Source organism: Faecalimonas umbilicata (assembly GCF_004346095.1).
Lineage (GTDB): Bacteria > Bacillota > Clostridia > Lachnospirales > Lachnospiraceae > Faecalimonas > Faecalimonas umbilicata.
This window is the reverse complement of record NZ_SLZV01000016.1, coordinates 1-57,671: the sequence shown is the minus strand read 5'-3', so window position 1 is coordinate 57,671 and position 57,671 is coordinate 1. Positions and strand designations below refer to the sequence as shown.

Below are 57,671 nucleotides of genomic sequence, written 5' to 3'. Positions count from 1 at the left end.
TTTTTGTCTCCACCACCGCATGCTGCCATAGAAAATACCATTGTACATGCCAAAAGACCTGCTAATACTTTCTTCTTCATCATCGCTTTTCCTCCCAAAGAAAATATACTGTGTTTTTTTACTAAATTCATAGTAACATAATCGGAAATTTTTTTCAATATTTTTTTGGTAAGTAAAAATTTTTTCTTTTTATTGCCATTTTGCACCAACAATGATATTATAACATTTGTAAATTATACAATTTGAATATATTTCTTTTTTTCAATAAAGATGTTGCTAACTTTACCACGAAAGGAGTTTATCAAATGAAAAAAACTATTTTATGCTTTGGGGATTCGAACACTCACGGATACAACAGCCAAACAGATGGGCGTTTCTCAGAAGAAGAACGCTGGACCTGCTTGTTAGATGAGATGCTAGGTACAGATTACCGTGTCCTTGAGGAAGGACTGAGCGGTCGTACCATCTGTTTTGATGATCCACTGTTTGAAGGATTGAATGGATTTACGTCCATTTTTCAAGCAATGATGACACACGAGCCACTAGATCTTCTGATTATCATGCTCGGTACAAATGATGTAAAAAGTCGCTTTCATGCCACTCCTCAGAATATTGCAAAGGGAATGGAGCGACTTTTAAAAAAAGCATTCAACACAACCGAAGCATGGCGAGATCAGCCTAATATTCTCATCATTGCTCCTGCTCCGATTGAACCAGAATACCGATTCACGTTTGTCGGTGGCGAAATGGGGGAAGACTGTGATACAAAGTCTCGCGCATTAGCACCTCTTTACGAAGATATCTGTCATCGATATGGTTGCCATTTCCTCGATGCAGGGCAAATTACCGGTATCCGCATGCATCCCAAAGACCACATGCATTTAGACAAAGCAAGCCACCAACTGCTCGCTTCTACATTAGCAAAGAAAATTCCTGAATTATTAGATTGACGGATATTTCACACACTTCTTTTCTTCAGAGTCAAAAACAGCTTACGGAAAGCGATTCCTATCCCCGCTTTCCATAAGCTGTTTTCCTTTTCTATTTTTTTACAATTTCAGCTTCGCAAATGCATCTGCAAACGCTGTATTGACCGGCTCATCTTTCTGCTGCTTCAGATACCGCTGAACATCCTTCTTGCTTACCCCTGCACCCTCTTTGGCTCTCCGTGCCTTGAATGCAGACATCTTTTCCTTATGTCCGCACGCGCATACAAACTGCTCTTCATCACCTTTTTTGATAATTTCCATCTTCTTGTGACAATTTGGGCATCTCGCATTGGAAATGCGGGCGATCACTTCTTTGTGTCCACAGGCTCTGTCCTGGCATACAAGCATTCTTGCATTTTTCCCTTTGACCGCAAGCATCGGTTTCCCACACTCCGGACACTTCTTATTTGTCACATTGTCATGGCGGAATTTTCCGTCTCCCTTTTTAATCTCATCAATCAACTCCTCCGTATAGCTCCTGATCTCCTCAAGAAATTTTTCTTTCTTTAGGCTCCCCTTTGCAATCGCTGACAACTTTCCTTCCCAATCTGCTGTCAGCTCAGGCTTCTTTAAGTCTTCCGGTACAAGCTCCAGAAGCTGCTTGCCTTTGGACGTAATATGGATTTCCTTTCCTTTTAGTTCCATCAAAAATGAAGAAAATAATTTATCAATAATATCCGCTCGCGTGGCAACCGTTCCAAGCCCTCCGGTCTCCCCTAGTGTTCTGGCAGCTTTTTGATCTCTGCTCTCCATATATCTGACCGGATTTTCCATCGCAGACAGCAGCGTCGCCTCGGTAAAATGTGCCGGCGGTTTTGTCTTTCCTCTTGTCACAGCCGCCCGCTCCACCGGCAATCTGTCACCGGCTTCTATCGTTGGAAGAGACTGTTCTTTCAGTCCTTCCTCCGCCTCTTCTTCCTCATAGTCATAGACGGTTTTCCATCCTGCTTCCTTTACGATCTTTCCTTTTGCAACGAAATGTTCCTCACTGTTTTTTCCTGCATGTTCACCTGAAACCACCGCACGCAGTGTGGTCTGCTCATACTCAAACGGAGGGTAGAGCACACTTAAAAACCTTCTCACAACAAGATCGTAAATCTTTCTCTCCTCACTTGTCATATGTTCCAGCTGGACATACTGTTCTGTCGGAATGATCGCATGGTGGTCACTTACTTTTTTATCATCTACAAACGACTTGTTCGTGCGAAGCGGCTTCATCACAAGACTTCCTGCCAGCTTCTTATATGGTCCAACACTAATTGCGCGCAGTCTGTCCTTGATCGTATCTACGATATCCGTGCCAATGTATCTGGAATCCGTCCGAGGATACGTCAGCACTTTGTGATTCTCATAGAGTCGCTGCATGATATTTAACGTTTCCTTTGCAGAAAATCCAAATTTTTGGTTGGCATCTCGCTGCAGTTCCGTCAAATCATAAAGCCCCGGCGCATATTTCTTTTTCGCTGCTTTCTCCACCTTTTTCACAGAGAGTTTCTCATTGGAAACAAAACTGCTGATAGTTTCTATCCGCTCTTTTGAAAACGACCGGAAACCTCCCGACTTTTGATTCTGCCATGTCCACTGAATCTTTCCCGCCTGCACCTGAAGACCATAATATTCCTGCGGGCGAAATGCGCGGATTTCTTCTTCTCTTTTTGCGATCATTGCCAATGTCGGAGTCTGCACACGCCCACAAGAAAGCTGTGCATTATATTTGCAGGTCAGCGCCCGTGTCGCATTGATCCCGACAAGCCAATCTGCCTCTGCGCGGGATACCGCTGCTGCATAAAGATCATTGTATTTTCTGCCGTCACAAAGCTTTGCAAATCCCTCCCGGATTGCCTTATCTGTCACAGAAGAAATCCAAAGGCGCTTGATCGGCTTTTTGCATCCCGCTTTCTCAAGAATCCATCTCGCCACAAGCTCCCCTTCTCTTCCTGCATCTGTTGCAATGACAATCTCCCCGATATCTTTCCGAAACATCTGCTCCTTTACCGCACGGTATTGTTTCGTCGTCTTCTGGATCACAACCAGCTTCATCGGCTTTGGCATCATTGGAAGGACTTCCATCTTCCACTCTTTATACTCTTTGCTGTATTCCTCCGGATCTGCCAGCGTCACAAGATGACCGAGCGCCCATGTCACTACATACTTCTCTCCCTCTATCGCACCAGAAATATTTTTTGTACACTTTAATACACGCGCAATATCTCTCGCAACGGAAGGTTTCTCCGCGATTACTAATGCTTTCATTTTTTGCTCCTTATCTTTATTTTTATCCATCATATTTTTGAACTTTTTAACTGAACCCCCTCTATTCTAACGTATTTCTTTTAAATCATCAAACGGAATTCTTGCTTCTTTCTCTGCCCCCTACTGCAATCCGAGACACAAAGTTGACTTTTCTCAATAAAAAAAGCTAAAGAGTTATGATTTCATAGGGTGTTTCTTTCTGATTTTTCAAAATTTCACAACCTCAAAATACATTTCTTTAGCTTCCTTCTTTTCACTATTCTATTTCTTCGGATAACGGATCTCCACCAGCATCAGACCATGTGCCGGAGCAGTCACGCCTGCAGCCTTTCTGTCTTTTGCCTCCAAAATTTCTTTCACTTTCTCAGGGGTATAAAATCCTCTTCCTACGCGAACCAGTGTTCCCACGATAATCCGAACCATGTTATAGAGGAATCCGTTTCCGCTGATCCGGATCGTAATCTCCTCCCCTTCTCTCAAGACTTCCAGCTCGGTCACCGTCCGCACGGTATCTTCCACTTGTGTCCGCACATTACAGAAACTGACAAAGTCATGCTCTCCGACAAGATAATCTGCCGCCTGCTGCATCCTTTCTACGTCAAGATCGTAGGAAACAAAATAGTTTGTCAGTCTCTTGGTCGGAATTGGCATCCGCGTATTGATAATATGGTATTCGTATGTTTTCTCACAATCGCAATACCGTGGATGGAAATCCGGGGCTACTTCCTCAGATTTTACAATCACAATATCATCTGGAAGTCTCTGATTTAATGCCATCGCGATCCGCTCCGGCGGGATGCTTGTCGCACTGTCAAACACTGCCACATTTCCAAGGGCATGTACCCCGGAATCTGTGCGGCTAGCGCCGATCACTGCAATATCTTCCCCAGTCAGTTTACAAAGTGCCTTATTGATCACTTCCTCCACTGTGATTCCATTTGGCTGTACCTGCCATCCACAGTAATTTGTCCCGTCATACGCGATCGTCAGTTTGATTCTCTTTTTCTGCATAACTCACCCTCTAAAATATCCACAGATGAAACGGCACATATCTTCCGATTCCAACAACGACGACAAGATAGGCTGCCATCACTGTGTAAGACAGATAGTCCCGTGAATGATATACAAGCGGTTTCATCTTTGTTCTTCCATCCCCACCGCGGTAACATCTTGCCTCCATCGCCATTGCAAGATCATTGGCACGACGAAAAGCAGAGACAAACAACGGCACAAGGATCGGAATCATATTCTTTGCCTTTTGAATAATATTTCCACTCTCCAGATCTGCACCCCTTGCGATCTGTGCTTTCATAATCTTATCTGTCTCTTCCAGCAGAATCGGAATAAAGCGCAGTGCAATCGACATCATCATCGCGATCTCATGCACCGGAACATGAATCTTATTCAGCGGTCTTAATAGCTTCTCAATCCCGTCTGTCAACGCATTTGGCGTTGTTGTCAATGTCATGATCGTAGAACCTGCGATTAAAAATACAAGACGGATTGCCATAAATACCGCCGTGCGAAGTCCGCCTTCCGTGATTTTAAAAATCCAGACTTTGACTAATACGTCCCCTTCATTTGTCAAAAATAAGTTAAAAATCACTGTGATCATCAAAAGCATTACAATCGGCTTTAATCCTTTTACAATAAATTTGACCGGAACCTTTGACAACCAGATCACTCCGGCAAGAAAGCACCCGGCAATCACATATCCGAGTACACTCTTAAACAGAAACAAAGAAATCAAATACAGTAATGTACAAGATATCTTTACTCTCGGATCCAGGCGGTGCAAAATACTGTCCGCCGGATAATACTGACCTATTGTTATATCTCGAATCATCTTCTCACCTGCCCATCTCTGCTGCCTGCTTCTTTCTTCTCCCCGGATACCACTCGCAGAATCTCGTCTGCAGCCTCTTCCACCGTTGTCGCCTCGGATGATACCAAAATCCCATTTTCTCTCAAAGCATTCATAATATAAGTAACCTGTGGTGCCGCAAGCCCTACTGCTTCCAGCTCTTTGTAATGCGCAAACACCTCCCGCGGAGTTCCATCATACATCTTCTCTCCGCGATTCATCACAATGATGCGCTCCACATATTTCGCAATATCTTCCATACTGTGAGATACGAGAATGACCGTCATATCTTTCTTTTCATGGAGAAGGGCAATCTGATCTAAGATCTCATCTCTCCCTTTCGGATCCAGCCCTGCAGTTGGCTCATCAAGTACGAGTACCTGTGGATGCATTGCAAGTACCCCTGCGATCGCAACTCTTCGTTTCTGTCCGCCAGACAGATCAAATGGAGATACTTCATACAACTCTTCTGGAAACCCGACAAGTTTTAATGCCTCTCTTGCCCGCTCCTTACACTCTTCGGGAGACAATCCTTGATTTTTCGGTCCGAAACAGACATCTGTGATCACATCTGTCTCAAATAACTGATGTTCTGGATACTGAAACACAAGCCCTACCTGGCTTCTCAGCTTTCGCAAGTCATACTGTTCCCCGTAAATATTCTCCCCATTATACTTCAACACCCCGCTCGTGGCCTTGATCAATCCATTGAAATGCTGGATCAGTGTAGACTTCCCGGAACCTGTATGTCCGATGATCCCTACAAACTGCCCGTGGGGAATCTCCAAATTGATATCTTTTAGCGCCTTTTTTTCGTAGGCTGTCCCTTCACTATATGTATAATTGATATGTTCTAATGTAATTGACATAATTCTTTCACCAATTCCTCTGTCTTTAAAATACCGTTTGAAAGCGGCAGACCTCTCTGCTGCAATTCATAGGCAAGCAGCGTGACCTGCGGCACATCCAATCGATATTTCTTTAATTCCTCTACCCGGGAAAAGATCTCCCTCGGTGTTCCTTCCATCACAACATTTCCCTGATCCATGACGATCACCCGGTCAGCATCAACAACTTCTTCCATATAATGTGTGATCAGAATCACTGTCACTTTCTCCCGACGTCTAAGTTCTTCCACGGCACGCAGCACTTCTTTACGCCCATTTGGGTCAAGCATCGCAGTCGGTTCATCCAGTACAATACATTTTGGCTCCATTGCCACAACTCCTGCAATCGCAACGCGCTGCTTCTGCCCTCCAGATAATTTATTCGGGGAATGATGCCGATACTCGATCATCCCAACTGCCTCAAGACTTTTCTCAACACGTTTCCAGATCTCCTCTGTGGGCACTCCAAGGTTCTCCGGACCAAATCCGACATCCTCCTCTACCACGGTTCCGATGATCTGATTGTCTGGATTCTGGAATACCATCCCCGCAGACTGTCTGACCTCCCACAGATTATCTGGTTCTTTCGTATCTCTGCCATTTACCCACATCGTACCTTCTGTCGGTGTCAGGATCGCATTCATATGTTTTGCCAGTGTAGATTTTCCTGAACCATTATGACCAAGGATCGCAACAAACTCTCCCGGCTCCACATGAACATCGACCGCATTGATCGCCCGATGACTTCCGATTATATTTCCTTCTTCGTCTCTTTTTTCATATTCATATACAAGTTTCTCTGTCTGAATCATTCGCATGGCTGTTCCTCGCTTTCTACTCATTGTTGCCAGCTGCCTTTTATTGTACTGGAAGCCAAGTCGTATTGCAAGAGAAAAAGCTGCCCACCGGTTGTTTTGGTGTGCAGCTCTTTTCTTCATTTCCAAAGATATTTCTTATCTTTTCTCTGGTTCCGGATACTCTGTTCCCATTGTATCTACAGTCACTTTCTTCATTCTCTGTGTCTCTAACGGACGGTCACTGTAGTCTGTCGCTGTCTCTGCGATCTTATTTACGACATCCATGCCATCTGTTACCTTTCCGAATGCAGCATAAGATCCGTCTAAGTGCGGAGAAGTTTCGTGCATAATAAAGAACTGTGATCCTGCAGAATCCGGATGCATTGCTCTTGCCATAGAGAGAACTCCCGGCTCATGCTTTAAGTTATTTGTAAATCCATTCTGCTTAAATTCTCCCTTGATCTGGTATCCCGGGCCACCCATTCCTGTTCCGTCCGGGCATCCTCCCTGGATCATGAATCCACGGATCACTCTGTGGAAGATCAGTCCGTCATAAAACCCTTTCTGTACTAAAGAAATAAAATTATTCACTGTATTTGGTGCGATCTCCGGATATAATTCTGCCTTGATCACATCTCCGTTTTCCATCTCAAATGTTACGATTGGATTTGCCATAATCTGTCTCCTCTTTTCTCTGATTTTTGCCGGCCTCTCCCCGGCTCTCCAGTCTTTTTCTGACTCTTCTTTATTGTAACGAATTCTTTTCCCCGCGTAAACCCCTTTTCACACAAGTTCGTCAAACAATAAACTTTTATTGCCGTCCGCTCTCCCACATGTTATACTGAAAAAAACGTACTGATCATAAAGGAATTCCTGAGTGAAAAGGCGAAGAGGACAACAAAATGACTGACCGTGTACGGTATCCTTCCTGAAACTATGCATGATACCATACGGGAAACACTCATCAGACTTTGCCTTCTCGCAGAGTCTTTTTTTCTAAAAAGATCACATCACTCTTCCTCAGCTATCCCGATATGATACGATTACCACATAAGAATTACAGGAGGTCTTTATGGAACAAACACCTACCAGGATCGCTCTGATCGGTATTGTCGTGGAAAACAGCGATTCTGTCGAACAGCTCAACAGCCTGCTCAGCCAGTATGGCAACTATATCATCGGAAGAATGGGAATCCCTTACCGTGAGAAAAGCCTCTCCATCATCAGCATTGCAATGGATGCACCCAACAACGTGATCAGCGCCTTATCTGGGAAAATCGGAATGCTTCCCGGTATTTCCAGCAAGACAATTTATGCAAAGACAACTTCCGCGGAACTTTAAGAAAGGCAGTATTTTCTATGAATAAAATAGCAGAACAAACTTTGATCACCTTGATCGATCAACTGCGTGACACCCATCTCCTCTCGAAAGAAGAGTGGATATTTCTGATTGAAAACCGCACCCGCGATGTGAGCGAATATCTATTTTCACAGGCACGCGAAGTCCGGCACCGACATTATGGACATGAGGTGTATATCCGCGGTCTGATCGAATTTACAAACTATTGCAGAAACGACTGTATCTACTGCGGCATCCGGAAAAGCAACCTAAATGCCTGCCGCTACCGACTGAGTGAAACAGACATCCGAAACTGCTGCCGTACCGGATATGAACTGGGCTTTCGCACCTTTGTCCTTCAAGGCGGAGAAGATGGCTGGTTTACAGATCAAAAAATCATCTCTCTGATCGAGAAGATTAAAACAGACTTTCCAGACTGTGCCATCACACTCTCCATCGGCGAAAAGGAACGAGAAAGTTATCAGGCATTTTTTGATGCCGGGGCGGATCGTTATCTCCTGCGACACGAAACATATAATTCCACCCACTATGGCAAACTGCATCCACCGGCACTGACCGCCGCCCATAGGCAACGCTGTCTGTATGACCTGAAAGAAATCGGCTATCAGACCGGAACCGGATTTATGGTCGGCTCTCCTTACCAGACTGCCGAGCATCTCGCAGAAGATATGTTATTTATCCAGCAACTGAATCCACATATGGTCGGAATCGGACCTTTTATACCGCACCATGATACCCCATTTGCCGCACAGCCGGCCGGCACGCTGGAACTGACCTTATTTATGCTCGGACTTCTCCGACTGATGATTCCAAAGCTTCTGCTGCCTTCGACAACTGCGCTTGGAACGATCGATCCAAACGGAAGAGAGCTTGGTATTCTTGCCGGAGCAAATGTCGTTATGCCAAACCTTTCTCCAACCGATGTGCGAAAAGACTATGCGCTCTACGACAACAAAATCTGCACGGGGGATGAAGCTGCTGAATGCCGGCACTGTATGGAAAAGCGGATGGAGAAGATTGGCTACCATGTTGTCGTAGCCCGCGGCGATTCTTTGAATACCGAAACGATCCCACCAGTAAACTAATTGCATGAACTCATGCCAAAACTATCATATTCAAGAGGAGGAACATCACCATGTACGATGTCAGATCAAAAAATCCAGAGGAATTTATCAACCACGAGGAAATTCTGGAAACCCTCTCCTATGCAGAGGCAAACAAACATAACGTGGAACTGATCGACCAGATCATTGCAAAAGCCAAAGAACGAAAAGGACTCTCCCACCGGGAAGCTGCCGTTCTTCTTGACTGTGATATCGAAGAGAAAAATGAAGAAATTTATGCACTTGCAGAACAGATCAAAAAAGATTTCTACGGAAATCGTATCGTCATGTTTGCGCCGCTCTATCTGTCCAACTACTGTGTCAACGGATGCACTTACTGTCCGTACCATTTAAAGAACAAGCATATCGCGAGAAAAAAACTGACGCAGGAAGAAGTCCGTCAGGAAGTGATCGCGCTTCAGGATCTCGGTCACAAACGTCTGGCGCTGGAGGCCGGGGAAGATCCTGTGAACAATCCGATCGAATATATCCTCGAATGTATTGACACCATCTACAGCATCAAACATAAAAACGGAGAAATCCGCCGCGTCAATGTCAATATTGCGGCAACAACGGTAGAAAATTATCGGAAACTGAAGGAAGCTGGAATCGGAACTTACATTTTATTCCAGGAAACCTATCATAAAAAAAGCTATCTGGAGCTGCATCCGACCGGCCCAAAACACGACTATGACTACCATACTACCGCGATGGACCGTGCAATGGAAGCAGGTATTGATGATGTCGGAATCGGTGTGCTGTTCGGTCTTGACAAATACCGCTATGAATTTGCAGGACTTCTGATGCATGCAGAACATCTGGAAGCTGCATACGGTGTGGGCCCTCATACGATCAGTGTGCCGCGTTTATGTCCAGCCGATGATATTGACACAAACGATTTTGACAACGGGATCAACGATGATATTTTTGCAAAACTTGTGGCATGTATCCGCATTGCAGTGCCTTATACCGGCATGATCGTATCTACCCGCGAGAGTCAGAAATCCCGTGAGCGTGTTCTGCACCTTGGAATCTCCCAGATCAGTGGCGGCTCCAAGACAAGTGTAGGCGGATATGCAGAGCCTGAGCCGGAAGAAGAAAACTCTGCACAGTTTGACCTCAGTGATACAAGATCCCTCGATGATATTGTCAAGTGGCTGATGGAAATGGGATACATCCCAAGCTTCTGTACTGCCTGCTACCGGGAAGGCCGCACCGGCGACCGTTTCATGTCTCTTTGCAAATCCGGTCAGATCCAGAACTGCTGCCAGCCAAATGCACTGATGACACTGAAAGAATATCTGACAGACTATGCTTCTCCTGCGACAAAAGAAGTCGGAGAAAAACTGATTTTAAAAGAACTGGAGCAGATTCCAAATGAGAACGTACGCGCAATCGTTATTGACCATCTGCGCGCGATTGAAGAAGAAAATCGGAGAGATTTCCGTTTCTAGCATCTCTCAAACGTACCACTTTGATTCCTGATACCTTTTCTTTATAACGCGATACCCTACTTATCATGGAAAGGACTGTAACTGACATGAGTTTAAATGCAACCCCTACCTCTGAACGCCTACATATCGGAATCTTCGGGAAACGAAATGCCGGAAAATCCAGCCTGATCAACGCACTGACTGGTCAGAATCTCGCAATCGTCTCCGACATCAAAGGAACAACAACGGATCCGGTATTGAAATCCATGGAGCTTCTCCCGCTTGGTCCTGTCGTACTCATCGACACTCCGGGACTTGATGACCACGGACCGCTCGGAGATCTGCGCGTTCAGAAGACCTACCAAATGTTAAATAAGACCGATATTGCCATCCTTGTTGTGGATGGCACCATCGGGATGACGAAGGAAGATCTCGCTCTTCTGAAACAGATCCAGAAAAAACAGATTCCCTATGTCATCGCATTCAATAAATGTGATCTTTGCCCGGCTAACGAATCCCAGATGCCAGATACGACTACAGACACCTCGAAAAACGGATCAGCTATTTCTATCAGTGCTGCCTCCGGATTTCAGATTTCTGCACTCAAAGACCTGCTCGGCGCAATCCAGCCAAGCGAAGAAACAAAACTTCCGATCGTCAGCGATCTGCTCTCCCCCATGGATCTTGTAATTCTCGTGATTCCGATCGATGCCTCTGCACCAAAGGGACGTCTGATCCTTCCACAGCAGCAGACCATCCGGGATGTTTTGGATCATCATGGGCGTGTGCTCTGCGTACAGGATACGGAGCTTCGCCGGACATTAGACGAACTGTCTGTCAAACCACGAATGGTCATCACCGACAGTCAGGCTTTTGCTCAGGTAGACCGACAGACGCCAAAAGATATCCCCCTTACTTCTTTTTCAATCTTGTTTGCAAGGCATAAAGGGAATCTTTCCACTGTCGTAAACGGCGCACATAGTTTAGATTCTATTTCTGACGGAGATAAAATATTGATTTCCGAAGGATGCACACACCATCGCCAATGCGAAGACATCGGCACTGTGAAACTTCCACGCCTGATCCGCAGCTATACAAACTGTGAACCGGAATTTCACTTTACAAGCGGCACGGAATTTCCAGCTGATCTATCCCCATATAAGCTGATCATCCACTGCGGTGGCTGTATGCTCAACGACCGTGAGATGAAATACCGGCTCGCCTGTGCCAAAGATCAGAATGTCCCAATCACAAACTATGGGATTGCGATCGCACAGATGAAAGGAATCCTTTCCCGCAGCATTGAAGTATTTGATACCTTTTAGTATTTCCCATATAACAAGCATTCCTTTCAAGTTCTATGCAATACAAAAAGAAGAAACATCGTCGCCTCTCCCCAGAGGTTTCGCTGTTTCTTCTTTTTACATATTTGCCTCTTTTTACTTTATGCCACTTTTCCCCTATGTTTACGATTGCAAAAAAATAGGCCTGCTTGTTCTGTAAAGATCAGTTCTCTTCGGTATTGCTCCAGTCACTTACCCTTCCATGTGTGCGTCAGATTCCGCATAATGCTTTTTGAAGAAATGTCCTCCCACATATCCTGCCAAGATTCCGCCTGCTACACCGATGGCTAATGCAAGGATGACTTTTACCGGTGAGTTGAACGCAAATGGTGCGATCAATCCCGGAATCGGTGATGCTGTTCCCGGCGCATTACATACAATTCCAAGGAGAGATGCCCCAATACCTGCAATTCCTCCTCCAAAGAAATTAGATCCATAAATCGGAATCGGGTGTTTCGTCACAATGTGTGCCTGTGTCAATGGCTCTACCATAACTGCGATCGTACTGCTCTTATCCCCTAGTTTAAGCATTTTGAAAATCATTCCGTTTGTAAATGCCCCTCCGACACATGCGATACATGCAATTCCCATCGGAAGTCCGGTCAGTCCAAGCATCGCCGTCAATGCCATAGAACTAAGTGGTGAGGTACAGATCATTTTCATCAATCCTCCGAGCATAAATCCCATCAATGCCGGTGACTGATCTGTCGCTGCTGTGATCATAGATCCGATGTGTTCCATCGCTGCATTCACAACTGGATCAGAAATATATGCAATTCCTCTTGCCAGCGGCGCCACACAGAGCGCTCCGACAATCACATCCAGCCCTGTCGGTAAATATTTCTCAAGAAGCGGTGCAACAAATCCAACTACATATCCTGCAATAAATCCCGGTAAAATTCCATATCCTCCCAGCGCTGCCCCCGCAACAACTGCGTATACCGGATTTACTCCCATCATGATCGGCACCATGATCGCTGCTGCAACTCCACCTAAGCTTCCGGCTGTACTTCCCACTTCACCTAGAAAGCTGACTCCCAATAAGTCGCCCGAAATATATCTGTGTACTGCCTCCACAAGAAATGTAGCCACCGCTGCACTTGCCATTCCGGACATCGCCTCTGATCCTTTCGGTGCCTTCATACTAAACAGCGAAAATGCCGCCAGTGTGACTAACAACAACCCTAACCCTGATATTACTGCCATTCTTTTGCCTCCTCTTTCTTTTGCAGTTCCTGTTCCCGGAAAATGCGAACAAAAAAAGACACAGACAAACAAAGCACGCCTATACTTTTGTTCATCTCTGTCCTCGAACCTGAAAGTTTCCTTATGTTTTACTTCAATTATCATTCTTAACTTCCGTATTTGATAAGTTTCTTCTTCGGTACGCATACTCGCGTTCTCCAGAGAGCTCGTCCAAATTCAATCCTTTTGCCTGAGAGCTTTGGTACTCCTTTCCCCTTCGGCGCCACATCGGTTTCCCGTGTAGTCTCTCTCGAATTTATCATCCGACTCTATAAACATATTTACATTCTATATACATGTGATGATACTGTCAATCAATTTCCCCTTTCGCTTCGTCTTTTTGTATATTCTCCATAGTTTCACTTATCATATTTTGGTTATTTCGCCATATCTCTTTTGTGCTATCCGACGATTTTTTCACTCTCTTTTTACACTTTTGGAATCCGACCCTCTTTTCTATCCTTGGAACGGTTCCTCGTAATCTCTCAACAAATTCTGCTCCCGGTTCTTTATTTTCCTGCTCCTTTTATGCTATACTATAAGTAGTTATGCAAAAAATCTCTCAGGAGGATAGTTTATGAACTTTTTAAGTATATTTGATGTGATCGGCCCTAACATGATCGGTCCTTCTAGTTCACACACGGCTGGCGCCGTATCGATTGCACTTCTCGCAAGAAAAATGTTTCCGGAAGAAGTGAAAAAAGTAACGTTCACCCTTTATGGCTCTTTCGCCAAAACTTACCACGGACATGGAACTGACCGCGCGCTGCTGGGGGGAATTCTCGGTTTTTCTACCGATGATGAACGGATCCGTGATGCGTTTTCCATTGCAACTGAGCGAGGTGTGGAATACGAATATATCATTGATGAGAAAACGATGACGAATCACCCAAACACTGCCGACATTGATCTTGTAGGTGTGACCGGACATACTTTATCGATCCGCGGCGAATCGATTGGAGGGGGCAAGATGAAGATTGTCCGGATCAACCAGATCGATGTAGAGTTCACGGGAGAATACAGCACCCTCATCGTCAGTCAGACAGACAAACCAGGCGTAGTAGCCCACATTACCCAGTGTCTGAGTGAAGAAAATGTAAATATCGCATTTATGCGTCTCTTCCGTGAGGACAAAGGCGCCAATGCATTTACCGTTGTAGAATCCGATGAGACGATTCCATCGTCTGTATTAGACAAAATCAAAACACATGAGCATGTATCTGATCTGATGCTCATTCAGATGTAGGAGGAGACATTATGGATTTTTATTCAGGACAAGATTTATTAGATTTATGTCAAAAAGAAAAAATATCAATCTCTTCTGCCATGAAGCAGCGCGAGATTACTATGGGCAGTCTCTCTGCCGAAGAAATTCAGACAAAACTGGAGACGGTGCTTGCCATCATGAAAGATTCCGTTCATAAGCCTTTAAAAGAACCAGTCCGCTCCATCGGCGGTCTCCTCGGCGGAGAAGCAAAGAAAGTAGCAGAGCATTCCTCCTCCCCAAACAGTGTATGTGGTTCCATGCTATCAAAAGCAATTGCTTACAGTATGGCTGTTCTTGAAGTCAATGCTTCCATGGGACTGATCGTTGCAGCACCAACTGCCGGTTCTTCAGGCGTGTTGCCAGGTGTCCTGCTCGCTCTGGAGGAAGTACATGCCCTTCCGGATAACAGCATTTACGACGGTCTTCTAAATGCAAGCGCGATTGGTTATATCTTAATGCGAAATGCCTCTGTCTCCGGTGCGGAAGCCGGATGTCAGGCAGAAGTAGGCGCGGCCTCTGCAATGGCTGCCAGCGCTGTCGTTGAAATCATGGGGGGAACTCCTGAGATGTGTCTTCACGCTGCCAGCTTTGCACTTTCCAATCTGCTCGGACTCGTCTGCGACCCAATTGCAGGTCTTGTAGAATCCCCATGCCAAAGCCGGAATGCGATCGGTGTCGCAAATGCGATCACCTGTGCAGAACTCGCGTTAAGCGGTGTGAAACATCCGATTCCATTTGACGAAATGGCAGAAGCTATGCACCGTGTCGGTCAAAGTCTTCCATTCGAACTGCGGGAAACAGCTATGGGCGGATGCGCCGGAACACCAACCGGATGTGCGCTTGGATGCAGTATTTGCGGAAAATAGAACCAGATATTTCTGAAAAAGGCAGCTGCAAAATGATTTTTTCATTTTGTAACTGCCTCTTCTATTACAGATGCCTTGTATGTTCTTATCTTTTTCTATCTCTTCTGAAGACTATCCTTTTTTCTTCGGATCCTCCTGCTCAAGCGGACCTATACTCCTTGCACTTACAATCGAAGAAAATACGATCTGTGTCTGTGTCTTTCCATATTTCTGAAGCGTTCCAACAAACCGATCTAATTCCATAGTACTTGGGAACAGTACTTTGATCAACATCGAGTAAGCTCCTGTAATATGATTGCACTCTGCCACATTCCGAACCCCCCGGATAAATTTGCAAAATCCATCCTTTTGTTCCGGTTTTAACTCCATATTGATAAATGCAGTAATATGGTATCCCATCTTCACCGGATCTGCGATCATTGTATACCCACAGATAACATTCTCCCGCTCTAATCGCTCTACCCTCGCTGAAACCGCTGGAATAGACAAGTGTACTTCCTGTGCAATTGCCTTCAGTGGTATTCTCGCATTCTTCTGCAGCATATTTATGATCTCTCTGTCTGTCTGATCCATCATCCTTCCCCCCAGTCTTTCTATTTGTGTTTCTAGAAATTATGTTTCGCTATCCTCTGGCATGCTTTCTCGTGACCATCCGCTTCCCGTGTCTTTCCTGCCATTATAGAGAACTTCTCAAAGAATTACAATCCTTTCTACTAATTTTTACTAAAAACTTTTCTCTAAATTCTCCTTAAAAAAATAAAGTTTTTATCGTTTCATTTTAACATTTCTAACTACTTATACTTTATTTTTTCTTTCTTTTCACACTTTTTCTCTTCTTCTTTTCTCCTTTCTCTGTCCGTGTTATATATAAGTCATAAGAAATTTGTCTGTAAGTATATGTTACCGGCAGACAGCGTTTTGAAAGAGATTACGGAGGAAAGAAACTATGAAAACAAGATTAGAAGCTGATTCTATAGGTATTTTAGAAGTCCCTGCTGATGCGTATTACGGAGTACAGTCCCTTCGCGCCAAGCACAATTTTCCCATTACAAGCAGACCACTCCATCCGGAGTTTATCAAAAGCATCGTCATTTTAAAGAAGGCTGCCGCACTTACAAATGAAAATGCGGGCGAACTTTCCAGCGAAGTGTCCGAAGCGATCTGTACTGCCTGCGACGAAATTTTAGAGGGAAAACTTTTTGATCAGTTCATCGTAGATGCCATTCAGGGTGGTGCCGGAACTTCTGCAAATATGAATGCTAACGAAGTTATTGCTAATCGTGCTGACGAATTACTTGGCGGAACAAAAGGTTCCTATCAGCATGTACATCCTAATGACCACGTCAATATGGCTCAGTCCACAAATGATATCATTCCAAGCGCCGGAAAACTAACCGTATTAAAACTGCTTGTTCCTCTTTTCAGAGAACTGGAACGGCTTTTGAATGCACTGTTAGAGAAATCAAAGCAATTTGACCACATTTTAAAAATGGGACGTACACAGCTTCAGGATGCTGTTCCGATGCGACTCGGTCAGTCTTTCCATGCTTATGCTTCCGTGATCCAAAGAGATATCCATCGTCTGGAAAACGCTCAGAAAGAAATGTACCGCCTGAATATGGGAGGAACTGCCATTGGAACTGCAATCAACGTCAGCCACTCCTATTTGCAGCATATCTGCCCAAAAATTGCAGAACTGACCGGACTTCCGTTCGCATCCGCAGATGACTTGTTTGATGCGACACAGAATCTGGATGGATTTGTGACGGTCTCTTCCTCTTTAAAAACTTGTGCCGTCAACTTATCCAAACTTTGTAATGACCTTCGCCTTCTGAGCAGTGGTCCACGCACTGGTTTTGCCGAAATCACGCTCCCGCCAAAACAGAACGGTTCCTCGATTATGCCTGGAAAGATCAATCCAGTCATTCCGGAAGTCGTATCTCAGGTTGCATTTAACATTATCGGTAATGACTGCACGATCACAATGGCTGCCGAAGCGGGACAGTTAGAATTAAATGCCTTCGAGCCGGTCGTCTTCTATAATTTATTTGAATCGATCGAAACCTTGACATCCGCAGTACAGACTCTGACAGATAACTGTATCCTTGGAATTACCGCAAATGAGAAGCACTGCGAAGAATTAGTCGATGCAAGTGTTGGAATCTCCACTGCATTATGCCCAACGATCGGTTACAAACCTTCTGCTGAGATTGCAAAAGAATCTTTAAAGACTGGAATTCCGGTTCGCAAACTCGTCATCGAAAAAGGGCTTCTATGCCCAAGTGAAGCAGATGTGCTGCTTAATCCATTTACGATGACTGAACCACAATAGTCTTTGCACTCTAGAAAAATATGACACAAAATTATAAGAAGGATTTGGCAAAGTTCCAAATCCTTCTTATGTTACATTCTTATAGGAAAAAGAATGGAGATATTCCCTCCCACATGAACCATCACAATTTACAGCTGAATCTGTGCAAATACTTCCCCGATCGGCCTGCGGATACAAAGATCTGCCTCCACAGTTCTCGCTGTCTCACTTTTATTAATGACCACAAGATATTTTCCACGGAAATAATCAATAAATCCAGCCGCCGGATAAACAACAAGGGATGTTCCCCCGATGATCAGCATATCTGCCTCGCTGATCGCCCGGATCGCACGCCGGATCACACTGCTGTCCAAGCCTTCCTCATACAGAACAACATCCGGCTTAATGATTCCTCCACAGATACATCTCGGAATTCCGTCTGCTTCCTTCACGGTGGCTGCGTCATAGAACTTTCCACATTTCTGACAGTAATTTCTATGAATGCTTCCATGCAGTTCCAGCACCTGTTCACTCCCCGCTTTCTGGTGTAAACCATCGATATTCTGCGTGATCACCGCAGTCAGTTTCCCCACATGCTCCAACTGTGCCAGCTTTTCGTGGGCTGGATTCGGCTCCGCCTCCAAAAACATCATTTTCTCCTTATAAAATTCATAAAATGCCTCCGGATTGCGCACAAAGAAACTATGGCTCACAACCTGCTCCGGGGTATACTTATAATTTTGCTGATACAGCCCGTCTGCACTTCGGAAATCAGGAATCCCACTCTCCGTAGATACCCCTGCGCCGCCGAAAAATACAATTTTTTGACTTTCATCGATCATCTGCTGTAACCGCTCTATCTCGCGTCTGCTTTCCTCTTCCACGAGCATTCCTCCTATTCCTTCTTCTCTCCCTGCTCAATCGGATATTCTCTAAAAAATTCCGACAATTTATCCAGTGTCTTTAAAAGCACCGGCAGTTCCTCTTCCCCGAGACAATTGATCACTGCCTCTGTCATCTTCCGGTGGAATTCCTGATGGTGATAAAATGCCCTCTCTCCCTTTTTGGTTAGACGGATATGAACGACACGCCTATCCTGCTCACTCCGCTCTCTGACTGCATATTTCTTATTCACAAGACTGTTCATCGATGTCGTAAGTGATCCTGCGGTAATATTGAGTTTTTTTGCAATCACAGACATCGTACTTCCTTCCCCCAGCCCGATTGCTTCGATGATATGCATGTCATTGTTACTGATATCTTTGTATTCTTCTGTGATGATCGCCTTTTCTTCCAGCTCCCATATTTCATTAAACAAATGAACGAGAACATGATTGATTGTTTCATATGTATTCACTGTCTCCGGCTCCTTTACCAACATCTTGTTTTTGTCTGCTGCCGACATTCTTATGTTGATATTATACACACGGATTCATCAAAGAAGCAATGACTTCTTTCACGGTTTCTATTTTTTGTGCCCGGTAAGCATATGCTCCACAAAACAGCAGCGCATGTTCAATATCGCCCTTTGCTGCCGCGATCAGCGCATCCGTAATACAATAAGGAATCTCCTGCGGTCTGCAATTTTTAATACATCCATGACACGGACTGTGAGGAATCTGCTCCCCCGCCATCACTTTCTTCATAAACGAGTTTAAAATCGCACGTCCCGGCATTCCCACCGGACTTTTCACAATAACGATATCCTCTTCTGTTGCATTTAAATATGCTTCTTTGTATCGTTGATCGGCATCACATTCTTTTGTTGTCACAAATCTTGTCGCCACTTGTACACCATCCATACCAAGTGCAAGTGCCCGATTTACATCACTGTGATTCTCAATTCCACCTGCCAAAAACAGAGGAATCTTCTTTCCATAGCGCTCTTCGTATTCTCGGACAACATTCTTGATCTTTTTGATTTCCCCGGCATAAGTTTCTACATCATAATATGTAATCTGTTCCTTTGTAAATCCGAGATGCCCTCCGGCAGACGGTCCTTCGATCACAAGCACATCTGCCGTTCGCTGATATTTCTTATCCCAATATTTCAGAATGACTTTCGCTGATTTTTCCGTAGAAACAATCGGTGCAATCTGTACGTTGCTCCCTGCCACATATTTCGGAAGTTCTGTCGGAAGGCCTGCACCCGAAATGATCAGATCTGCTCCGGCACGGACAGCCTCCCGGACATAGTCTTCATAATGGCGCATCGCTACCATAATATTAAATCCAATAATCCCATCCGGCGAGATTGCCCTTGCTTTCTCCATCTCTTTTTCAATTGCACGCAAATTTGCCTTTCTTGCATCTGTGTCAAACTCAGGCTCCTGATACCCTATCTGCGCTGCTGAAATGATACCAACCGCACCTTCTTTTGCCACGCTCCCGGCCAGTCTGCCAAGACTGATCCCGACTCCCATTCCTCCCTGGATGATCGGAACTTTGAGCTGCTTTTCCCCAATTCGTAATCCTTTTTCTTCTAACTTCATACCTGATACCTATCTCTTTGCTTACTCATTTTCGATGTATATTTCTCTTACAGTCTCCGGAACCTCTGATATCTTCTTTCTGTGCGCTCTGACTCTTCCATTCCCTGATACGTTTTCAAAAATCTTCTGATATGCTCTCGAAGCTTCTCTGTCACCGGAGCAAAGGTCTCACTTGTGAATGCTTCCGGTTCTGCAAAGACCTGCTCTACAATTCCTGCCTCATACAAATCTTTTGCAGTCAGTCGCATAACTTCCGCGGCTTCTTTTGCCCGCTTACTGTCCTTCCACAAAATTGATGCAAACCCTTCCGGTGATAAGATCGAGTAGATTGAATTTTCCAGCATCCACACCTCATCTGCTGTCGCCAGTGCAAGTGCACCGCCGCTTCCACCCTCCCCGATGATCACAGAGAGGATTGGAACTTTGAGCGCAGACATCTCATAAATATTTCTTGCAATTGCCTCTCCCTGTCCTCGCTCTTCTGCCTCCAGGCCGCAAAATGCCCCCGGTGTATCGACAAAGCAGAGAACCGGACGATGGAATTTTTCCGCCTGCTTCATCAGGCGCAATGCCTTTCGATACCCCTCCGGTGACGGCATTCCAAAATTCCTCGCAATATTTTCTTTTGTCGTTGTCCCTTTTTCCTGTGCAATGACCGTGACTGGTTCCCCACAGAACTGTGCAATCCCGCCGACAACCGCCTTGTCGTCTCCAAAAAGACGGTCTCCATGCAGTTCCACAAAATCATCAAACAACTCCCTGATGTAGTCAGATCCAACCGGGCGATCTTTTTTCCTGGAAACCTGTACACGCTCCCACGATGTCATTTCCCGTATCTGACACAGTTCCTCCTCTTCTTTCTCGTTTTGCTTTTTGTTCTGCATCTCCTCTGCTTTTGTCTGCGCAGTACGATCTGGTTGTCCCGGATGTAATTTCAAGATTTTCCCCAATGTTTCCCGCAACTTTTCCCGCTCTACGATCTGATCAATGAAGCCATGCTCTAAAAGAAACTCGGCCCGCTGAAAGCCCTTCGGAAGTTTCTGTCCGATTGTCTGTTCAATGACACGAGGACCCGCAAAACCGATCAGCGCATTTGGCTCTGCCAAAATCAAATCCCCAAGCATCGCAAAGCTTGCGGTCACACCTCCGGTCGTCGGATCGGTAAGCACTGAGATATACAGATGTCCCGCATCACTGTGACGTTTTAATGCCGCTGCTGTCTTTGCCATCTGCATTAAAGAAAAAATCCCTTCCTGCATTCTCGCCCCACCGGAGCAGGCAAAGAGAATGACCGGAAGTTTCTCTTTTGTCGCACGCTCTACTGCCCCCGCGATCTTTTCGCCGACAGCCTCCCCCATACTTGCCATGAGAAATCTTCCGTCACAGACTCCAAGTACAACTTTCCTTCCTTCAATCTCTGCCTTTCCGATCACAACTGCCTCATCAAGTCCGGTCTTTTCCCGCACATTCTGTAATTTTTCTTCATACCCCGGATATCCCATGGGATTTCCATCTAAAATTGCTTCCTCCCACACTTCAAAACTACCCGGATCTACGATTGTCTCAATTCTTCTCCATGCATCCATACGAAAGTACGCATGACACTTTGGACAGATATAATATCCTCTTCTGACATCCTCCGCGATGATTGCAGCTTTACAGTTATTACATTTTCGCAAAAGCCCTTCCGGCACTTCCGGCTTTCTTCCTTCCGTCAGGGAAATATAATTCTTTCCACCGGTTTTCTTAAACATATTTTTCAGCTTCATGTCTTTTCACTCCTACCTCTGCCATTTAGAGATAAATTCAATATCAATCTTTCCGGATTGATAATCCGGATGATTCATAATTTCATACTGATAATCAATATTCGTGTCAATTCCTTCGATGATCACTTCGCCAAGCGCAGTACGCATTTTGCTGATCGCCTGTTCTCTTGTATCTGCATGTACGATCAGCTTCGCCAGCATAGAATCATAATATGCCGGAACTGTATATCCGCTGTAAATCGCCGTGTCAATCCGCACGCCCTTTCCGCCTGGCAGATAAAGATCTGTGATCGTACCCGGAGATGGACGGAAATTTTTGTCCGGATTTTCCGCATTGATCCTGCACTCAATCGCATGCCCGGAAAGCTTGATGTCCTCCTGCCGGTAAGACAGCGGAAGTCCGGATGCAATCCGTATCTGTTCCTGGATCAGATCGATCCCGGTCACCCACTCTGTCACCGGATGCTCCACCTGAATCCGCGTATTCATCTCCATAAAATAGAACTGACCATCTCTTTCCAGAAGAAATTCAATGGTTCCTGCATTGGTATAGCCTGCCGCCTTTGCCGCCTGCACTGCCGCCTGTCCCATTCTACTGCGAAGTTCCTCATCAATCACCACAGACGGTGACTCCTCAATCATCTTCTGATGATTTCTCTGAATCGAACAGTCACGCTCTCCCAAATGGATTACGTTCCCGTAACAATCTGCCAGAATCTGAAATTCAATATGCCGTGGATTTCTCACAAATCGCTCAAGATACATCGTTCCATCTCCGAACGCCATCTGTGCTTCTTTCTGAGCCGTCTGAAAGCTTGCCGCAAATGTCTCGCGGGTTTCTGCCACACGCATTCCCTTGCCGCCGCCTCCAAGCGCCGCCTTGATCATTACCGGATAACCGATCTCCTCTGCAATTTCAGCGCCATGTGAAACGTCCCTTACTGCTTCCTTACTTCCCGGAATGACCGGAACACCCGCTTCTATCATTGTGCTCCGCGCCTGTGCTTTATTCCCCATCTTTTGAATCACTTCAGAGGAAGGACCGATAAACGTAATGTTGCATTTCTCACACAGTTCCACAAATTTACTGTTCTCCGATAAAAATCCAAATCCTGGATGAATGGCATCTGCCCCGGATACTAAGGTGGCACTGATGATCTGCTCCATATTCAGATAGCTTTCCGAAGATGACGCCGGTCCGATACAGATTGCTTCATCTGCAAGCTGTGTATGAAGCGCCTCCTCATCTGCCTGCGAATACACTGCAACTGTCTCAATTCCCATCTCCCTACATGCCCTTATAATACGCACCGCGATTTCTCCGCGGTTCGCGACTAACACTTTCTTTATCATAGTTCCACCCTTTTTCCTATCCTACCATAAACGTCAGCTCTGCAGTCGCTGCGATTTTCCCATTCACACTTGCGACTGCCTCACCAATTCCAAGCGGTCCTTTCTGTCTGATGATTTTTGTTTCCAGTTTCAATTGATCTCCCGGAATCACTTTCTCACGAAAGCGACATTTCTGGATTCCTCCGAAATAAGCTGTTTTGCCTTGATTTTCCTCCATGCTCAAAATAGCTACAGCTCCAACCTGCGCCAGCGCCTCCACGATCAATACTCCCGGCATCACCGGTTCTTGCGGGAAATGTCCTTTGAAAAATTCCTCCCGATAACTCACACATTTATATCCGACCGCATATTTTCCCGGCTCATAATCTTCTATGTAATCAATCAGAAGAAATGGATGGCGATGTGGAATAATCGCTTCTATTTCCTTTACATTCAATCGTTTCATCTCTCTACTTCCCTTCTACAATTCGAAACAGCGGTTGTCCGTAAGAAACAGCCTCTCCATTTGCCACATAGATTTCTGCCACAGTACCTGCAAAATCGCTTTCAATGTCATTCATCAGCTTCATCGCCTCCACGATTGCAAGCATCTGCCCTTTCTGAACAATATCGCCCACTTTCACATAAGGCGCTTCTCCCTCTGCCGGAGCTTCATAAAATGTTCCGACAAGCGGTGAGGTCACAATCGTTCCTTCTGGTTCCTCCTGAACTTCCTCGCAACTCTGTACCAGATTCTCCTGCTTCTTTTCTTTCTGCGAATCCAATCTGCTTGCCTCTTCCTCTGTCATTTTCTTCCCGGAAGTTGCATTTCCGGAGAAACCGATCTGACTTTCCATATCTCCTTCTGCCGTTGTACCGGCAGGGTATCCAGTCCTTTTTTCTCCTTTTCTAAGAGAGAGCTTCACTCCCTTTTCTTCATACTTAAACTGTGTCAGTTCGGATGCAGACACCGCCTGAATCAGCTGTATTAACTGTTCTGTTTCCATTTCTTGTACCTCTTTTCCCAATGACTTTCTGAAAGCGAATCCGATCGTACTAATGATACTTTCTGATCAGAAGTGTTGCATTATGCCCGCCAAATCCAAGTGAGTTACTCATCGCACAGCACACTTCCTGTCTGACAGGCGCACCGAGCACATAATCAAGTGTGCACTCTTGATCTGCCTCCATAGTTCCCACAGTCTGATGGATAAACCCTTCTTCTATGGATTTGACACAAGTAATAAATTCCACAGCGCCTGCCGCTCCGAGCAGATGGCCGATCATCGATTTTGTAGAATTGATCTTAAGTTTATGTGCTGCCTCTCCAAATGCAGCGATCACTGCCCTTGTTTCAAACAAGTCATTGTGGTGGGTGCTTGTTCCATGTGCATTGATATAATCCACCTCTTCCGGAGCAATTCCTGCCTCCTCCATCGCAAGCTGCATTGCCTTTTGGGCGCCGCTTCCATCTTCCGCCGGAGAAGTAATATGAAATGCATCGGCAGTACAGCCATATCCGATGACTTCTGCGTAGATTCTCGCTCCTCTTGCCTTTGCGTGTTCTAATTCTTCAAGCACAACAATGCCCGCTCCTTCTCCAAGCACAAATCCGCTCCGTTCCTTGTCAAACGGGATGGAGGCACGAAGTGGATCTTCTGTTGTTGTCAATGCAGTCAATGCCGTAAACCCTGCAACTCCGGTCGGACAGATGCAGCTCTCACTTCCACCTGCAAACATCACATCTGCATCGCCATACTGAATTGCCCGGAACGCATCTCCAATCGAATTGGTTCCAGATGCACAGGCTGTAACAACACTTGTACATTTTCCCTTGGCTCCAGTGTGAATCGACACGTTTCCTGCTGCCATATTAGAGATCATCAATGGCACCATGAGCGGATTGACTCTTGCCGGCCCTTTTTCCAGTATCTTTTCATACTCTTTCTCGACTGTGGCAAGACTTCCGATTCCAGATCCTACAATGACTCCTACCCGATATGGATCCTCTTTTTCCATCTCAAGTCCGGCATCCGCACAGGCCTCTTTTGCCGCCGCCACTGCATACTGGGAAAATAATTCCATTCGTTTTGCCGCCTTAAAATCCATATGTTCTTTTGCGGAAAACCCTTTCACTTCCGCCGCAATCTTTACTTTGTACTCAGCTGTATCAAACTTTGTGATCGGCCCGATCCCGACTTTTCCCTCTTTGATTCCATTCCAGAATGTTTCCACATTATTGCCGATCGGAGTCACTGCTCCTAATCCTGTCACAACTACTCTTCTTTTCATGTCGTTCTCCCTCATTTTCTACATTGCCATTCCGCCGTCCACACAGAGTACCTGCCCGGTAATATATGCCGCTTCTTCTGTAGCAAGAAATACTGCCGCATGTGCAATATCTTCCACTGTCCCGAAATGCCCCATCGGAATCTGTGTCACCACCGTTTCTCTTACGCGATCGGAAAGTTTTTCTGTCATATCTGTTGCAATAAATCCAGGTGCAATTGCATTCACTGTAATATTTTTTGCCGCCAGCTCCCGCGCTGCCGCTTTTGTCAGCCCAATCACGCCTGCTTTTGACGCAGAATAATTTGTCTGCCCTGCATTTCCCATTACACCGGAAACAGAGGACAGATTGATGATCCTTCCACTTCTCTGCCGGATCATCTGTCTTGCCGCAAATCTCATACAGTGAAAGCTTCCTTTCAGATTTGTATCCACCACACTGTCAAAATCATGCTCAGACAGCTTCATCAACAATCCATCTTTCGTAATTCCCGCATTATTTACAAGAATATCCAGCCTTCCAAACTGTTCGATCACCTTTTTGAAAAATGCTTCGCATGCCTGAAAGTCAGATACATCGCACTGCATGATAGCTGCTTCATTTCCTTCTTCTTCGATACACTTCTGTACTTCCCGCGCTCGTTCTTCCGATCCGTTATAGTTGATCACAACCATTGCTCCTTTTCGGGCAAGTTCCAGAGCGATTGCACGTCCAATCCCACGAGAAGCTCCAGTCACAACCGCAACTTTTCCCGCAAAAATTTCTTTCTGTCTGTTTCTTTCCTGATTTTGTTCTTCTTTTCTATCCATCTTTTTTCCTACCAGAGAATGCTATCCTCTCTGCTTCCTTTCTGTCAGATTCTTCCGGGCGCTTTCCTTCCCATTAAAGTTCTCCACATAGATTTACTGCCGAAGCTACTTTATCCACATCTTCAATGCAACTAATGTTCATAACCGTGACCGTTCGATTGATCTTCTTTAAAAAGCCTGCCAGTGTCTTTCCCGGACCAATCTCTATAAATGTATCTACACCATCTTCGATCATCCGCTCCATACTCTGCTGCCATCTGACAGAGGCCGCCACTTGCTCCTTCAGCAGTTCTTTTGTCTTACAAATATCCGTGATCGGTTCTGCTGTCACATTTGTCACATATGGAAGCTCCAGCTCATGGAAGTGGATCTGGTCAAGCACCTCGGACAGCTTTTCTCCTGCCTCTTTTAACATCGGCGAATGAAATGGACCACTCACATTTAGCGGAAGTACTCTCTTGGCACCACACTCCAATAGTTTTTCTTTTGCCGCATCCACACTGTCCGTTTCCCCGGTGATCACCACTTGTCCCGGGCAATTATAGTTTGCGACCGTCACTCCCTTGATCTCCTCTGTTACTTTCTCGATCTGCTCTGCAGAAAGTCCCAGAACTGCTGCCATTGCACCAACTCCCGTCGGCACTGCCTCTTCCATAAGGACTCCTCTTTTTCGTACTGCCCAGACTGCGTCCAGATCAGACATTCCGCCTGCTACTGCAATAGCACAGTATTCTCCCAGACTTAGACCCGCCGTTATATCTGCACGAACCCCCTTTTCTTCTAAGGTCCTTGCCATCGCAAGACAAGTAGTCACAAGCGCTGCCTGTGTGTAAGCTGTCTGGTCTAATTTATCATTCTCATCAAAACAAAGAGTTCTGATGTCTATTTCCATTTCTTCTTTTAGCCTCTTAGATGCAGCATCATAAATTTCTGCTGCCCTCTGGCTTTGTTCATAAAAATCTTTTCCCATACCAGTCTTCTGTGCACCCTGTCCCGGGAAAATAAATGCTATTTTACTCATAAAGCTTCGCCCCTTTCAGACACGCTTCCGCCTCGCTCATCAGTTTTTGAATCAATTCCCGACAGCTGAATTCCTCTTTGACAAGACCTGCACTTAATCCTGCCATCAGACTGCCATTGACTACATCTCCTTCCACGACTGCCTTTCTAAGCGCTCCCAGCGTAAGCTTTTCCAATTCCTCAAAAGAAGCTCCTTCTTTTTCCAGCCGAAGGTATTCTTTTGTCATCTGATTTCTCAGTACACGGATTGGATGTCCGGTACTTCTTCCTGTTACTTTTGAATCAATATCTTTCGCTTTGATAATACATTTCTTATAATTTTCGTGCACCACCGACTCCTTTGTCACGACAAAGTGTGTGCCAACCTGCACTGCGGATGCCCCCAGCATCAAGGATGCTGCAACCCCGCGCCCATCTGCAATTCCTCCCGCTGCAATGACCGGGATGGATACTGCATCGGCAATCTGAGGAACGAGAACCATCGTCGTATTTTCTCCGATATGTCCCCCCGCCTCAGAACCTTCTGCCACAACCGCATCTGCGCCACACCGTTCCATTCTCTTTGCCAACGCGACGGATGCCACAACTGGAATAACTTTGATGCCCGCATCCTTCCACAGTTTCATATATTTTTCCGGATTTCCTGCGCCGGTCGTCACAACCTTCACACCTTCTTCCGCCACGACTTTCGCTACTTCATCGGCATATGGACTCATCAGCATAATGTTGACTCCAAACGGCTTCTCTGTTCGCTCTTTCACCTTCCGGATCTGCTCCCGCACCCATTCTCCCGGCGCGCTCGCTGCTCCGATCAATCCCAGACCTCCGGCTTCGGATACAGCGGCTGCAAGATGATGCTCTGCAACCCATGCCATTCCTCCCTGAAGGATCGGATATTCAATTTCAAGTAGTTTTGTCACATCTGTTCTCATACGGACACCTTTCCTTTTCCTGTCTTTTTTATTTCTCTAAGTATGCAACAACTGCTCCGATTGTTGTCAGCTGTTCTAAATCCTCTGTCGGAATCTCTCTTCCAAATTCTTCCTCAAAAGCCATAACCATCTCAAATAAGTCAAGGGAATCTGCTCCCAGATCTTCCTTAAAAGATGACTCTGCAGTCAATGTACTTACATCTGCTCCTAATGAATCTGCTACAATTTCTTTTACCTTTTCTAACATAGTGAATATTCTCCTTTTTCTCTTACATGCATATGGTCTGCATGCGTTTTTCATTTTTTCATTTTATTTGTAATCCGGCAGAAACATCTTTCATTTCTCCGGGAATTACCCTTTTTATTACCACTCAATCAATGTGGCTCCCCAGGAAAGTCCTGCTCCAAACCCTGCCAGCACAATCTTCTGTCCCTTTTTCAGTACACCGGATCGCTTCAGCTCAGCAAGCAGGATTGGAATACTTGCCGAGGAAGTATTTCCATACTCCTGAAGGTTCATTGGAAATTTTTCTACTGTAAGTCCAAGCCTCCTTGCAACTGCCTCTACAATTCTCTGATTCGCCTGATGCAGGATAAAGTAATCAATATCTTCCGGTGCAAGCCCCTCCTTCTCTAACAATTCGCTGATACATAGAGGCACTTGTCGGACCGCAAATTTAAATACCGCCTGTCCATCCATATGAATATAGTCTTCTCTACTGCCACAGGAGAGCGCCTCCCCCTGTGCCCCGTTTGAATGGAATACCATCGACGGAAAATCGCCCTCTTCTGCCTGAAGTATAGCGGCTCCTGCTCCGTCACCGAACAAAATGCAAGTACTCCTGTCTGTCCAGTCCACAAGCTTAGACAAACTCTCGGTTCCTATAACAAGTGCGCATTTTGCAAGTCCCGCTGCAATATAAGTCTGCGCAGTATTGTAAGCAAATAGAAATCCTGTACATGCTGCATTTAGATCAAAACAGACTGCATGTTTCGCGCCAAGTTTCTTCTGCACCTCACATGCGGTACACGGAAGGACTACATTCGAAGAAATCGTCGCTACAATGATCAGATCAATTTCCTCTGGATGAATCTTTGCATCTTCCAGCGCCCTCTCGGAAGCTTTCCATGCCATCGTGACCGTTGTCTCTTCTTCTGATATAATATGTCGTCTTGCGATCCCGGTCCGTTCCCGAATCCATGAATCACTCGTATCCACAAACTTCTCTAAATCATAATTGTCATAATAGTTCTCCGGCACATACGAGCCGGTTCCTGTCACTCTTCCTACCATTGTTTTACTTTTTCTTTCTTATTATTTTGTTTTAAAATATTTTGATATTCAAAGTATATCACAATAATCAATTTTGTCAACATTTTTTTATTTTTCTCTTGCTTTTTCATTTTCCATATGATAGAATACATTTTGTTAGCGGAAATGTCGGAATGGCAGACGAGCTAGATTCAGGTTCTAGTGTGGGTTACCACGTGTGGGTTCAAGTCCCATTTTCCGCATACATTTGAACAGAGATAAAATCATTGGGGCACTTTTCTTCCGGAAGGTGCCCCGATGATTTTTGTCTCTCAAATTTTCACTTTAAAACGGCATGCCTTTTGGCTATGCCGTTTTTTCTTTCCGCTTTCCTTTCAACTGTACAGCCAGGGCGACAATCAGTATCAGCGGAAATACAGTCGCAGCAAACAATCCCACTTTGAGATTCCCGCCAAACATATTAGAAATATTTCCTACCATTGCAGGACTGATCGTAGCGCCTAAATCTCCTGCCAGGGCTAAAAATGCAAACATTGCCGTGCCACCCCTTGGACACTTCTGTGACGAAATACTGATCGTTCCTGGCCACATAATTCCAACCGAAAGTCCGCAAAGGGCACAGCCTGCCAATCCGATCATTGGTGTCGAAGACAGAGATGCCATCAAATAGCATATTACGCATAACACACCACATGCCAACATTGTTTTAGTCAAGTCCAGCTTCTCGCTCATTTTTCCATATACTATTCGAGATATTCCCATAAATACCGCAAACAGGCAAGGCCCCGCCAAATCACCAACCGTTTTAGAAACACCCATCGCAGATTCTGTAAACGAAGATGCCCATTGAGCCATAGACGCTTCAGATGCACCGGAACATACCATAAGCAATATCATCAACCAGAACAACGGCAATCTAAGCAATTGGCTGATCCGCATACTCTTTCCATCTTCCACTAAACGTTCCATCGGACAAGAGATGAAATTGAATGCATTATATAACGGCACCACTGCCCAAATCATTGTAAGTATCTTCCAATTTTCTACACCAAATACTGTAAAAAAGAGGGTGGAACCTAAAATCACGCCTACAGCCCCCCAACAATAAAAGGAGTGTAGTAAACTCATCATCCCATCTTTATTTTCAAAAGGACAAGCTTCCACAATCGGACTTACTAATACTTCAATAAGACCACTGCCCATAGCATAAAGGATGACTGCAATCAAAATACCCGCAAAGGAAACAGGAAGCAATTCAGGCAGAATAGCCATTGAAACAAGCCCTGCTGCGGATAACACCTGAGACGAAACTACACAGGTACGGTATCCTATTTTGTCAACAAATTTTGTGGCAGCAAGATCAATCAGTAATTGTGTGAGATAGAATACCATCGGAATCAACGCAATCTTTTCAAATCCAATTCCATAAGTGTTCTTAAACGTCAAAAATAACAGAGGAGTGAAATTGGCAGATATCGCTTGGGTAACAAAACCGAGATAGCAAGCTATAAGTGTTTTTTTGTAGTTTTTTTGTTTTGTCATAACTGCTCCTTTAAAATGAATGTAATATTATAGTCGGATTGCATTATATCATCATATCCAATCAAAACAAAGGCACAAAAGAACCAAATACAAGCACTATTTACCCAAAGCACGATATTGTCCCGGCGTATACCCATAGGTTTTCCGAAACTGACGGCTAAAGTAGTGTACCGAATTAAAACCACAGGAATAACTGATTTCTTGAAGAGACCGCGTTGTATCTTTTATAAGTCTGTGTGCAACTTGAAGTCGGTGCTGAATCAACGCATCCACTGGAGAACATCCTACATATGCATTAAAGCAACGTCCCGCTTCGCTGCGGCTGATATTGGCAGATCGGGCAATCTCTTCCAGTGTGACGGCTTCTGCATAATGCTCCCGGATATACGAGAGCATCTTTTGGATGCGTATTTGAGTATTGATTTGGATGCGTGTATTTTCTGTTTTAGGTAATTCATCAAAATTTGAAAAGATGCATTGAAATATACTGCTAAGTTCGCGTTGCACAGCCATTTCATAACATTGCCCTTGTTCAGACATCAGACCGTAAACATTTTTAACCAACCGATTCACTTCATTGTGCCAACTATTTTTTTGATCAAACACAATAAAAGGCAAAGCATCACAGTTTGCGACAGGTTGAATATATTTTTGATAAATATCACTAGTTTCAGATGCAATTAAAGCACCCGAAAAGACAATATTCGGCATCGGATCAGGAATATCGCCAGATAACTGCTTGATTCCATGCAGGATATTTCCATTAACCAATATACTGTCACCTGCTTTCAGTATCACATGATGTTGCCCAACTTGAAAGTCCAGCACACCACTTACCGCAGTGGCAATTTCAAAATCAGGATGCCAATGTAAAGGTCCTGCCCAGTTGGGAAGCGCAGCAAGTTCATCACAAAAATATGTAATAGGAAATTTTTCAACATCATGGGGAACTTGTTCTCTCAGTTGATAATCAAGTATGATCGCCATAGTTTATCGCTCCAATTCTATTTATTTCCGATTGTACACAGATAGAGAGGACACACCCTCTTTCGTAATCCAGTATGTCCTCTCTATTATAAGAGAAACTCTTCTCCAAAAGTCAAGCAGTTTTCTTTCCTTATACATTGATTTCTCCAGCGCAAAGAAACAGGCACTTAAGATCATGGGAAGGAATCTTAAGTGCCCCAAATTTTTAATATTTTATTTTTACAGAAACGCTGTTCTCTTTTTGACCCACATCCGCGCTTACTCTATTCTTCCCAGTAAATTCTTCTCTGTCGCTCATCCAAGCCTTCCACAAATCTTCGATTAAAAATGAGAAATTCTTCGAGGTCCATCAAAATATGGTATAACTTTGCCCGACTCTCAAAATCATCCGTTGTCTTTGGCAATTCATAGTAATGAATTTCATCAAATAATTCATGTAATTTCTCAATCTGTGGAGTAGGATCATTTTTCTCTGTCACAAATGGTCGCAGATAGGAGATGTAATCCGCAACAATATCTGCTTCTTTCGGGATATAACGAATCTTTTTCATCTCATAATGCAGGTTATGCAACACATTACATTGCTTTGTGCGCATTTCAAAATAGTCAATGTAATATCCCGGATGAGACTGAAATGTATTGTTCTGGTATTCATATGCCGCTTCCACATGGTATTCCAATTTCTTCTCCAACGCGATAATATCATCCCACACATTCTTATCCATCGGAATGTTCCGCAGATATTTCTCCAGTTCTTCCATAATCTGCTGAAGCTTTCTCTCTACATACCGCATATCTTCCACAAGACTTCTCTGCTGCGCATTATTATAATGAAACAGATTCAACACCGCTGCAAATCCAATCCCGATCAGTACAAGAAGAAATTCATTGAGAATAAATTCCAGACTGAAATCGTGTGTCATCAAAAAATGAGTTCCCGTTACTGCATTGACCGAGATCGTCGCTTTCAACCCTGTCCATTCCGAGAACACAACTAGAAGAAATATAAACAATCCGTATGCCAGCCACTCACTGTCCATATGCTGGAAAAAGGTCCACGCAACAATCACCGACAACAAAAAAGTAATGACCCGATACATCGAAAGCTTCAGTGTATCCCATTTCGTCGGTACAATTGAAAGCAGTGTAATAATCCCTGCCGTCGTTGCATACTCCAGATTCAGTGCCATTGCAATAGAAATCGCCCCACAGCTTCCAACTGCAATCTTCGCTGCTTGAAAAATAATCTTTCCAATCTTAATCTTGTATTCTTTATCCACTCGTTCTCTCCATTTCTTTGTAATTTCTTTATATTATTTTAGCAGTAAGCATCAAAAATTACAAAGATTTTTTCTCTTTTCGTCTCCTTTTATAAGCACATTTGTAACCTATTTTCCGTTCTTTCTGAAATCACCTTGCTTTATCTTCTATCTGTCCGCTCGATCATATCTCCGTATACCGGTGTAGGCATCCCAAATCCTCCAGAGACATCCATGATCTGCCCTGTTGTATAGGCTGCATCATCACTCGCAAAATAGACAACCGCGGCTGCAATTTCTTCTGGTTCTCCCATCCTGCGGATCGGAGTATGTTTTAGGAAAAACTCACGGAAATCATCTGACAGATTATCTTTGACCGCATCTGTTGCCGTCATTCCCGGAAGCACTGCATTACAGCGGATGTTATCTCTTGCCGCCTGCACTGCGATCAACTTTGTCATATAATTAATTGCCGCTTTGCTCGTTCCATAAGCAATCTGCGAGATATCCGGACGAAGTCCTCCGATGGAAGAAATATTGATAATACTTCCACCGCCCTGCTTTGCCATATGTGGGATCACTGCCTGTACCGGAAGAAATACACTCGCCAGATTCATATCCAATGTTCCAATAAATTCCTCGTATTCTGTACTTTTAATATCCAAATCTTTCTTCGGATTGGATGTTCCGAAATTATTGACAAGAACATCGATCCTTCCTTCCTGGCGGATCACTTCCTCTACCATTGTGCGATAGCTGTCCTTGTCGGAAGCATCGTTAAATACCGTCTTCACTGTATAACCCTGCTCATTTAACTCCTTTGCACGCGCCTCTGCACGCTCCATATTTCTCGCTGCCATATAGACAACCGCTCCTTCTTTTGCACATCTGACTGCACAAGCCAGTCCAATTCCTCTTGTAGAAGCTGTGATCAGTACAACTTTTCCTTTTAAACGCATGTGAAAAATACCTCCTTTATCTTTTTTCTACCATAACGCATTTCCGTGAAAATAGCAATGCCGATGCACGGTATCCTCACTGTTTGATCAATCCTGCGTACACTGGATTTCCACATATCTCGCCCCGATCTTCTCCCCGAAAAATCTGTCATGCTCCACCAGAAGCATCGTCGGGCGATAGGTCTGTATCAGCTCTTCGATCTGTATTCTGGAAAACAGATCAATAAAATTCAACGGTTCATCCCAGATATAGAGATGTGCCTGCTCACAGAGACTTTTGGCAAGCAGTACTTTCTTTTTCTGCCCTCCACTGTAAAATTCGATTGGTTTTTCAAACTGTACCCGGGAAAAATCCAGTTTTCGCAGCAACGCTTTCAAAAGCGTTGGATCCACTCCTTCTTTTATTGCAAATTCATCAATCATCCCACAAAGCTGCTCTGCATCCTGAGAAACATAAGATATTTTCAAGCCGGAGGCAACCTCTAATTTGCCCCGATAAGAAATAGCTTCTCCCAGAATCCGCTTTAGCATACTTGATTTTCCACATCCATTTTTCCCTCTTAGAATGACCTGTTCCCCATTTTTCACTTCAAAATTCAGTGGACCTGTCACCTTCTTTTCTCCGTAAAATAGCTCCAGATTTTCTGCCCTGATTACCGTTTCTCTGTGATGTCTGAGTGGAAACAGTTTTAATTCTTCTGCTTTTTCCAGATTTTTCAACAGTTTTTTCTTCTCCTCCACTGCCTTCTGCGCCCGCTGTTCGATCACAAGCGCCCGCTTCATCATCCTCGCCGCCTGATGTCCGATATATCCACGGTCTACCGGACCATTCCCGACCTTACTTTTTTCGATCTGATCCGACCATCCTGCTGTTCTTCCCGCCGCCTTTGTAAGCTTTCCAATCTCTTTTTTCAAACGCTCCTGTTCATCAGCCTCATAAGCATCTTTTCGCTCTTTATTTTCCTGCCACACTGTGAAATTCCCCTGACAGATCTCAATTCCCTCTTTGTTAATTGCCAGTATGTGATCCACACATCCATCCAAAAAATATCTATCATGGGAAACTAAAAGAAATCCTTTCTTCTTTTTCAGATATGCCATTACAATCTCCCTTGTATCCAGATCCAGATGATTGGTCGGTTCATCTATTAACAGAAATGCATTCTCCTTTGCAAACAATACTGCCAGCAGTACCTTTGTCTGCTCTCCGTTGCTGAGCGTCTCAAACGGACGGTACAACACTTCTGCATCGGTATCCATCAAAGATAATTCTCTGCAGATTCTCCAAAGTTCATACAACGGATCCACTTCCTCCACAATATCAATCGTCATCTTCCCCTGATTTTCTACCGAAAATGGGAAATATTCAAAAGTCACTGCACTTGTGATTGTGCCTCGGTATTCATAAATCCCTTCCAATAATTTTAAAAGCGTGGTCTTTCCTCTTCCGTTTCTTCCGATCAGACCAAGTTTCCAGTCCGTATCGATCCGAAACGAAACATGCTCAAAAATATTATCATAGCTTCCTTCATAATAAAATGTTAAGTCATTCACACAAATCTGCGACATCTTTACCCCTCCATCTTTTTGCTGTGCATCTGATGGAAAATCTACTCCTAATAAATCCAACAAAGTTCGTTGCCTTCCTTACAATCTCTCTGTCACATTCCATAGTATTCCGAAGAAAGTTTCTGCGTAATAAAAAAAGACACAGAACGCTTCAAAAACTTTCTGCATCTTCAAACATCCCACTTCTGCTCATCTGCGGTTATGGACATACTACTTATGTTCTCTTGTTATTATATCTCTGCGCTACAGCTTGTGCCGTAACATAATAAGACTGCGAAAGATTTTCCTGCAAATGCACAAACATACAAAATACAATCTGCCCATCCAACGATTCTTGGCAGACTATTTTTCCTTCTTGTGCCTGTTTAGTTTTTACTATTTGCAAGAAATACTGCTCATCTTTCCAGCTCCTATCCTCTTCTTATTGATTCCGAAAAACTATTTCTTCTGAATCTATCCACACTTTATCACAATTTTTCAAAGGTTGTCAACACGAAAATGTTTGTATCCCCCTTCGCAATCAGTTATACTGAAAGCAACTAACAGACCGAATATAGAGGAGGACTTATGTTGAATATAAAAGAATTGAAAAAAACAGATTTACATTGTCACCTGGACGGATCCCTTTCCGCCACTACACTTTCCCATTTTTTGCATCGTACACCAGATTTTTCCGAACTTTCGGTAGATGATTCTTGCACTTCCCTCACGGAGTATTTAAAGAAATTCGATCTCCCGCTGCACTGTCTTCAGACAAAAGCGAACTTAGAACTGGCTGCATACACATTCTTAAAAGAACTTGCCGCAGACCAGATGAAATACATTGAAGTGCGGTTTGCCCCTACACTCTCCACGCAGGATGGTCTCTCCTGTGAAGACGTGATCGAGAGTGTCCTGCGGGGACTGGAAAAAGGAAAATCTGAGACAGGAATTGATTATAATGTAATCACCTGTGCAATGCGCCATTTTGCGCCAGAACAGAATATGCAGCTCCTCGACAGTATGGAAAAATATGTCGGACACGGTGTCTGCGCGCTTGACCTTGCCGGAGATGAGTCAAAGTTTCCAAATCCTCTTTTTCATGAACTCTTTGAGGAGGCAAGACACCGAAAGATTCCTTTTGTCATCCATTCTGGTGAGACTGGCAATGTGGAAAATGTCCGCACAGCCATGGAATACGGCGCAGCCCGCATCGGCCATGGTCTTGCACTGATTCAAGATCCGGACCTGATGCAGGAGATTGCCCGGAGAGGAATCGGAATCGAAATGTGCCCGACAAGCAATCTTCAGACACATGCTATCGACAGCTGGAACAATTACCCACTCGATACCTTCTTACATGCAGGCGTCAAAGTCAGTGTCAACACCGACAACCGCACCGTCAGCAACACAACGATGGCCCATGAATTAGAGCGCATTCAGAAATTATACGGAAGCGATGATATCATCCGCCAGGTTATAAAGAATGCAGAAGAGACTGCTTTCAAAAACCTCTAACAATTACACCAAAATACAAGGAGGAATTGACCCAAACGAGCCAATTCCTCCTTCCTCAAAATACTCTTCTTCACTTTCGCTCTCTATTTTTCTCTCTCAATCATCATACTTTCATACGGTCTGAGCACTTCACTTTTTCCACCATCTTTATAATTATGGATCAACACTTCTCCGTCTTTCCATTCTTCCGGAAGGGTACATATTATCTCTTGCTCCGTAAAGTTTGCCACGACAAGCAGTTCCCTGTCCGCAAGACTTCTGACATAAGCAAAGATATTCTCATCCTCTTCCAACAGCAGTATAAAGTCCCCCTCTGCAAATATCGGATTTTCCTTCCGCAGGCAGATCAGCTTCCGGTAATAGTGGAAAATAGAATCCGGATCCTTCCTCGCTGCTTCGGCATTAATCTCCCTGTAATTGGGATTGACCTGCATCCAAGGGGTTCCGGTTGTAAATCCGGCATGTGCTGTATCATCCCACTGCATCGGTGTTCTCGCGTTATCCCGGCCTTTTGCGTAGATGGATTCCATAATCTCTTTCTCTTCATATCCTTTTGCCAGGCGTTCCCGGTACATATTGCGGATTTCAATGTCCTGATACTGGTCGATGTGATCAAACCGTACATTCGTCATTCCAAGCTCTTCTCCCTGATAGATGTAAGGAGTTCCCTGCATGCCATGCAGGATCGTCGCAAGCATTTTCGCAGACTCTGTGCGGTATTCCTTGTCATTTCCCCAGCGGGAAACGATTCTTGGAAGGTCGTGATTATTCCAGAACAGACTGTTCCACCCACATCCATGTAGTTCAGTCTGCCATTTTGCGAGATTTTGTTTTAATTTTACAAATGGAAGCGGGCAGCTATCCCACTTTTCTTTTCCCGGCTCCTGATCTAACATCATATGCTCGAACTGGAATACCATGGAGAATTCACTTCCATCCGGATTGCTGTAAAGTTTTGCGCGGTCAATATCTGCACCCCACGCTTCTCCGACTGTGATCAGATCGCCCTTTTGGAATGTCTCCCTGCTCAGTTCCCGGATAAATTCATGCAATCTCGGACCATTATTTGTAATCTTCCGATCCGGTTCCTTTGCAATCTGATCAATCACATCCAGGCGGAAGCCTCCGGCTCCTTTGTCCATCCACCAAAGGATCATGTCATAGATTTCTCTTCGTACTTTTGGATTCTCCCAGTTGAGATCCGGCTGTTTTACGGAAAACTGGTGGAAATAATACTGTCCCAGTTCGGGTACCCACTCCCATGCCGGACCTCCGAAGACAGAGCCCATATCGTTTGGGAGTACACCCTCCTCCCCATCTCGCCATACATAATAGTCATGGTATGGATTGTCCTTGCTCTTTTTTGCCTCCTGAAACCATCTGTGTTCATCGGAAGAATGATTCAGCACAAGATCTATCATAATGCGGATATTTCGTTTTCTTGCCTCCCGAATCAACTTCTCCATATCATCCAGACTTCCAAACACCGGATCAATATCCTGATAATCGGAAATATCATACCCGTTATCATCCTGTGGGGATCTGCATACCGGTGATAACCAGACTGCATCAATTCCCAGCTCCTCCAAATAGTCAAGTCGCTTTATAATTCCCTGAAGATCCCCGATTCCGTCTCCGTTGCTGTCCTGAAAACTTCTCGGATAAATCTGATATACAACGGCATTCTGCCACCACTTCTTCTGCTCTCGCATTCCCACACACTCCTTTTTCTTCTTTTTCAGGTAAACTGTCTTTTATTTTCTGCATCTTACCATTTTCTTCTGCTGCTCTTTTATGCTATATCTTCTTTCAGAGAATTTCTGTTGTTCTCTTCCCTATACTATATACAACCCCTTCGGATCAGTGTTCCGTTCTTTCTCAATTTTCCATTATCATATGCCCTTGCAAACAAAACTTCTCCCTGCTGTTTTACATCTAGATCTTTTTCCGTTCCATTTAGAAGGATCTCCACCTGATTTCCCTCATCATCTAACTTAACATACTCGACAAGCCGTGCCTCCCGGTACGTATTAGGGAAATGAAAATACAGGCTCCGAAATGCTGACTCCTCTTTTCTAAGCGTGATCAAAGTTTGTATTTCCCTGATCTTCTCCTGATTTTCCTCCTGACTCAACTCGCTCCACGGCATACAGCGGCGACAGTCTGGATCGTATCCCCCTTCCATCGCAATCTCCGTTCCATAATAGATACACGGGCTGCCCGGCATTGTGAACAGCACCGCAAGCTGCTGATAAAATCTATCTAGATTTTGCAGCCGGTTCATTAGGCGTTCAGTATCGTGGGAATCCAACAGGTTGAATAAAACATTATTGTTCTGCTGCATGTACATCGTATAACAGCGATTAATCATATATTCAAAATCTTCTTTCGTGGCTGATGGATCTAGAAAGAAATCATGAATTCCACTCATCAGCGGATAATTCATCACCGAATCATACTCCTCCCCGTTCAACCACTGGCTTGCATCGTGCCAGATTTCTCCGAGCAGATACAGATCCGGTTTGATCGCTCTCACATGGCTGCGAACTCGCTTTAGGAACCGGTGAGACACTTCATTTCCCACATCGAACCGGATTCCGTCAATATCAAACTCTTTGATCCAGTTTTCGCATATCTTGCAGAAATACGCGATGACTTCCTCATTATTTGTATTAAGTTTTGGCATGTTGTCAACAAATGCAAACGAATAAAATCTTCCATCCCGGGTATCTGCCTCTTTTTTGAGTGAGGTCCAGTCATTGATCATGAACCACTCTGCATAATCCGACTCCTGACCGTTCTTTTGCACATCGAGCCACGGTGCAAACTTCCTCCCACTGTGATTAAATACGGCATCTACCATCACGCGAATTCCAAGTGCATGCGCTTCTTTTACAAGCGCAGCAAACTCTTCATTGGTTCCAAAATGCGAATCAATCTTTGTATAGTCTGTCGTGTCATACTTGTGATTAGACTCCGCTTCCATAATCGGATTCAAATAGATTCCATTGATACCCAATTCTTTCAAGTAGGACAGACGCATCCGGATCCCGGCAAGATTGCCGCCGAACCGCTCTGCATTTGTCACCTCTCCGCTTCTCCACGGGACAATGTCCTCTGTATTTTCTTCGGGGGTTCCGTTGCAGAACCGATCCGGGAAGATCTGATACCACACGGTCTCATTGACCCACCCCGGTGTCCGATTAATATCCGCCGGATTCATCCACGGTACAATGAAGCATTGAAGCATCCTTCCATCCATCTGCATCTGTTTCTCTGTCAGGAATCCATCTTCAAAGTAATACCAGATCTCCTCTTCTGTCTGTAGTTCAAAATAATATTTGCACCGTCTGTAAGCCGGAACAACGGTTGTCGTCCACCAGATCTGATGTTTCAGACGCTTCTTATAACAGATTTCCTCCCGCTTCCCGGTCCACGTTTCCTTTCCGCCTAGGATTCCTGACTCAAACGGATCCCCATAGTGGAGAAACACCCGTTTCACATCGTACCCAGTCTTTATATTAATGATTAGTTCCCTATCATTTTTCGGATAACTCATCTGCTCTGATGTCTTATGATAAACTCCGGTAAAATTCATCGCTCTTTCTGTCCTCTCTTCTGTCAACTCTCTTTGCAGCAAAACTGCTTTTCTGCCAAGATACATCCGGAATCCTGATCTATTCTTATCTGACAGTAAACTGTCTTCTATATTTTTTCAGTTCTCTCTCAATCTTCTCCAAATTTGGCATTCTCCACTCCCAGTTTGGGCTTCCGACTGTCCCCGGTGTATTCAGATGCGCCTCTTTTCCCATTCCGAGAATGTCTGCCAGCGGAAGAATCGCATACTCTGCCGGACTCTTTAGTGTATAAGTAAGCAGACGCTCTTTCACAGATCCCTGCCGGATTCTTTTTCTTGCAAGGAAACGGCGCACTTTCCGTTTCGCTGCCACAGACAATCCGCCATACCATTCCATCAGCGTATCATTGTCATGGGTTCCGGTGTAGATGATCATATTTTCCACATCGTCAAAACTGTCTTTTGCATATTTTCCTGAAGGATCGATGGAGAACATCAGGATCTTCATTCCTTTTAAGTGATAATGTTCCTTTAATTCCAACACCTCCGGCCGAAGATCTCCGAGATCTTCTGCCACCAGGTTCACTCCCGGGATCTGCTCCAGAAGGGTGTCGATCACCTCATATCCCGGTGCTAGGATCCACTCTCCCTCAACAGCTGTCGGACAAGATGCCGGAATTTTCCAAAATGTATCAAATGCCCGGAAATGATCGATACGGATAATGTCAAACAGGCTGCTGCTGTACCCGATCCGATCCACCCAGAACTGATAATTCTGTTCTTTCAGATACTCCCAGTCATAGATTGGATTCCCCCATCTCTGTCCGGTCGCGCTGAAATAATCCGGCGGCACGCCCGCCACAAAGATCGGCCTTCCGTCTGTGTCGAGAAGAAAATTGTCCTTTCCCGCCCACACATCTACAGAATCTACACCAACATAGAACGGTACATCTCCCATAATGCGAATCCCATTTGCGTTTGCTACGCTCTTTATTTCTATCCACTGACAGTAAAACAGATACTGTAAGAAAATCTGATAGTCTGCCTCTTCTCTGATTACTGTTGCAACCTCCGTTTTGTGTTCCGGCCAGTTTTTATGTTCCGACTTCCAGTCATTCCAGCAGGATCCACCGTTTTCTTTCTTAAATGCACGGAACAGTGCGTATTCCTGCACCCATTTTTGTGTGACAAACGTCTGATATTCCTCTGTCTGATCCAGTCCTTTTTCGATAAATGTCTGAAATGCCTCCCGCAGATACATTTCTTTCCACACCCGGACCTTTTCATACTGCACCCTCGTACTTCCTGCAAGCTCTGACATCGGAAGTTCCTTTAACAGCTGCTGTTCCCACAATTTTTCGAGACTGATATAGATCTCATCTCCAGCGCAGGAAGAGTATGGCTGATATGGAGAATTTCCGTAACCAACCGGATTGAGCGGAAGAATCTGCCATATTTTCACACCGGATGCACTCAGATATCCAATAAATTTTTCTGTTTCTTTTCCCAGTTCCCCTACTCCCGTGCGTGACGGGAGCGAAGATACGGGCATCAATATCCCTGTTTCTCTCATGTTCGTTTCCTCTTATGATAATTTCCAGATATCTCTGTTATACTCAGCAATCGTACGGTCTGCGGAGAAATACCCTGCCTTTGCGATGTTGACAAGCGCTTTCTTTGCCCACGCAGTCTGATCCTCATAATCTGCGAGCATTTCTTCCTTCTTCTGAATATATTCTCTGACATCCAGAAGCGCCATGAACCAGTCTTTGGACACGATTTCTTTGTAGAGTCTTCCAAGATTCACTGGATCTCCAATCTGGATCATCTCCTTGCTGATGATGAAGTCCACAAGTTCTTCTACTGTGGCATCACTTTCATAAATCTCTCTCGAGCAATAAGAAGCATCCTCATAAAGTTTGATAACTTCCTCCGACTTCTTTCCGAAAATGTAGATATTCTCATCGCCAACAAGCTCATGGATCTCCACATTTGCCCCGTCTTCTGTTCCAAGTGTGACTGCTCCGTTTAACATAAACTTCATATTTCCAGTTCCGGATGCTTCCTTGGATGCAAGGGAAATCTGCTCAGAAATATCACATGCCGGAATCAATTTTTCTGCCTTTGTCACGTTATAATTCTCTACCATGACAATCTTCATATATTTGCTCACGACCGGATCATTTTCAATCAGCTGCTGCAAACAGAGGATCAGATGGATAATATCTTTTGCGATTGTGTAAGCCGGCGCTGCCTTTGCTCCAAAGATCATTGTGATCGGACGTTTTGGAAGATTTCCTTTTTTGATCTCTTTGTATTTATAAATCGCATAGAGTGCATTCATCTGCTGTCTCTTATACTCATGCAGACGTTTGATCTGAATGTCAAATACAGAATTTGTGTCAATCTCCACATGCTGTGTCCGCTTCAGATAATCTGCCAGCGTTTGTTTGGAATGCATTTTAATCTCTCGTAATGTTTGAAGCACCTGCTCGTCATCCTTGTATGCAAGCAATTTCTCCAAATGCTTGGCATCTTCCATATATTCCGGTCCAATCAGTTCTTTCAGATAGGTAGCCAGTTCCGGATTACAGTGCACGAGCCATCTTCGGAAGGTAATCCCATTTGTCTTATTATTGAATTTTTCCGGATAAATATCATAGAACGGTTTCAGTTCAGACTCTTCCAAAATCTGTGTATGAAGCGCTGCAACCCCATTGACTGCATATCCAAAATGAATATCGATGTGTGCCATATGTACACGGTCCATCTCATCTATGATATACACACGCTCGTCATGATAATCTCTTCTGACACGCGCATCTAGTTCCCGGATGATCGGCATCAGATGCGGCACTACTTTTTCAAGATAAGCGACCGGCCATTTTTCCAAAGCCTCTGCAAGGATCGTATGGTTTGTGTATGCACATGTCTTTCTCACAACATCGATGGCGGTATCCATATTAAATCCTCTCTGCATCAGAAGACGAATCAGTTCTGGGATCACCATTGTCGGATGGGTATCGTTGATCTGCACTGCCACATGCTCATGCAGTCTGTAAAGGTCATATCCATGTTCCTCTGCCTCTTTTAAGATCAGCTGCGCGGCATTGCTCACCATAAAATACTGCTGATAGATGCGGAGTAACTGTCCTGCCTCATCGCTGTCATCCGGATAGAGGAACAGCGTCAGGTTTCTCTGGATATCTGTCTTATCAAAATCGATTCCGTCCCGGATAATGGATTCATCTACCGTATCTACATCGAATAAGTGGAGACGATTGCATCCATTTCTATATCCCGGCACGTCGATATCGTACATCGTGGAAGTCAGCGTAAAGTCTTTAAACGGCACGTCAAACTGCACGTCTGTCTTTGTGAGCCAGCTAAGATCTGTGATCCATGGGTTTTTCTCTTCCTTCTGCTTATGATCTGCAAACGTCTGACGGAACAGCCCGTCGTGGTAGTTCAGACCAACACCGTCTCCGTTTAATCCGAGTGTGGCAATCGAATCTAAAAAACATGCTGCAAGACGTCCCAATCCCCCATTTCCGAGAGAAGGCTCCTGCTCGATCTCCTCGATCTCCGTGATCTGATGTCCATGCTTTTCTAACACTACTTTTGTCTCCTCAAACAATCCGAGGTTGATCAGGTTATTTGACAGCAATTTCCCAATCAAAAATTCTGCTGAAATATAATAAAGCTTCTTCTTTCCTTCATTTCGCTTTGCACCTTTCATCTTCTCCTTCGTGAGGCTCAAAAGTGCTGTATAGATTTCTTCCTTTGATGCTTCCTTGATTGTTTTCTGATAGTTTTCCTGTAAAATCTGTTCTAATAATCTTTCCATCTGAACTCTCCTTATCCTTTCTCAATTACCTCATAGACTCTCAACAATTCTCCGACACTCCATGCCTGTGCAAAACAGCCCTTGGATCTTGTCGGATTTTCTCCATCATAAATTTCCGGCAGCTGTCCGATACATCCTTCCCGCAGGGCACTTTCTAGCACTTCCAACTGACCTTTTACGATCTTCTTAGCTTCTTCTGTATATCCGTTCACTTTCAGAAATGCGAGATAATATGCTCCTAACGGAAAGGTCCATACCGTTCCCTGATGGTATGCCATATCTCTCTCTTCCATCGGTCCTTCATAAAACGGATGAAACTCGCCATCCGCCATCTCCAGCGTCCGAAGTCCATATGGAGTGTAAAGTGTTTCAAACACTGTCTCCACAATTTCTTGTTCTTTCTCCGGATCCAACATCGTAAACGGCATCGAAACTGCCCAGATCTGATTACACCGGATCTGTCTGTCCGCCTCTGTATCGGAAACAAGATCCTTTAAGCAATGTTTTTCTTCCATCCAGAACTGCTCTGCAAAAGACTGCTTTACCTGTTCTTTCAGTCCCGGATATTCCCACTTCTGATCCAGCAAAGCGGCAAACCGCTCCATAATACAGAGTGCATTGTACCAGTATGCATTGATCTCCACCGGCTTTCCATGGCGCGGTGTCGGAAGGATCTCCCCTACGCGCACATCCATCCATGTCACCTGCCAGAGACCTTCCCCTGCCAGGATCAATCCATCCTCATCCATATGGATCCCATAGTCTGTGCCTTCTCGGTATCCTTTTAAGATCCGCTCCATAACCGGATACATTTCTTCTACAAACGCCTGATCTTTTGTCGCCTCATAGTACAGATACACACAGTTGACGAACAGAAGCGCTGCATCTACCGTATTGTACAGCGGCTCATTTTCGCCCTCCGGAAACAGATTCGGCATCAGGCCTTTCTGTTCATGGACTGCAAATGTCCGAAGAATCTCTTTTGCCGTGTCATACTGCCCGGTGGCAATACAGATGCCCGGCAGTGCGATCATCGTATCTCTTCCCCAGTCCTCGAAAAACGGATATCCTGCAAGAATCGTGCTTCCGCCTGTGGACTCCCGTTTGGAAACAAATGCATCTGCACTTTTTGCAAGCTCACATGCGACCGGCGAACGAAAGCCTGCCTGCTCCTTTAATGTCTTTTGATACTGTTTCATCTCTTTGAAAATGACATCTGCATCCTGCTTCGCGTCTTCCAGCGAATAGACAATTTTTAATACCGCCTCTTTCTCTGCTGAAACCGTCAGGCTGATCCGGTGATCCGCCATTGCAGATCCCGTCTCTCTTCTGCCATCGCAGACATCATAACTATAATAATACAATTCCCGCGTTTCTTCTATACCAACAACCGTTCCATTCGTTGTAAATTTCAGTTCCAATCCATTCGAGGCAATCACATTCTCCCGGCGCGCCATTTTCTGTTCGGGACTTAAATCCTCTCCCTTCTTTGTGAACTGAAAAAACGGTGTTACCTCCAATGTCACCGGGCATTTTTTTCTGTTTTGGATCCGATATCGGATTGCAACGGTATTTTCTCCGTGCTTCATCCCAATCTCCTTGTGAACCTCCACGCCTGCAATCTGAAATTTCCAAAGCGGGATTCCTTCATATACAAATGCGGATAGATAGCGATACCCTTCCTCTCTCGATCCATCAGCCAATTCCTGTGTCGATAATGGAAACAGTTTCTCCCCGATCCGGAGTGACTCCGCAAGTCGATGTACCACGTTATACCGATGGTTCGGCGCCTGCACACATGCCATCAGAACTGCATGGTCGTTTCTCGCAGCAGAACCTGTCATCGTCATCGAAGAAAATCCTCCCAGTCCATTTGTTAGAAGATAACAGTTTTCCTGCCCTCTCGCAATCGTATTAAAATCTTGTTTTCCATAGATCCATCTCATTGTTTTACTCCTTTTCTCCGAACACTGCTACGCTATGCGGCGCTGCGACAGCCTTCTTTGCACAGATTTCTTCCTTCCAGAGAAAACTACTTTCCCCATCAAGCAATGCTTCCCATGCGCCACCGGGCAGCTCTTTTTCCACAACTGCATCTGTACTGTTATAAATGACGCACAACCTCTTCCATCTGCTCACACTTTTCCACGTTGTGCTGTTTTCTTCTTTGCAGTTATCCACAAAAAATCCGACAACTCCGGGTTTTGTCCACTCGTCGTAGATTCTATCCCCTGCATGCCCGGATTTGTCACAAAGTCCCGGAAGCTGTTTCCGCAGTGCGATCAGTCCCTGATAATACCTTCTCAGTTCACTGTATACATATGCCCGCTGCCAATCAAACCTGTTCAATTCAATCGGTGCATTGTAAGTGTTCTCCAATCCATCTTTTGTCCGGGCAAATTCTTCCCCAGAAAGGAAAAACAGATTTCCCTGGCAAGTCATATAAATTGCCGCCGCCATCTTATTTACCCTCAGACGTTCCTCCTCATCTGCAATCGTCTTACCAAGCTTATCCCACAACGTCCAGTTATCGTGGGAGGAAACATAAGTAATCACCTGAGACGGTGCTTTCACCTTCGCTTTTTCATTTTTGCTTCCTCCTCTACACCATGCACGAGCACTCTCCAAAATATCCTGCTCCAGACCTTCCGCTCCGTTTACAAATCCCGGAATCTTCGCTTCAAACACATGCCCTTTGATTGCATCTCTTGTGTCATCACAGAACATTCCAACTCCGCGGTTCAGCCTGCCGATATTCTCTTTTAACGCAGGTACCGCATCTCCTTCCATCGCGGTCTGCTCTGCAGCCCACGGTTCTCCAAACAGAAGGATCTCCCCTTCTCCGTACCTCTCATCCAACTCTCTCCGGATACGATTCATCAAGTCTACATCTAAAAGCCCCATCAGATCGAACCGGAATCCGTCTATATGATATTCTCCGGCCCAGTACAGCACAGAGTTGAGAATGTATTCCGCACACATCGGTCGTTCGCTTGCCACATCATTTCCACAGGCAGACCCGTTGGATATCGTCCCATCTTCCTCCGTGCGAAAATAATACCACGGAACTGCTTTGTTCAGATTGTTATCTAATGAATACATATGGTTGTAAACAACATCCATGATCACCCGGAATCCGTTTCTGTGAAGCGACTGTACCATCTCCTTAAACTCCCGAATACGCACTTCCCCATGTACAGCATCCGTAGCATAAGAACCTTCTGGGACATTATAGTTTTCCGGATCATATCCCCAGTTAAATCCTTCTTCTTTCGCTTCATCCACAGAGCCATAATCATATGCCGGCATGATCTGAATATGTGTCACACCCAGTTCTTTTAGATAGTCTATCCCAGTCGGATGAATGCCATCCCCATACAATGTTGTATGTTCCTCTGTAAATGCCTTGTATTTTCCCCGGCTTTCCTCGGAAAATCCTCCGGACCTATCCCAGGAAAATTCCTTCACATGCAGTTCGTAGATAATATTTTCAATCCCTGTCTCCGGTCTCTGATCCGCTTCCCATCCATACGGATCCGTCTGCTTTAAATCTACGACCATACTGCGGATCCCATTGACGCCACATGCCCTCGCATAAGGATCTCCCGCCGTGACGATTTCTTCCTCATGCACAATTTTATAAGTATAATAAATGCCATGCCAAGATTTATTCGTCCGGTACGCCCAGACTCCCTGTGCTTCTTTCTGCATGGCAATCTCCTCAAAACATTCTCCCTGCTCTCCATCGTGATAGAGCTGTAGTTTCACTTCCTTCGCTAGAGGGCTCCACAGGAGGAAGGAAGTCCCTTCCTCCGTGCATAACGCACCCAAATCTCTTTTTTCATAATGATATTTTCTATCAAATTCTGAAGTCTGATAAAGCCTTTTTAATTCCTGTCTTCTCTTCATACCAAAACCCTCTTCATTATTTTTCTAAATCGGCCGCTATCCCTTCACCGCACCAGATACGCCATCCACATAGTACCGCTGCATGATCAAAAACAAAATCGCGATCGGAATGGAGATCAATACCGCTCCCGCCGCAAAGCTTGTGTACCAGCTGTCAATGTACTCCTTCTCAAGCATCTTCCAAAGTCCGAGCGCAACCGTGTACTGGTCAGAGTTGGCACGGCAGATTACCTTTGCAAAGATAAAGTCCAACCATGGCGCCATAAATGCGGTGAGCACCGTATATACAATGATCGGCTTGCTGAGCGGCAGTGTAATCTTTTTAAACACCTGCCATCTCGTACATCCGTCTAAGATTGCCGCCTCATCTACCGCATACGGAATCGTGTCGAAAAATCCCTTTGCGATCTGGAAGCCCAGTCCCGCGCCTCCGGAATAGCATAAGATTAACGCCACACGGATCAGACTTCCCTCCGTCAGACCGATTGCTTTCAGGATAAAATATACCGCGATCATCGACATAAATCCCGGGAACAATCCAAGTATCATCGCCATATTCATATACGGCTTTCTAAGTTTAAATTTCAGTCTGGACAGACAGTAGGAAACCGCCAGTGTATAAAACGTTGCAAGAATACAGGAGAACACCGCGATGATCAGCGTATTCATGAACATTTTCGGAAAGTTTAAAATCGATGTATCCGTAAATAGTCTGATATAGTTATCCAGCGTAAATTCCTTCGGGAAAAATGTAGATACATAGGAACCTTTCTCCGCCCGGAAGCTTGTAAGGATCACCCACACAATCGGAAATACCCATATTGCCGCCAACACTGCCAGACTCACATGCACGATCACATTATTGATCATCCGTTTCTTTTTTGCCGAATGCATTTTTTGTGCTGCCATCTCTAAAATTCTCCTTCCTTGTATGATTTACTATTACGGTAAGTAAGCAATGCTCCTACCGCCAGAATGATAAATGTCAGAATACCAATGACTGCTCCAATATTGTAATATTGCTTGTCGATTGTCAGCTTGTAGAGCCATGTTACAAGCAAGTCTGTCTTGCCCGCCGTTGCGGCCAGATCGGTGACTGGATCCCCTCCGGACAACAGATAGATCACATTAAAATTATTAACATTTCCTGTGAAGGTCACGATTAGATACGGTGTCGTCACATAGAGCATATACGGGAGCGTGATCTTGAAAAAAGTCTGAATCGCATTCGCCCCGTCCACTTTTGCCGCCTCATAAAGTTCTCCAGGAATATTTTGAAGTACTCCGGTAAGCTGAAGCAGTGTATACGGAACACCTACCCAGATATTTACAACAATGACGGTCACTCTCGCCCATGTAGGATCTGTGAAAAACGGAAGACTCGCATCCTGTGCGATCCATCCTAGATTTCTTAGCAGGACATTCACCGCACCGTTTGGCTGAAGCATCGTCCGCATGATCAGAAGGGAGACGAACATCGGCACCGCACAGGAGAGCACAAAACAAAATCTCCAGAAGCCCTTTGCCCTCGTATCCTTCCGATTGATCACAATCGCGAGGATCATACCGAAAATGTAATTGCTGAACGTGGCAAAAAATGCCCACACGATTGTCCATCCAAGCACGGACCAGAACGTACTTCCAAGAATACTGTTCGCATCAAACAGTGTCTTAAAATTCTCGAGTCCCACCCAGTCAAACAGCATCAGATGGTTCCCGATCCTGCTGTAATTGGTAAATGCCATACAGATCATAAAGATCAAAGGCAAAATCGTCAGCGCAAAGATAAAAATCATCGGAGGCGTCATCAGAAGTCTGTGCAGATTCTCATGCAGCAGCGATTTCATATCTTCCGCAAATGTATTCACATGACGTCCTTCTTTGTCAAGGCACTCTGCCTGAAATGCACTGCGAAGCGCGCCCCTCCATGCCCATACCATCACAAGTGTGAGGAGCACTGTTGCTACCCCATAGAGCAGGATCAGTACCGACTGGTCTCCCTGCGTGTACAGATAAACCTGATTCGCCTCATCCCACACTTCCTTCTGCGGAGCACTTCCGAGAGAACCTAACATCTTCAGGCAGCCAACTCCACTCATCGCCATAAAAACAATGTATGCCACTTCCACCGCCAGATACAACAATCCTTTGATTTTCTGTTTGTGTACAAAGTTTCCGAATCCCATCAGCAGCATCGACAGCTTCGTCTCAATTCCTCCCTCTCTCACTGCCCTCATGCATGTGTATGGTGTCGAAAACTGATTTCCGTTCTTTTTGAATTTCAACATCCCTCTTCACCTCATCTAAATTCCGTCACTGTTCATCGCTTCATTCATCGCCTCTGTCTGCTCGGCAGCATTTTCATGCGTCACACTTCCATTACGGATTCCTTTCCCCATGTTTTCTACGGGTACCCAGCAGTTGTTCATCTTCGCCACAAAAGGCTGCAAAATGGAAGTCTTATTAAATGTATCATTCTGTGCCGACACAAGCGGATCATTTGCAACCTTTTCATCTGCAAGCAGTTCTGTGTTACACGGAATTACGTTTCTCAACTCATAATGCGTCATCTGGGCTTCGGCTGATCCAAGGTATACCGCAAGTTCTACCGCCGCCACCATATTTTTGCTGTACGGATTGACTCCGACTGCCTTCGAGCCGGCATAGGACATCATCTGCTTTTGCTCCCCATTCAGTGTGAACGAAGGCAGTGCCGCTGCTCCCATATTTTCGCCAAGCGCTTCCTCGACTGCATTTGCATCCCAGGAATCGGAGAAGATTGCAGAGATGCTTCCATCTCTGAGTCCTGCAAGACCCGATCCGTCCGCATCGATCTTAAAGTTCGGATTCGCTGCGAGATCTACCAGATAATCTGTCACACTGACCGCTTTCTTCCCGGAGAAGTCTACTCCTTTTGACTCATCCGTTCCGTCACCAAACAAAGTACATCCATTTCCAATATAAAATGCCGGCGTATACCAGGAGTTTGTCAGCGGAAATGCAACTGCACCCTTTTTAAGCATTGTATCTAAGTTCTTGATATCCTCCTCAGAAAAAACACTCTTATCGTAATACATAAACCATGTATTTGTCGTAAACGGTACTCCGTAAAGTTCACTATCTTTTACAAGGGATGATAATACTTCTTCTGAATTCGTCTTCTCAATCTCCTCGCGGTACTTTCCACCCAATTTCGCCAATGCATTTGCATCCGTCATCGTCGTCAATGTATCGTTCGCATACATAAATACATCTGCACTTGCCTCCGGATCCTGTGCCACCTGAGTTGCTGCTGTCGCCTCATCTGCGACTCCGTAGACAAATGTAATATCCCACTCGGGATGCAGCTTTGCAAAATCCTCACAAGTAGTCTGCAGCCATTCTCCACTGTCCTTTGATTGATCTTCGGACGGAGACCAGACCATCAGACGTATCTTCTCGGCTTTTCCCGTCTCACTATCCTTTTTAGCCTTTCCTCCACAGCCGCTGATTCCCATCGCTGCGACCACTGCCGCCATAACTAGCGCCACTCCTCGCTTCTTCATGTTACATTCTCCTTTTAACCCTATTTCGATTATTTGTTTCGTATTGTTTCGTTACTTGTAATATAACCTAACTATCCAAAAACGTCAATATCATGTCTTATTTTCTCTATTTTTTACAGTTTTTTAATATTGTTTTTGTGCATTTTGATCTTAATTCCCTTCATTTCCCCCTTTTCTTCTTCCAACATCCATACTGACGATTATTTTTCGAAACTAATCTCTCCGAAATAATTGCTTTTTTTACTCAAATTCGATATAATAAATTTATCTTTATCATCAAAAACTAGAAAAGCAAAATAAAATTTGAAAGGCAAATATATGGCTACAATACAAGATATCGCTGATAAACTGGGGGTTTCCAAAGGAACCGTTTCCAAAGCGATTAATAACGCCCCAGATATTAGCGAAACTTTACGAAAAACAATTTTGGATACCGCCGTCGAGATGGGATACTCTAAACTCCGGCGTCAAAGAAGTCACGCGAAGAAATTCTGCATCATCATAGAAAATATGGAATACGAAGAACCACACCAGTTCGGTTATGATTTCATTATCGGCTTCCGACAAATGGCAGAACCTGCAGGATATATTGTAGATGTCATCCACATAGATGAACAGACACAAAAAAAGACGCCTTACGACGTCTTCATGCTCCAGAACGACTATATCGGAGCCTTTGTACTCGGCTTCTCCCTTACCGATCCGTGGATGAAAGATTTCAAAACAAGCCACACACCAACTGTACTCTATGACAACTATATTTCCGCCAACCCATTCATCGCTTCCATTGGGATTGATAACAACGAAGGAATGACTCTTGCCGTCTCACATTTAAAGAAATTGGGACACAAAAAAATAGGATACTTAAGCAGTGCCCTTGGCTCTCACATCATGCAAGTCCGACATAAGGCTTTCTTCCAGGCAATGAAGCAGAACGATCTGCACACAGAGCCGACTTATGCAGGTTCTTCCTACTACATTACACAATGTGTAGAAAAACACCTATCTCGTCTTCTTCAAATGGGAATGACTGCAATCATCTGTAGCCACGACCTGATTGCCAACGCAATTATGGTACAGTGTCAGCAACTAGGCTACCACATTCCTCGGGACATCAGTATTATTGGTTTTGACGATCTCCCAATGTGTGCCTACACCTCACCGCCGCTCACTACAATTCGGCAAGATAGAGCAGAACTCGGCAAATGCGGATACTATGCGTTGGACAGCATTTTAAACAATGTATCCATCGGAACAATTTTACTACACGCACAATTGATCGAACGAAATTCCACAAGCAAAATTTGAGACAATCTCCTCTTGCTCTTCGTGAATAAATAGCTCTAAAATCATAGATATTTCTATTTTACAAGATTCGTATGCAACACACAATGCAACACGCAATACATCCTAGAATAAAAAAAGCACTTGAAAGCTTAATAAAAATCAGCTTTCAAGTGCTTTTTAGGCTGCGGATGACAGGAATCGAACCTGCACGGTCTCCCACTAGATCCTAAGTCTAGCGCGTCTGCCAGTTCCGCCACATCCGCATAAATAAAGAACAAGCCTAGGCTTGTTCTAGTGAAGCATCGGGGATTCGAACCCCGGACAACTTGATTAAAAGTCAAGTGCTCTACCGACTGAGCTAATGCTCCATAATATAAAACTTCAACTGGGCTAGTTGGATTCGAACCAACGAATGCAGGAGTCAAAGTCCTGTGCCTTACCGCTTGGCGATAGCCCATCATGCATCGCCTAAAAATAGGCAAAAAATAAGGGTGGATAGTGGGACTCGAACCCACGATATCCAGAACCACAATCTGGCGCGCTAACCAACTGCACCATACCCACCATAAGCGTGCTTGAAGGGATTCGAACCCCTGACCCACGGCTTAGAAGGCCGTTGCTCTATCCAACTGAGCTACAAACACGCATTCTATTTTTTCTTCCTAACAGCTAAGGCTCTAGGAAAGCGGGTGATGGGAATCGAACCCACGTATCTAGCTTGGAAGGCTAGTGTTCTACCATTGAACTACACCCGCGGAGTCGGGGTGACAGGATTCGAACCTGCGACCTCCTGGTCCCAAACCAGGCGCTCTAGCCAAGCTGAGCCACACCCCGTAGTTGCTATTTTGTGTTTTTGTTTTTGTCTCTGTCCTTAAGACAAGAGTTATTATATTATAGCAACAAACAAAAGTCAACACTTTTTTCTAATTTTTTTTATTTTTTTATTCATTTGGCACTTTATACAAAACATTGCTCAAAACGCGCTTTTCCATTGTGATCTATTTCCATAATCATATACCCTGCACGGCGATCTGCCTGCCTTGGATAAGAAAGACTTCCTGGATTGAGCACAGTAAGATTTCCATCTACTTCCAGATGCGGCACATGAGTATGTCCATACATTACAATATCTACCCCACGCCTTCTTGCCTCTTTTTTCAGTTCTTTCGTTCCCATAGAGACATAGTAAGAGTGCCCATGTGTGATAAACACTCTATACTTTCCTATAAAAAACTCCTGCTCCCTGCTCAGATCTGAAAAGAAATCATTATTTCCCGCAATAATATGCGTCTCACAGTCTGCCAGTGCACAGATGTAGTCTTCTCCCCCCTCTACATCTCCAAGATGGACCAGCATGTCAATCGGTCCCTCTCTGTCCAGAACCTCCTCCAGATTCCGGTGTCTCCCATGCGTATCGCTCACGATCAGTATCTTCATTGTTTCACCTGTCATTTTCTTTGAATATTATTTTAGCGTTTCCTTTTTTCGGAACACGAACCTTTTATTTCTTTGGATGCTAATCTTCCTGCTACATTTTTTGTTCGATAATCTCTCTCATCAAGCGGAGTGCCTTTCCCCTGTGGCTAAGTTCATTCTTCTTTTCCGGGTCCAGTTCTGCAGTTGTACATCCGTATTCTGGAAGATAAAAAATCGGATCATATCCAAATCCATGTTCTCCGGCAATCTCATATCCGATCCGCCCCTCAATAGTACCTCTTACAGTCTCTTTGCTTCCATCTGGAAATACTGCTGCGATTGCACAGACAAATCTTGCTGTGCGCTTCTCATCCGGAACTCCTTCCAAACGCTGCAGCAAAAGATTATTTTTAATCTCATAAGAAGTATCTGTTCCTGCATATCTCGCTGAATAGATACCCGGTTCTTTATTCAAATAATCAATTTCCAATCCCGAATCATCTGCCAGCACGATCGCATCTGTCAATTTTGCAATCGCTTCTGCCTTGATCATCGCATTTTCTTCAAATGTGGTTCCATCTTCTACGATATCCACGTCAATCCCAGCCTCTTTCATTGAAGAGACCGGAATTCCGAGATCCTCTAAAATCATCCGGATTTCTTTCATTTTATCTTGGTTTCCTGTCGCAAATATGATCTTTCTTTCCATGTTCTTTCTCCCTGTCCCTTTTTGCAAGCAGGATACAGATCCTTTTCTTTGCACATCCATATCCTGCATTGTCATTCACTTTCTATTTATGTTCTGTCTAAATTTCCGGATATTTCTTCCTTCTCGGCGGCTTTGGACCGAGGAATTGATAAAAGTACGTCTTTAGCATTCCATTGTAAATCTTTCGGTTCTTGTCTGCTTTCCTTCCAAAATACCGTTCCGTTTCCTCATAACTCGTAATCATGTATGCCGACCAGCTGTCCAGCTTCTTAAAGCTCTCACCGAATTCTCTATACAGCGCCGGAAGTGCAGACTTTTCCTCAAGTCTCTCCCCATATGGAGGGTTGGTGATGATAAATCCATACTTCTTTGGATGTCTTAAATCCTTTACTGCCCTCTCCTGAAAATGGATCAAATGCTCTACGCCTGCTTCTCTCGCATTCTCTCTGGCCGCTTTTACAACTTCCCCATCAATATCATATCCCTGAATATCTACTTCAATATCATCGTCAATCAGGCTATTCGCCTCATCCACTGCCTCGTACCAGAGTTTTCGCGGAATCAAGTTTGTCCACTCTTCCGCCGTGAAAGAGCGATTCATCCCCGGCGCGATATTGGCAGCGATCATCGCCGCCTCAATTGGAAATGTCCCACTTCCACAGAATGGATCTATAAAAATCCTGTCTTTTTTCCATGGTGTCAACAAAATCAAAGCTGCTGCCAATGTCTCTGTAATCGGCGCTTTGCTGGACAACTGACGATATCCTCTCTTATGAAGAGAAACTCCCGAAGTGTCGATTCCTACCGTCACGATATCTTTCATTAAAAATACCCTCACCGGATAAGAAGCACCATTCTCTTCGAACCAGTCAATATGGTAATGCTGCTTCATCCGGTTAACCATCGCCTTTTTCATGATAGACTGAATATCTGAAGGACTGAACAATTTACTCTTTACAGAAGCGGCCTTGGCCACCCAAAATTTTCCATCCTCCGGAATATATTTCTCCCACGGGATCTCCTTGGTCCGCTCGAACAATTCATCAAACGTCACTGCTTTGAAACTTCCAACCTTCAGCAGCACTCTCTCCGCAGTCCGCAAAAACACATTCGCCCGGCAAATCGCACTTGCATCCCCGGCAAAAGTCACTCTTCCATCTTCTACATTTATAATCTCATATCCTAAATCTTGTATTTCTCTCTTTAAAACTGCTTCCAGCCCAAAATGGCATGGTGCAATCAGTTCCAGTTTCTCCATCTTCTTCCTCCCGATGTTCTGTATTTCATTTTTATGATACCGCAACTTGTCTGGATGCACAACTATTTTCGCATCAATAAAAAAGCCTCCGGCGGTATTTTCATACTACCAAAGGCTTTCTGTCAGATTCTTTTAAAAGTATTCCTATTTAAGACATTTGAAGTATTACAGCACTGGCTCGTTTCTGCTGATTAGTAATCGCAATTTCCGTAAGAATTTTCGTTGCTCTCTGAATTCTTATTTTTGTTAGATGCTTTGCTGCTGTTTTTTGATGTCATGCGATCCGATGTCTTGTTGCTATTTTTTGATGTCATTCGATCTGAAGCTTTACTGCTGTTTCCGGAATATCCATCAGAATAAGATGAATAAGATTCACTGTTTTTGGCTTTGTTTGTTGTTTTCGCATTCTTTGCCATTTTAAATTTCCTCCTGCAATTTGCTGCTCACTCGTGAATAGTTACATTCTTATTATCCCTGTTCCGTAAAAAACTATGCAGCTTCCGGAGGTTTTGCATTTGTAAATTTTGCCAATATTTTGCTTTTTTTCTAATTTAAGCTTGCTTTTTATTTCGTATTATATTGGCGGGTTACGATTGCAACTTGAACTAATAAAAGTTCAGGTTGCTTTTTTTATGCAGTTTGCACAAAAAGGAGGAAAAGGTTATGAGTATGATA

General features: G+C 44.6%; 49 protein-coding genes, 8 tRNA genes, 1 pseudogene and 2 riboswitches (1 of these 60 running past the window's edge). Of the genes and pseudogenes, 11 read left to right on the top strand and 47 right to left on the bottom strand.

The window, feature by feature from the left end; translation table 11 throughout:
* Positions 1 to 83, bottom strand: the beginning of a protein-coding gene (locus EDD74_RS08635; protein ID WP_116441630.1) for an ABC transporter substrate-binding protein. Its footprint begins 1,267 nt before the window's first position; 83 of the gene's 1,350 nt are visible here — the first part of the coding sequence; it begins with the start codon at positions 81 to 83; its stop codon lies off the left edge, out of view.
* A 222-nt stretch (positions 84 to 305) separates the two neighbouring features.
* Between EDD74_RS08635 and EDD74_RS08630 the strand changes: the two genes are divergently transcribed.
* Positions 306 to 950, top strand: a complete 645-nt coding sequence (locus tag EDD74_RS08630; RefSeq protein WP_008976625.1) for an SGNH/GDSL hydrolase family protein — start codon at positions 306 to 308, stop codon at positions 948 to 950.
* Between the two features lie 99 nt (positions 951 to 1,049).
* On the opposite strand, the gene EDD74_RS08625 is transcribed toward EDD74_RS08630, so the two are convergent.
* The 6 genes from EDD74_RS08625 to EDD74_RS08600 form a co-directional block, all read right to left on the bottom strand.
* Positions 1,050 to 3,242 (bottom strand): DNA topoisomerase III, encoded by a 2,193-nt coding sequence (locus EDD74_RS08625; protein ID WP_116442478.1) that lies wholly within the window; start codon positions 3,240 to 3,242, stop codon positions 1,050 to 1,052.
* A gap of 261 nt (positions 3,243 to 3,503) precedes the next feature.
* Positions 3,504 to 4,253 (bottom strand): tRNA pseudouridine(38-40) synthase TruA, encoded by a 750-nt coding sequence (truA, locus tag EDD74_RS08620; RefSeq protein ID WP_116441629.1) that lies wholly within the window; start codon positions 4,251 to 4,253, stop codon positions 3,504 to 3,506.
* Between the two features lie 10 nt (positions 4,254 to 4,263).
* Positions 4,264 to 5,088, bottom strand: coding sequence for an energy-coupling factor transporter transmembrane component T family protein (locus EDD74_RS08615; protein WP_116441628.1), 825 nt, complete (start codon positions 5,086 to 5,088; stop codon positions 4,264 to 4,266).
* A complete protein-coding gene (locus EDD74_RS08610; RefSeq protein WP_008976629.1) occupies positions 5,085 to 5,975 on the bottom strand; it encodes an energy-coupling factor transporter ATPase in 891 nt (296 codons plus the stop codon). Before EDD74_RS08610 ends, EDD74_RS08615 begins: the two co-directional genes overlap by 4 nt.
* Positions 5,960 to 6,811, bottom strand: a complete 852-nt coding sequence (locus EDD74_RS08605; RefSeq protein WP_016441615.1) for an energy-coupling factor transporter ATPase — start codon at positions 6,809 to 6,811, stop codon at positions 5,960 to 5,962. Before EDD74_RS08605 ends, EDD74_RS08610 begins: the two co-directional genes overlap by 16 nt.
* Positions 6,812 to 6,946: 135 nt before the next feature.
* Positions 6,947 to 7,465: a peptidylprolyl isomerase gene (locus EDD74_RS08600; RefSeq protein WP_008976631.1), complete on the bottom strand. Its 519-nt coding sequence runs from the start codon at positions 7,463 to 7,465 to the stop codon at positions 6,947 to 6,949.
* A 397-nt stretch (positions 7,466 to 7,862) separates the two neighbouring features.
* Between EDD74_RS08600 and EDD74_RS08595 the strand changes: the two genes are divergently transcribed.
* The 4 genes from EDD74_RS08595 (at position 7,863) to hydF (ending at position 12,011) form a co-directional block, all read left to right on the top strand.
* On the top strand, positions 7,863 to 8,132 hold the full coding sequence (locus EDD74_RS08595; protein ID WP_008976632.1) for a TM1266 family iron-only hydrogenase system putative regulator: 270 nt from the start codon (positions 7,863 to 7,865) through the stop codon (positions 8,130 to 8,132).
* 17 nt (positions 8,133 to 8,149) lie between these two features.
* A complete protein-coding gene (hydE, locus tag EDD74_RS08590; protein ID WP_008976633.1) occupies positions 8,150 to 9,235 on the top strand; it encodes a [FeFe] hydrogenase H-cluster radical SAM maturase HydE in 1,086 nt (361 codons plus the stop codon).
* Between the two features lie 50 nt (positions 9,236 to 9,285).
* Positions 9,286 to 10,707: a [FeFe] hydrogenase H-cluster radical SAM maturase HydG gene (gene hydG, locus EDD74_RS08585; protein WP_116441627.1), complete on the top strand. Its 1,422-nt coding sequence runs from the start codon at positions 9,286 to 9,288 to the stop codon at positions 10,705 to 10,707.
* An 86-nt stretch (positions 10,708 to 10,793) separates the two neighbouring features.
* Positions 10,794 to 12,011, top strand: a complete 1,218-nt coding sequence (hydF, locus tag EDD74_RS08580) for a [FeFe] hydrogenase H-cluster maturation GTPase HydF (RefSeq protein WP_116441626.1) — start codon at positions 10,794 to 10,796, stop codon at positions 12,009 to 12,011.
* A gap of 210 nt (positions 12,012 to 12,221) precedes the next feature.
* Here the strand turns inward: hydF and EDD74_RS08575 are convergent, their stop codons facing one another.
* The gene (locus EDD74_RS08575; protein ID WP_008976636.1) at positions 12,222 to 13,235 is read right to left on the bottom strand and encodes a PTS sugar transporter subunit IIC; all 1,014 of its coding nucleotides are present in this window, start codon (positions 13,233 to 13,235) and stop codon (positions 12,222 to 12,224) included.
* 87 nt (positions 13,236 to 13,322) lie between these two features.
* Positions 13,323 to 13,442: riboswitch (glycine riboswitch) on the bottom strand.
* Positions 13,443 to 13,537, bottom strand: a riboswitch (glycine riboswitch).
* A 314-nt stretch (positions 13,538 to 13,851) separates the two neighbouring features.
* Between EDD74_RS08575 and sdaAB the strand changes: the two genes are divergently transcribed.
* Together sdaAB and sdaAA are read left to right on the top strand one after the other, a co-directional pair.
* Entirely contained in the window at positions 13,852 to 14,520 is a 669-nt protein-coding gene (gene sdaAB / locus EDD74_RS08570) for an L-serine ammonia-lyase, iron-sulfur-dependent subunit beta (RefSeq protein WP_008976637.1), read from the top strand.
* An 11-nt stretch (positions 14,521 to 14,531) separates the two neighbouring features.
* Entirely contained in the window at positions 14,532 to 15,407 is an 876-nt protein-coding gene (gene sdaAA / locus EDD74_RS08565; protein ID WP_116441625.1) for an L-serine ammonia-lyase, iron-sulfur-dependent, subunit alpha, read from the top strand.
* 111 nt (positions 15,408 to 15,518) lie between these two features.
* Here sdaAA and EDD74_RS08560 read toward each other — a convergent pair whose 3' ends face one another.
* Complete coding sequence (locus EDD74_RS08560) at positions 15,519 to 15,980, bottom strand: Lrp/AsnC family transcriptional regulator (RefSeq protein ID WP_116441624.1); 462 nt, start codon at positions 15,978 to 15,980, stop codon at positions 15,519 to 15,521.
* A 373-nt stretch (positions 15,981 to 16,353) separates the two neighbouring features.
* Here EDD74_RS08560 and EDD74_RS08555 point away from each other — a divergent pair, with 373 nt between their 5' ends.
* Positions 16,354 to 17,739: an aspartate ammonia-lyase gene (locus tag EDD74_RS08555; protein ID WP_008976640.1), complete on the top strand. Its 1,386-nt coding sequence runs from the start codon at positions 16,354 to 16,356 to the stop codon at positions 17,737 to 17,739.
* A 128-nt stretch (positions 17,740 to 17,867) separates the two neighbouring features.
* Here the strand turns inward: EDD74_RS08555 and EDD74_RS08550 are convergent, their stop codons facing one another.
* The 13 genes and pseudogenes from EDD74_RS08550 to EDD74_RS08490 form a co-directional block, all read right to left on the bottom strand.
* On the bottom strand, positions 17,868 to 18,608 hold the full coding sequence (locus tag EDD74_RS08550) for an NAD-dependent protein deacylase (protein ID WP_039861582.1): 741 nt from the start codon (positions 18,606 to 18,608) through the stop codon (positions 17,868 to 17,870).
* 5 nt (positions 18,609 to 18,613) lie between these two features.
* The gene (locus tag EDD74_RS08545; RefSeq protein WP_009263059.1) at positions 18,614 to 19,075 is read right to left on the bottom strand and encodes a MarR family winged helix-turn-helix transcriptional regulator; all 462 of its coding nucleotides are present in this window, start codon (positions 19,073 to 19,075) and stop codon (positions 18,614 to 18,616) included.
* A 61-nt stretch (positions 19,076 to 19,136) separates the two neighbouring features.
* Positions 19,137 to 20,210: an NAD(P)H-dependent flavin oxidoreductase gene (locus EDD74_RS08540; RefSeq protein WP_008976643.1), complete on the bottom strand. Its 1,074-nt coding sequence runs from the start codon at positions 20,208 to 20,210 to the stop codon at positions 19,137 to 19,139.
* A gap of 47 nt (positions 20,211 to 20,257) precedes the next feature.
* A complete protein-coding gene (locus tag EDD74_RS08535) occupies positions 20,258 to 21,979 on the bottom strand; it encodes an acetyl-CoA carboxylase carboxyltransferase subunit alpha (RefSeq protein ID WP_116441623.1) in 1,722 nt (573 codons plus the stop codon).
* 12 nt (positions 21,980 to 21,991) lie between these two features.
* On the bottom strand, positions 21,992 to 23,332 hold the full coding sequence (locus tag EDD74_RS08530; protein ID WP_008976646.1) for an acetyl-CoA carboxylase biotin carboxylase subunit: 1,341 nt from the start codon (positions 23,330 to 23,332) through the stop codon (positions 21,992 to 21,994).
* Between the two features lie 16 nt (positions 23,333 to 23,348).
* The gene (gene fabZ, locus EDD74_RS08525; protein ID WP_008976647.1) at positions 23,349 to 23,777 is read right to left on the bottom strand and encodes a 3-hydroxyacyl-ACP dehydratase FabZ; all 429 of its coding nucleotides are present in this window, start codon (positions 23,775 to 23,777) and stop codon (positions 23,349 to 23,351) included.
* A 4-nt stretch (positions 23,778 to 23,781) separates the two neighbouring features.
* The gene (locus EDD74_RS08520) at positions 23,782 to 24,318 is read right to left on the bottom strand and encodes an acetyl-CoA carboxylase biotin carboxyl carrier protein (protein WP_116441622.1); all 537 of its coding nucleotides are present in this window, start codon (positions 24,316 to 24,318) and stop codon (positions 23,782 to 23,784) included.
* 49 nt (positions 24,319 to 24,367) lie between these two features.
* Complete coding sequence (gene fabF, locus EDD74_RS08515; protein WP_008976649.1) at positions 24,368 to 25,603, bottom strand: beta-ketoacyl-ACP synthase II; 1,236 nt, start codon at positions 25,601 to 25,603, stop codon at positions 24,368 to 24,370.
* A gap of 18 nt (positions 25,604 to 25,621) precedes the next feature.
* Complete coding sequence (gene fabG / locus EDD74_RS08510) at positions 25,622 to 26,410, bottom strand: 3-oxoacyl-[acyl-carrier-protein] reductase (RefSeq protein WP_116441621.1); 789 nt, start codon at positions 26,408 to 26,410, stop codon at positions 25,622 to 25,624.
* A gap of 73 nt (positions 26,411 to 26,483) precedes the next feature.
* Entirely contained in the window at positions 26,484 to 27,431 is a 948-nt protein-coding gene (fabD, locus tag EDD74_RS08505) for an ACP S-malonyltransferase (protein WP_116441620.1), read from the bottom strand.
* A pseudogene (fabK, locus tag EDD74_RS08500) lies at positions 27,424 to 28,365 on the bottom strand (enoyl-[acyl-carrier-protein] reductase FabK); the annotation flags it as partial. The pseudogene fabK and the gene fabD, both read right to left, overlap by 8 nt.
* A 25-nt stretch (positions 28,366 to 28,390) precedes the next feature.
* Positions 28,391 to 28,609 carry an acyl carrier protein gene (acpP, locus tag EDD74_RS08495; protein ID WP_008976653.1) on the bottom strand — a complete coding sequence of 73 codons (219 nt, stop codon included), beginning with the start codon at positions 28,607 to 28,609 and terminating at the stop codon, positions 28,391 to 28,393.
* Positions 28,610 to 28,726: 117 nt separating this feature from the next.
* Positions 28,727 to 29,656 (bottom strand): beta-ketoacyl-ACP synthase III, encoded by a 930-nt coding sequence (locus tag EDD74_RS08490; protein WP_116441619.1) that lies wholly within the window; start codon positions 29,654 to 29,656, stop codon positions 28,727 to 28,729.
* A gap of 138 nt (positions 29,657 to 29,794) precedes the next feature.
* On the opposite strand from EDD74_RS08490, the gene EDD74_RS08485 reads away from it, so the two are divergent.
* Positions 29,795 to 29,877, top strand: a tRNA-Leu gene (locus tag EDD74_RS08485).
* A 103-nt stretch (positions 29,878 to 29,980) separates the two neighbouring features.
* Here the strand turns inward: EDD74_RS08485 and EDD74_RS08480 are convergent.
* From EDD74_RS08480 to abc-f, 5 genes are all read right to left on the bottom strand, one after another.
* Positions 29,981 to 31,177 carry an MFS transporter gene (locus tag EDD74_RS08480; RefSeq protein WP_116441618.1) on the bottom strand — a complete coding sequence of 399 codons (1,197 nt, stop codon included), beginning with the start codon at positions 31,175 to 31,177 and terminating at the stop codon, positions 29,981 to 29,983.
* A 96-nt stretch (positions 31,178 to 31,273) separates the two neighbouring features.
* Positions 31,274 to 32,164, bottom strand: a complete 891-nt coding sequence (locus EDD74_RS08475) for an AraC family transcriptional regulator (protein ID WP_116441617.1) — start codon at positions 32,162 to 32,164, stop codon at positions 31,274 to 31,276.
* 263 nt (positions 32,165 to 32,427) lie between these two features.
* Positions 32,428 to 33,444, bottom strand: a complete 1,017-nt coding sequence (locus EDD74_RS08470) for an aromatic acid exporter family protein (protein WP_008976657.1) — start codon at positions 33,442 to 33,444, stop codon at positions 32,428 to 32,430.
* A 140-nt stretch (positions 33,445 to 33,584) separates the two neighbouring features.
* The gene (hdhA, locus tag EDD74_RS08465; protein WP_008976658.1) at positions 33,585 to 34,382 is read right to left on the bottom strand and encodes a 7alpha-hydroxysteroid dehydrogenase; all 798 of its coding nucleotides are present in this window, start codon (positions 34,380 to 34,382) and stop codon (positions 33,585 to 33,587) included.
* A gap of 87 nt (positions 34,383 to 34,469) precedes the next feature.
* Positions 34,470 to 35,951 carry a ribosomal protection-like ABC-F family protein gene (abc-f, locus tag EDD74_RS08460; protein ID WP_116442477.1) on the bottom strand — a complete coding sequence of 494 codons (1,482 nt, stop codon included), beginning with the start codon at positions 35,949 to 35,951 and terminating at the stop codon, positions 34,470 to 34,472.
* A gap of 567 nt (positions 35,952 to 36,518) precedes the next feature.
* Here abc-f and add point away from each other — a divergent pair.
* Complete coding sequence (add, locus tag EDD74_RS08455) at positions 36,519 to 37,448, top strand: adenosine deaminase (RefSeq protein WP_009263073.1); 930 nt, start codon at positions 36,519 to 36,521, stop codon at positions 37,446 to 37,448.
* Between the two features lie 83 nt (positions 37,449 to 37,531).
* Here the strand turns inward: add and EDD74_RS08450 are convergent, their stop codons facing one another.
* The 9 genes from EDD74_RS08450 to EDD74_RS08410 all read right to left on the bottom strand — a co-directional run bounded on the left by EDD74_RS08450 (position 37,532) and on the right by EDD74_RS08410 (position 52,326).
* Complete coding sequence (locus EDD74_RS08450) at positions 37,532 to 39,160, bottom strand: glycoside hydrolase family 13 protein (RefSeq protein ID WP_116441616.1); 1,629 nt, start codon at positions 39,158 to 39,160, stop codon at positions 37,532 to 37,534.
* 128 nt (positions 39,161 to 39,288) lie between these two features.
* Complete coding sequence (locus tag EDD74_RS08445) at positions 39,289 to 41,046, bottom strand: glycoside hydrolase family 13 protein (protein WP_116442476.1); 1,758 nt, start codon at positions 41,044 to 41,046, stop codon at positions 39,289 to 39,291.
* Between the two features lie 85 nt (positions 41,047 to 41,131).
* Positions 41,132 to 42,598, bottom strand: coding sequence for a 4-alpha-glucanotransferase (malQ, locus tag EDD74_RS08440; protein ID WP_008976664.1), 1,467 nt, complete (start codon positions 42,596 to 42,598; stop codon positions 41,132 to 41,134).
* 12 nt (positions 42,599 to 42,610) lie between these two features.
* Positions 42,611 to 44,872 (bottom strand): glycogen/starch/alpha-glucan phosphorylase, encoded by a 2,262-nt coding sequence (locus EDD74_RS08435; protein WP_116441615.1) that lies wholly within the window; start codon positions 44,870 to 44,872, stop codon positions 42,611 to 42,613.
* Between the two features lie 11 nt (positions 44,873 to 44,883).
* Entirely contained in the window at positions 44,884 to 46,818 is a 1,935-nt protein-coding gene (locus EDD74_RS08430; RefSeq protein ID WP_116441614.1) for an amylo-alpha-1,6-glucosidase, read from the bottom strand.
* 4 nt (positions 46,819 to 46,822) lie between these two features.
* Entirely contained in the window at positions 46,823 to 48,781 is a 1,959-nt protein-coding gene (gene pulA / locus EDD74_RS08425) for a type I pullulanase (RefSeq protein WP_116441613.1), read from the bottom strand.
* Positions 48,782 to 48,817: 36 nt separating this feature from the next.
* Complete coding sequence (locus tag EDD74_RS08420; protein WP_008976668.1) at positions 48,818 to 49,690, bottom strand: sugar ABC transporter permease; 873 nt, start codon at positions 49,688 to 49,690, stop codon at positions 48,818 to 48,820.
* Between the two features lie 2 nt (positions 49,691 to 49,692).
* Positions 49,693 to 51,069 (bottom strand): carbohydrate ABC transporter permease, encoded by a 1,377-nt coding sequence (locus tag EDD74_RS08415; protein WP_116441612.1) that lies wholly within the window; start codon positions 51,067 to 51,069, stop codon positions 49,693 to 49,695.
* A gap of 15 nt (positions 51,070 to 51,084) precedes the next feature.
* Positions 51,085 to 52,326: an extracellular solute-binding protein gene (locus EDD74_RS08410; protein WP_116441611.1), complete on the bottom strand. Its 1,242-nt coding sequence runs from the start codon at positions 52,324 to 52,326 to the stop codon at positions 51,085 to 51,087.
* A 318-nt stretch (positions 52,327 to 52,644) separates the two neighbouring features.
* Between EDD74_RS08410 and EDD74_RS08405 the strand changes: the two genes are divergently transcribed.
* On the top strand, positions 52,645 to 53,634 hold the full coding sequence (locus EDD74_RS08405; protein ID WP_008976671.1) for a LacI family DNA-binding transcriptional regulator: 990 nt from the start codon (positions 52,645 to 52,647) through the stop codon (positions 53,632 to 53,634).
* Positions 53,635 to 53,796: 162 nt separating this feature from the next.
* On the opposite strand, the gene EDD74_RS08400 is transcribed toward EDD74_RS08405, so the two are convergent.
* The 11 genes from EDD74_RS08400 to EDD74_RS08350 all read right to left on the bottom strand — a co-directional run bounded on the left by EDD74_RS08400 (position 53,797) and on the right by EDD74_RS08350 (position 57,412).
* Positions 53,797 to 53,876 (bottom strand) — tRNA-Leu (locus EDD74_RS08400).
* Between the two features lie 32 nt (positions 53,877 to 53,908).
* A tRNA-Lys gene (locus EDD74_RS08395) sits at positions 53,909 to 53,981 on the bottom strand.
* A gap of 17 nt (positions 53,982 to 53,998) precedes the next feature.
* Positions 53,999 to 54,070, bottom strand: a tRNA-Gln gene (locus EDD74_RS08390).
* A 33-nt stretch (positions 54,071 to 54,103) separates the two neighbouring features.
* Positions 54,104 to 54,177 (bottom strand) — tRNA-His (locus tag EDD74_RS08385).
* Positions 54,178 to 54,183: 6 nt separating this feature from the next.
* A tRNA-Arg gene (locus EDD74_RS08380) sits at positions 54,184 to 54,257 on the bottom strand.
* Between the two features lie 40 nt (positions 54,258 to 54,297).
* Positions 54,298 to 54,368: transfer RNA gene (locus tag EDD74_RS08375), tRNA-Gly, on the bottom strand.
* Between the two features lie 4 nt (positions 54,369 to 54,372).
* Positions 54,373 to 54,447 (bottom strand) — tRNA-Pro (locus EDD74_RS08370).
* A gap of 123 nt (positions 54,448 to 54,570) precedes the next feature.
* Positions 54,571 to 55,050 (bottom strand): metallophosphoesterase family protein, encoded by a 480-nt coding sequence (locus EDD74_RS08365; protein ID WP_116442475.1) that lies wholly within the window; start codon positions 55,048 to 55,050, stop codon positions 54,571 to 54,573.
* Between the two features lie 91 nt (positions 55,051 to 55,141).
* The gene (locus EDD74_RS08360; RefSeq protein WP_116442474.1) at positions 55,142 to 55,738 is read right to left on the bottom strand and encodes an XTP/dITP diphosphatase; all 597 of its coding nucleotides are present in this window, start codon (positions 55,736 to 55,738) and stop codon (positions 55,142 to 55,144) included.
* Between the two features lie 97 nt (positions 55,739 to 55,835).
* Positions 55,836 to 56,996, bottom strand: a complete 1,161-nt coding sequence (locus tag EDD74_RS08355) for a THUMP domain-containing class I SAM-dependent RNA methyltransferase (protein WP_009263079.1) — start codon at positions 56,994 to 56,996, stop codon at positions 55,836 to 55,838.
* A 191-nt stretch (positions 56,997 to 57,187) separates the two neighbouring features.
* The gene (locus tag EDD74_RS08350; RefSeq protein ID WP_009263080.1) at positions 57,188 to 57,412 is read right to left on the bottom strand and encodes a hypothetical protein; all 225 of its coding nucleotides are present in this window, start codon (positions 57,410 to 57,412) and stop codon (positions 57,188 to 57,190) included.
* Between the last annotated feature and the right edge of the window lie 259 nt (positions 57,413 to 57,671).

Excerpts from the sequence above, each read along its gene's own strand:
- EDD74_RS08630 (WP_008976625.1), top strand. The coding sequence starts at position 306 with ATGAAAAAAACTATTTTATGCTTTGGGGATTCGAACACTCACGGATAC.
- EDD74_RS08625 (WP_116442478.1), bottom strand. The coding sequence starts at position 3,242 with ATGAAAGCATTAGTAATCGCGGAGAAACCTTCCGTTGCGAGAGATATT.
- truA (WP_116441629.1), bottom strand. The coding sequence starts at position 4,253 with ATGCAGAAAAAGAGAATCAAACTGACGATCGCGTATGACGGGACAAAT.
- EDD74_RS08615 (WP_116441628.1), bottom strand. The coding sequence starts at position 5,088 with ATGATTCGAGATATAACAATAGGTCAGTATTATCCGGCGGACAGTATT.
- EDD74_RS08610 (WP_008976629.1), bottom strand. The coding sequence starts at position 5,975 with ATGTCAATTACATTAGAACATATCAATTATACATATAGTGAAGGGACA.
- EDD74_RS08605 (WP_016441615.1), bottom strand. The coding sequence starts at position 6,811 with ATGCGAATGATTCAGACAGAGAAACTTGTATATGAATATGAAAAAAGA.
- EDD74_RS08600 (WP_008976631.1), bottom strand. The coding sequence starts at position 7,465 with ATGGCAAATCCAATCGTAACATTTGAGATGGAAAACGGAGATGTGATC.
- EDD74_RS08595 (WP_008976632.1), top strand. The coding sequence starts at position 7,863 with ATGGAACAAACACCTACCAGGATCGCTCTGATCGGTATTGTCGTGGAA.
- hydE (WP_008976633.1), top strand. The coding sequence starts at position 8,150 with ATGAATAAAATAGCAGAACAAACTTTGATCACCTTGATCGATCAACTG.
- hydG (WP_116441627.1), top strand. The coding sequence starts at position 9,286 with ATGTACGATGTCAGATCAAAAAATCCAGAGGAATTTATCAACCACGAG.
- hydF (WP_116441626.1), top strand. The coding sequence starts at position 10,794 with ATGAGTTTAAATGCAACCCCTACCTCTGAACGCCTACATATCGGAATC.
- EDD74_RS08575 (WP_008976636.1), bottom strand. The coding sequence starts at position 13,235 with ATGGCAGTAATATCAGGGTTAGGGTTGTTGTTAGTCACACTGGCGGCA.
- sdaAB (WP_008976637.1), top strand. The coding sequence starts at position 13,852 with ATGAACTTTTTAAGTATATTTGATGTGATCGGCCCTAACATGATCGGT.
- sdaAA (WP_116441625.1), top strand. The coding sequence starts at position 14,532 with ATGGATTTTTATTCAGGACAAGATTTATTAGATTTATGTCAAAAAGAA.
- EDD74_RS08560 (WP_116441624.1), bottom strand. The coding sequence starts at position 15,980 with ATGGATCAGACAGACAGAGAGATCATAAATATGCTGCAGAAGAATGCG.
- EDD74_RS08555 (WP_008976640.1), top strand. The coding sequence starts at position 16,354 with ATGAAAACAAGATTAGAAGCTGATTCTATAGGTATTTTAGAAGTCCCT.
- EDD74_RS08550 (WP_039861582.1), bottom strand. The coding sequence starts at position 18,608 with ATGCTCGTGGAAGAGGAAAGCAGACGCGAGATAGAGCGGTTACAGCAG.
- EDD74_RS08540 (WP_008976643.1), bottom strand. The coding sequence starts at position 20,210 with ATGAAGTTAGAAGAAAAAGGATTACGAATTGGGGAAAAGCAGCTCAAA.
- EDD74_RS08535 (WP_116441623.1), bottom strand. The coding sequence starts at position 21,979 with ATGAAGCTGAAAAATATGTTTAAGAAAACCGGTGGAAAGAATTATATT.
- EDD74_RS08530 (WP_008976646.1), bottom strand. The coding sequence starts at position 23,332 with ATGATAAAGAAAGTGTTAGTCGCGAACCGCGGAGAAATCGCGGTGCGT.
- fabZ (WP_008976647.1), bottom strand. The coding sequence starts at position 23,777 with ATGAAACGATTGAATGTAAAGGAAATAGAAGCGATTATTCCACATCGC.
- EDD74_RS08520 (WP_116441622.1), bottom strand. The coding sequence starts at position 24,318 with ATGGAAACAGAACAGTTAATACAGCTGATTCAGGCGGTGTCTGCATCC.
- fabF (WP_008976649.1), bottom strand. The coding sequence starts at position 25,603 with ATGAAAAGAAGAGTAGTTGTGACAGGATTAGGAGCAGTGACTCCGATC.
- fabG (WP_116441621.1), bottom strand. The coding sequence starts at position 26,410 with ATGGATAGAAAAGAAGAACAAAATCAGGAAAGAAACAGACAGAAAGAA.
- fabD (WP_116441620.1), bottom strand. The coding sequence starts at position 27,431 with ATGAGTAAAATAGCATTTATTTTCCCGGGACAGGGTGCACAGAAGACT.
- acpP (WP_008976653.1), bottom strand. The coding sequence starts at position 28,609 with ATGTTAGAAAAGGTAAAAGAAATTGTAGCAGATTCATTAGGAGCAGAT.
- EDD74_RS08490 (WP_116441619.1), bottom strand. The coding sequence starts at position 29,656 with ATGGTAGGAAGAGTGACAGGAACCGGCTCGTATGTGCCGGAGAACTAT.
- EDD74_RS08480 (WP_116441618.1), bottom strand. The coding sequence starts at position 31,177 with ATGACAAAACAAAAAAACTACAAAAAAACACTTATAGCTTGCTATCTC.
- EDD74_RS08475 (WP_116441617.1), bottom strand. The coding sequence starts at position 32,164 with ATGGCGATCATACTTGATTATCAACTGAGAGAACAAGTTCCCCATGAT.
- hdhA (WP_008976658.1), bottom strand. The coding sequence starts at position 34,382 with ATGCGTTTAAAAGGAAAAGTTGTACTGATCACAGCTTCTACAAGAGGA.
- abc-f (WP_116442477.1), bottom strand. The coding sequence starts at position 35,951 with ATGTCGCAGATTTGTGTGAATGACTTAACATTTTATTATGAAGGAAGC.
- add (WP_009263073.1), top strand. The coding sequence starts at position 36,519 with ATGTTGAATATAAAAGAATTGAAAAAAACAGATTTACATTGTCACCTG.
- EDD74_RS08450 (WP_116441616.1), bottom strand. The coding sequence starts at position 39,160 with ATGCGAGAGCAGAAGAAGTGGTGGCAGAATGCCGTTGTATATCAGATT.
- EDD74_RS08445 (WP_116442476.1), bottom strand. The coding sequence starts at position 41,046 with ATGAATTTTACCGGAGTTTATCATAAGACATCAGAGCAGATGAGTTAT.
- malQ (WP_008976664.1), bottom strand. The coding sequence starts at position 42,598 with ATGAGAGAAACAGGGATATTGATGCCCGTATCTTCGCTCCCGTCACGC.
- EDD74_RS08435 (WP_116441615.1), bottom strand. The coding sequence starts at position 44,872 with ATGGAAAGATTATTAGAACAGATTTTACAGGAAAACTATCAGAAAACA.
- EDD74_RS08430 (WP_116441614.1), bottom strand. The coding sequence starts at position 46,818 with ATGAGATGGATCTATGGAAAACAAGATTTTAATACGATTGCGAGAGGG.
- pulA (WP_116441613.1), bottom strand. The coding sequence starts at position 48,781 with ATGAAGAGAAGACAGGAATTAAAAAGGCTTTATCAGACTTCAGAATTT.
- EDD74_RS08420 (WP_008976668.1), bottom strand. The coding sequence starts at position 49,690 with ATGGCAGCACAAAAAATGCATTCGGCAAAAAAGAAACGGATGATCAAT.
- EDD74_RS08415 (WP_116441612.1), bottom strand. The coding sequence starts at position 51,069 with ATGTTGAAATTCAAAAAGAACGGAAATCAGTTTTCGACACCATACACA.
- EDD74_RS08410 (WP_116441611.1), bottom strand. The coding sequence starts at position 52,326 with ATGAAGAAGCGAGGAGTGGCGCTAGTTATGGCGGCAGTGGTCGCAGCG.
- EDD74_RS08405 (WP_008976671.1), top strand. The coding sequence starts at position 52,645 with ATGGCTACAATACAAGATATCGCTGATAAACTGGGGGTTTCCAAAGGA.
- EDD74_RS08365 (WP_116442475.1), bottom strand. The coding sequence starts at position 55,050 with ATGAAGATACTGATCGTGAGCGATACGCATGGGAGACACCGGAATCTG.
- EDD74_RS08360 (WP_116442474.1), bottom strand. The coding sequence starts at position 55,738 with ATGGAAAGAAAGATCATATTTGCGACAGGAAACCAAGATAAAATGAAA.
- EDD74_RS08355 (WP_009263079.1), bottom strand. The coding sequence starts at position 56,996 with ATGGAGAAACTGGAACTGATTGCACCATGCCATTTTGGGCTGGAAGCA.
- EDD74_RS08350 (WP_009263080.1), bottom strand. The coding sequence starts at position 57,412 with ATGGCAAAGAATGCGAAAACAACAAACAAAGCCAAAAACAGTGAATCT.